This window comes from Cytobacillus sp. Hm23, assembly GCF_051842895.1.
Classification (GTDB): Bacteria; Bacillota; Bacilli; order Bacillales; family SM2101; genus Nanhaiella.
On sequence record NZ_JBPXRQ010000014.1, the window covers coordinates 57672 to 115342 of the forward strand.

Here is a 57671-nt window from a genome sequence, read left to right on the forward strand (position 1 = left end):
ATTTCCCTTGATACCCATGATACGGTTACAAATGTAGAAGAAAATAATAGTGGCCAACTTACTGAACGACAGCTAACAATATTGGCTGGTGATTATTATAGTGGATTATATTACAAGATTTTATCACAAGCTGGAGATATTTCATTGATCTCAACGGTAGCAAGCGCTATTAAAATGATTAACGAGCATAAAATTAAGCTATATGAAAATAAGCTAGATTCTTTAGAAGAGCTAATGAATAGCTTAAAGGTTGTTGAGTCATCATTATTTCAAAACGTATCCGAATTTTTTGGTAAACCATTTTGGAAAGAAATTTCTGCTCACTTTCTTTTATTTAAAAGGCTTCTGATAGAAAGAAAAAAATTCCTTAACAACGAACACTCTCTTTTCTTTGACTCATGTAAAAGAGTTATATTTCAGTTAAACAACAAAGATATCCATGATAAAAGAGATGGTATAAAGTCACAGTTAATACATATGTGTGAAACACAAATCATACAAACTAAGAATTTAATAGACAGAGGGTTAGAAGGAAATCCTATCATTAAACATATTATGGCTAATCGAATTGAACAGCTAATGTATGAAAACTTTTTTACGGTAAAAAAGATAGTGGAAGAAGGGTAGGATTATGCAACAATCTAAAGAAGAACGTGTACATCATGTTTTTGAGAAAATCCATGATAATTATGATAAAATGAATTCGATTATTAGCTTTAAGAAGCATATTAAATGGCGAGCAGCAACGATGAAAAAAATGAATGTTCAAGAAGGTGCAAAAGCGCTAGATGTATGTTGTGGTACAGGAGATTGGACGATTGCACTTGCAGAAGCAGTAGGGAAAACTGGTCAAGTAACTGGCTTAGATTTTAGTAAAAATATGTTAAAAATTGGGCAGGACAAAGTTGGTTCTTTAGGCTTAACTAATGTTGACCTTATCCATGGAAATGCGATGGAATTACCTTTTGATGATAATTCGTTTGACTATGTTACAATTGGTTTTGGGCTAAGGAATGTACCTGATTATATGCAAGTTCTTCATGAAATGTATCGCGTTGTTAAGCCAGGAGGAAATGTTGTCTGTTTAGAGACGTCTCAACCGACGCTACCTGGGTTTCGTCAAGGGTATTATTTATATTTCCGATTTGTTATGCCGATATTTGGTAAATTATTTGCAGAAAGCTTCAAAGAATATTCTTGGTTGCAGGAATCTGCACGTGAATTTCCAGGAATGAAAGAATTAGCGAAAATGTTTGAAAAAACAGGATTTATAAAAGTTGAATATAAAGCATTTACTGGTGGCGTTGCTGCGATGCACTTAGGGTACAAGTGAAAAAGTAACCAAAAGATATATCATATGACATACATTTTAGATTTTTTCTATGAATAAGGTGAAGAGCATGAAATTAAAAATGATGTATTCATTTTTAAATACTGATATAAATATTGTTGAAAAAGAATTAGAAAAGTCGATTAAGTCTGAACATCCTCTGTTGAGTCAGGCATCATTGCACTTATTACAGGCTGGGGGTAAGCGGATTCGCCCAGTTTTTGTCTTACTTGGGGGTAAATTTGGCGATTATCAAATAGATCAAATTAAATACGTTGCAATGTCATTAGAGTTAATTCATATGGCATCGCTCGTTCATGATGATGTAATTGACGATTCTACATTACGAAGAGGAAAACAAACGATCAAAGCAAAATGGGATAACCGTATTGCTATGTATACGGGAGATTATATTTTTGCTAGGTCATTAGAGCTGATGTCTAATGTTGAAAATACATATGCTCAACAGATTTTATCGAAAGCGATAGTTGAGGTATGTGTTGGGGAAATTGAACAAATTAAGGACAAATACAATTTTCATCAGGACCTTCGCACATATTTGAGACGTATTAAAAGAAAAACAGCGTTGTTAATTGCCGTTAGCTGCCAGTTAGGAGCAGTTGCTGCAAATGCGGATGATGACATATGTGAATCATTATTTTGGTTTGGTTATTATGTTGGAATGTCATATCAAATTACAGATGATGTATTAGACTTCACTGAAACAGAAGCTCAGCTTGGTAAGCCCTCAGGTAGTGATTTACAACAAGGAAATGTGACACTGCCAGCATTGTTTGCGATGGAAAACAAAGATATTTACAACGAAATAATAAACATAAATCCAAAAACGACAAAAGAAGAAATGAATCATATTATATCGCTTATAAAGCAATCAGGAGCAATTGAACGATCGATTGAAATAAGTGATAAGTACTTACAAAAAGCTCTTGTTGTTCTTGAGAGTTTACCGTTTGGTAAAGCAAAAACAGCCCTTTACAATATAGCCAAGTACATAGGAAAACGAAAAATCTAGGCCCAGAACTGTTGCTAAACTATAGAAACAGTGGTAATATTTTGATTGGTTGAACTATATTTGACAACCTATTTGACAATATTGTAGGGGTGGAAGAAAGTCATGGAAAGAACATTTTTAATGGTAAAACCAGACGGAGTACAACGTAATGTAATTGGGGAAATTATTTCACGATTTGAAAGAAAGGGCTTTCAACTTGTAGGTGCAAAATTAATGGCAATACCAACCGAGCTCGCAGAACAGCATTACGCTGAACATAAGGAGCGTCCTTTTTTTGGAGAATTAGTAGATTTTATCACTTCAGGTCCTGTGTTTGCAATGGTGTGGCAAGGGGATAATGTCATTGCAACTGCTAGGCAAATGATGGGATCAACTAACCCTAAAGATGCTGCTTCAGGAACAATTCGTGGAGATTTCGGTTTGACAGTAGGCAAGAATATCATTCATGGTTCTGATGCACCTGAGAGTGCTGAACGTGAAGTTAATTTGTTTTTTGCAGAAGATGAGTTAGTAGATTATAGTAAGTTAATAAATGAATGGATATACTAATTAATTGCCAGCTCACATAGGGCTGGTTTTTATATCATTTATCGTTAATCGATTTGCAATATTCACTTTTTAATGACTAGCCGCTGATTCCCCTCGAAATTTCTTTACTATGATTACATCGAAAATAATAGTACTATCCATTGAGTTCATGTTAGAGGAGTAATAAGTATGTCACGAGATTACATACAATTTATAGAAAATATTAAAAGGAAAACTGGAATTGATTTATCTTTATACAAAGAAGCACAAATGAAAAGAAGGTTAACATCTCTGTATGAAAAAAGAGGGTTTACAAATTTTCAGGATTTCTTTCGCGCCTTTGCAAGCGATGAAGAATTATATGACGAATTTTTAGATAGAATCACAATTAATGTTTCAGAATTTTATCGAAATGCTAACAGGTGGAGTATATTTGAAGAAAAAGTGTTGCCTAAAATACTAAATGGTCGCTCACGATTAAAAATATGGAGTGCTGCTTGTTCTACAGGAGAAGAGCCTTATACAATAGCTATGATTCTATCAAAATATTTACCTCTTTCTAGATTTTCCATATTAGCAACGGATTTAGATGAAAATGTTATTCGAAGAGCAAAGATTGGTATATATCCTGAGCGATCTTTGATGGAGGTACCAGAAGAAATAAAAAGGAAATACTTTAGTAAAGATAGAGCATATTATAAGTTATCAGATGAAATAAAAAGTGCAGTAAATTTTAAAAAGCATAATTTACTATCTGATCAGTTTGAAAGCAATTTTGATTTAATTGTTTGCCGAAATGTGCTTATATATTTTACTGAGGAAGCAAAAGATCACTTGTATCAAAAATTTTCTAATGCACTTCAAACTGGTGGTATTTTCTTTGTAGGCAGTACTGAACAAATTTTTACTCCGCATAAATACGGATTTGACTCTGAAGATACCTTTTTTTACCGTAAGGTTTGAGTCTGAAAACAGATAAGCATTATAATAAAGAATAACTAGCAAAGGGTTCGTCAATTTGATGAATTCTTTTTTAAAAGATAGCTGTTTTGCATTAATTGCTGTCCGAACAAAAGCTATAAACCGTTACAACTAGATCATGGCATCTTTTCGCAGGTGGGGTTCGAAAATGACCTCATCTTCCTTATTATATGTTGTAAAAATGGCATCAAAGGTTTCGAAAAGAGCTTAAGAGATAAAAAAGCTACCTTTTAACTACTGTATATGATATATTGTTACACATAAAAGCTTTAAAGGATTGAAGGGAGATAGAAAGATGAGGTATTTAACAGCAGGAGAATCGCATGGCCCACAATTAACGACGATATTAGAAGGCGTTCCGTCTGGTTTAGAGCTGTTAGTAGATGATATTAATATTGAACTAGCAAGAAGACAGAAAGGACATGGTCGTGGAAGAAGAATGCAAATTGAAAAAGACCAAGTTCAAATGGTCTCAGGTGTACGACACGGTAAAACACTAGGATCTCCAATAGCCTTAATTGTTGAAAATCGTGATTGGAAACATTGGACGCATATTATGGGAGCTGAACCTCTTGTAGATATAAAAGAAGAAGATGTAAAGCGAAAAATTACAAAACCGCGGCCAGGTCATGCAGATTTAGTAGGTGCGATGAAATATGGCCATAGAGATATGAGAAATGTGTTAGAACGATCTTCAGCAAGGGAAACGACTGTTCGTGTAGCTGCTGGTGCTGTAGCTAAAAAATTGCTTGAAGCTTTAGGTATTAAGGTAGCAGGTCACGTCTTAGAAATAGGCGGTGTAAAAGCTTCTAATGTGAAGTATGATTCACTTGAAGAATTACAACAGATAACAGAAGATTCACCTGTTCGTTGTGTAGATAAGCAAGCAGAGAAGCAAATGATGGATGCAATTGATACTGCTAAAGAAAATGGTGACTCCATTGGTGGTATTGTCGAAGTGATTGTTGAAGGAATGCCTGAGGGAGTAGGTAGTTATGTTCATTATGATCGAAAATTAGATGCAAAAATAGCTGCTGCCATTGTAAGCATCAATGCATTCAAAGGTGTGGAGTTTGGAATTGGGTTTGAAGCTGCCAGAATGCCAGGAAGCAAAGTTCATGATGAAATAAATTGGAATGAACAGGAAGGTTATACACGTAAAACGAACAATTTAGGAGGATTTGAAGGTGGAATGACAACAGGTATGCCAATTGTCGTTCGTGGTGTGATGAAGCCTATACCTACATTATATAAGCCTCTTCAAAGCGTGGATATAGAAACAAAAGAAACATTTGCAGCAAGCATTGAAAGATCTGATAGCTGCGCTGTTCCAGCTGCTAGTGTAGTAGCAGAGGCTGTTGTTGCGTGGGAACTTGCAAATGCAATCATTGAACAATTTGGTCAAGATCGTATAGACCTTATTAGAGAAAATGTAGAGAATATGCGGAAGTATGCTAAGGAGTTTTAATATGGAAACTCTTAAAGTAACAACTGAGTCAAAGTCATATCCTGTACATGTTGGACAAGGAATTATAACCCGTTTATTATCATGTATTGATGAAACAAATGTTAATCCAAATAAATTATTTATCATTACTGATGATACAGTAGCTAAGTTATATTTACGACAAATTTTAAACATTATAGGGAAAGAATATGAAGTAGGTCATAAAGTTATTCGAAGTGGAGAGGCTGCAAAATCATTTGATAACTATTTCGATTGTCATACAGAGTTATTAACATTTGGACTTGATAGGTCATCACTCTTAATAGCTCTTGGTGGTGGGGTTGTTGGTGATCTAGCAGGTTTCGTAGCTGCTACATTTATGAGGGGTATCCCTTTTATACAAATTCCAACAACTTTATTAGCTCATGATAGTGCTGTAGGAGGGAAAGTCGCAATTAATCACCCTTTAGGAAAAAATATGATTGGTTCTTTTTACCAACCAGAAGCTGTATTATATGATATAGATTTTTTATCTTCACTACCGGAGATAGAAAAAAGATCTGGCTATGCTGAAGTCATAAAGCATGCACTTATACATGATGCAACATTTTTTGAATGGTTAGTATTAAATGTAGATACAATTGGGGAATTGAAAGGTGAAAAGCTTATTCATGCTATTAAATCCGGTATAAAAGTAAAATCAGAAATTGTATCCTCTGATGAGAAGGAAAGTGGTGTACGTGCCTTTTTGAATTTTGGCCATACGCTAGGACATGCCATTGAAGCTGAACTAGGCTATGGGAATATTACGCATGGTGATGCAGTCGCAATTGGAATGTTATTTGCTTTATATGTAAGTGAGGAACGGTATAATATTGACTTGCAAATTCCTAAGATAACAAGTTTGATGACGTCTATCGGATTTCCAACTGAATTACCGAGTAACCTTTCATTAGATGGCCTAATCAAACGAATGAAAAATGATAAGAAATCGGTCACTGGGATGGTTCGATTTGTTTTATTAAAAGCGATAGGCACGCCAGCAATAGAGCCAATTGAGGATGAGACTTTACGTGTATTATTAAGGAGATTTATGAAAGGAGAGTAGATATGATTCGTGGGGTAAGAGGAGCAACGACTGTCGAAGAGAATAATGCAAATGACATCATTCAAGCGACAGAAAAGTTATTATTGGAAATGATTCATTCTAATAAAATTGAACCAACAGATGTAGCATCTGTTATGATATCAGTAACAGATGACTTAACAGCAAGCTTCCCAGCAAAAGCATTACGGAATATTGGCGGTTGGATGTATGTACCTGTTATGTGTATGCAGGAAATTAATGTGCCGAATGCTTTATCGCATTGTATTCGCGTAATGATGACAATTAATACTAGTTTGGAGCAAGAGGAAGTAAATCATATTTATTTAGAGAAAGCTACTGCATTAAGACCTGATTTAATTGACAGACAATGATTGTACTTTTTCTTCTGTTTGTTTTTGATCTGCCGAATTTCTGACAATTTGAGGTGGGGGCATAGACCAAACTGCTAGAGGTGGTTTATTGTTTGCACATATTTGTCATTTTTAAGCAGGTCAATTGTGCTTTTAATATTAAATTTTACAATAAGAGGTGTGTAAAAAGATGGATATTAAGAAACAATTTCTTACTTTAAAGCCATATCAACCAGGTAAACCGACAGAAGAGGTACAAAAAGAGTATGGGCTAGACAAAATTGTAAAGCTTGCATCGAATGAAAACCCATTTGGTAGTTCAAATAAAGTAAAGAGTGCCATTAATGATAGCTTAACTTCGCTCGCCATATATCCAGACGGATACGCTGCAAACTTACGGGAAAAGTTAGCCAATCATTTAAGTGTTGCGGAGTCTCAACTCATATTTGGTAATGGCTCTGATGAAGTGATTCAAGTGATAAGTAGAGCATTTCTCGGACCTGGTACAAATACAGTAATGGCAACACCTACATTTCCACAATACCGCCACAATGCTATTATAGAAGGTGCTGAAATAAAGGAAGTCCCATTAATTGAAGGTCACCATAATTTAGATGAGATGCTTAATGCTATTGATGACAATACGCAAATTGTTTGGCTTTGTAGCCCGAATAATCCTACAGGAACATACATCAATTCAGAAAAGCTATTGACATTTTTAAATAACGTTCCAAATGATGTTTTAGTAGTCGTTGATGAAGCTTATTACGAATATGTAACCGCAACGGATTATCCAGAGACGGTTTCATTACTTGATTCATTCAATAATTTAATGATTTTAAGAACCTTTTCAAAAGCACATGGTTTAGCAGCGCTAAGAATTGGATATGGTATATCTCATCAAGAACTATTACAAAAAATAGAGCCTGGTAGAGAACCATTTAATACGAATAGATTGTCGCAAGCAGCTGCGCTAGCATCCTTAGATGACCAAGATTTTATTGATCAGTGTGTTCAAAAAAATAAGGAAGGACTTCAACAGTTCTATACATTTTGTGAACAGTATCAATTAAGCTACTATCCATCTGAAGGAAACTTTATTTTAATTGATTTTGAGACTGAAGGTAATGAAATATTTCAATATTTACTTGAAAGGGGATTTATCGTTCGTTCTGGAAATGCCCTAGGATTTCCTACGAGTGTTCGTATAACGGTAGGATCAAAAGAACAAAATGAAGAAATTATAAATATATTAAGTGAAATGTTAAGTAATAAGACTGCTAACATGAAATAGCTATAGGTGATTAAATATGAATAAAAGAGTATTAATTATAGGTTTAGGTCTTATAGGTGGATCAATAGGATTATCAATTAGTAAAGCACATAAACAAACAACAATTATTGGGTATGATATTAATACTCATAACTTAAAACTTGCTAAAACTTTAGGTATCATAGATGAAATTGCTATATCTATAGAGCGAGAAGTAAATAGTGCAGACTTGATTATTCTTGCGACCCCTGTTAGACAAACAGAAATATTAATTGAACAGATGGCACAGTATAAGTTTAAGCAATCAGCTATCGTTACTGATGTAGGGAGTACTAAACAGTTTATAGTGTCAAAAGCGAATATATTCCGCGAAAAAGGTGTTACTTTTATTGGTGGTCATCCGATGGCAGGTTCTCATAAGAGTGGAGTAGTAGCTGCGAAAGCACATTTGTTTGAAAATGCATTTTACATTTTAACTACACCTGAAGATGTTGGTATTGAACATGTAAACGATTTGAAGGAGTGGTTAAAAGGTACAAATGCTAAATTCATTCATTTATCTCCACAGGAGCATGATAGAATTACTGGGGTCATTAGTCATTTTCCACATATTATTGCAGCAAGCCTTGTACATCAGGCGGAAACGTTTCAAAATGAACATGAGTTTATAAGTAGACTAGCAGCTGGAGGCTTTAAAGATATTACAAGAATAGCTTCAAGTAATCCGGAGATGTGGCGTGACATTTTACTCCATAATAAAGATGAATTGTTACATCTATTCAACCACTGGACTAGTGAAATGGAAACAATTCGAAAAATGATTGATAATGAGGATGGTGAAGGAATCTTCTCTTACTTTTCTTCAGCAAAACGTTTTCGTGAGTCATTACCAGCAAAAGCTAAAGGTGCCATACCATCATTCTATGATTTATATGTAGATGTACCCGATTACCCTGGGATTATCTCTGAGGTAACAGGGTATTTGGCATTGGAGAAAATAAGTATAACAAATATACGTATTATTGAAATACGAGAAGATATATATGGAGTTCTTCGCCTTAGCTTTCAATCGGAGGAAGATCGAAATAAAGCAGTTTCCTGTCTTGCGAAGCATACCAGCTACGATACGTATTACGGATAGAACAAGGAGTGAACCTATTGAAAATGATAAAAACGGAGGTACCTAGCTTATTAGGGACCTTACATATTCCAGGGGATAAATCAATCTCTCATCGTGCAGTGATGTTTGGTGCAATTGCTAATGGTAAAACGACAATCAACAATTTTTTAGCGGGAGATGATTGTTTAAGTACAATTGATTGTTTTCGCAAAATGGGTGTTGCCATTGAACAAAATGACGATCATGTGGAAATAGAAGGAAAAGGGATTGAAAAGCTAAACGAGCCGTCTGATATATTAAATGTAGGAAACTCAGGTACGACTACAAGGTTAATACTTGGGCTATTAGCAGGCTGTGATTTTCATGCATGTTTAATTGGTGACGATTCGATAGCTAAAAGGCCGATGGGAAGGGTTACTATTCCATTAAAAGACATGGGAATTCAAATAGATGGGCGCTCAAATGGAACATTAACCCCATTATCAATTCGTGGAGGCAATGTCAAACCTACACAATATATTTCTAAAGTTGCTAGCGCACAAGTGAAATCTGCTATTCTTCTAGCGGGGTTACATGCTAATGGTGTGACATCTGTTACAGAACCACATAAGTCAAGAGATCATTCTGAGAGAATGCTACGTGCATTTGGAGCTGACGTAAAGGAAGATGGACTAACTGTATCTATTGAGGGTAAACAGCCTTTAACTGGTACGAATATTCAAGTTCCAGGAGATATATCATCAGCCGCTTTTTTTCTAGTAGCTGGAGCTATTGTTCCTAACAGCAACATCACGTTAAAAAACGTTGGGGTTAACCCGACACGCACTGGGATTTTAGATGTGCTACACATGATGGGGGCAAATATTAATATAACGAATGAGCGTTTGGAAAATTTCGAACCTGTAGCTGATATTAACATTACAACATCAGAATTAAAAGGTATAGAAATCGGTGGGGATCTTATTCCAAGGTTGATAGATGAAATACCGATCATAGCCCTGATGGCTACCCAAGCTAAAGGTGTAACAGTAATTAAAGATGCGGCAGAATTGAAAGTTAAAGAAACGAATCGTATTGATACAGTCGTTTCACAATTAATAAAGCTAGGTGCAGATATTACTGCTACTGATGACGGGATGATTATTAATGGCACGACTAAGCTAACAGGAGATCACGTCGATAGCTTTCATGACCATAGGATAGGTATGATGCTTGCAATTGCAGGATGTATTTGTGATGGAGAGATGACTTTACAAAATGATGAGGCTATATCGGTATCATATCCAAACTTCTTTCATCATTTAAATAGTCTTATCAATTAAAGTACGTTAGCTTTTTGTAAGGATTCCCCACCCAAAGAGGTGGGGTTTTTTAATAGGAGTAGAGCTGACATACTGATGTTTAGTTTTACTTTTCCGAGAGGATTTTAGTTATTTATTGTGTAATGAATAACTAGATTAATGGGTTGTAACAAATCATTTGTTTTGGCATAGATTGTTGTTTTTCCTACAAATAAATAAACATGAATACAACTAGATTTAGTGGCATCTTATCTTCTGTAAAAAGATGATTTTTGAGTAAAACGACACCTCTAGCTTCAAGTTTAGGTACTATAGCACAATGTTTAAGAAAAGAGCCTGGCCTTTGTTTTTTATACAGGTTGAACATAAAAGCGTCTGTATTTTCAATAGCGATGTTAATTATTAAATTTGAAAAATTTTGTAAGAATAGTAACAAAGCTAATCGATAGAGCATTATGAAAAGATCGGAATATGTGTAATCGTACTTGGTTAAAAAATGCTTTCGTAAGATATATTGATTGAGATGGAGAGAGACGTTATTGATTTCATAATTTGTGTCATAGTTACCATGCTTCGTACATAGCTTGTCATAAGACCTTTTTATCATTTCAAGGGGGATATTATGGCATATATTATTGATGAAGCCAAAGTGTTAAGAAGTAATGGAGTCGAAGCATGTTCGATTTTTGTTAAAAATAATAGGATTGACTTTATAAGAGAAAACGCCAACAGGTTTCGTTCGCTTAAGATGAACGTGGATAGTTTTATCGTTACACCTGGTCATGTGATGCTTGATTTATCACTATCGACATCCCTCCCCTTTCAATTATTTAAACAACACCTTCGAACTCATTTCCTCGTGAAGGGCTGTACAACAATACTTGTTATTTGTAAAATCCCTTATGAAAATCAGCTAATGAATGAACTCAATAAAGTTCGGAGAAATTTAGTTAACAGTCCGATCGATTATTACATTGGAGTACAAATTTCTTTGAAAACATTAACCCCTTCTTTTGTACGAGCTTGTAAACGAAATAAAATACCAGTAATATTAGTTGAAATTGAACGTGAAGATGATTTATTTGATGTACAGTGGGGATGGATTAGCGAAGCATTATTTTTATATCCAATTGTATTTATCCCTGTTTGGCAAAATGGATCAAAGCAAGAGCAAAAAAAGCTTACGAAGATTTGGAATCATCATACATCAACACATAAAATTCCAACTATTGCAGAATGTCCACAAGAGGGAAGACCGTTGTCAAAGGAAATATTAACAAAGATAGGAATCTATCCGGCTAAAGGGGACATTCGAGTTGGAGGGGAAGTTGATTATAATTTGTATAGCAAGGAAGATCAAGTAAAGAAAGTTGCTCAAAAAGCATTTGTCGATTATCATAATCATAACCCCGCTATAACGGTGCATAAAGGTGTAGTTATTAAATCAGGTGACAAAATCGATTTTCGTCCAGGTTTTGGAAATGAATGTAGTGTTAAAATTCCTGGGTATTTTTCTGCACCTACATAAACAGAACATAATTAATACTTGATGTGATAATAAAATAAGAAGGATCTTTTCACAAACTTTGTGGCTCTTGAGGATCAATATGGGAAAGCAGGAAATAAAGTTATGCAGTTGACCTCATTTAAAATAAGAAAAGATGCCACAACTGCTTGGTTTATACGTATTTATTTCTTATAACGAAAACCAACAATCAATGTGAAAACAGCCAATAAGAATGAGTTTAAAAAGAGAGGATTACTGTTATATGAGTACAATCGATAAAGCGTTAAGTTATATAGATAATGGAGATGTAGAGAGAGGTATTGATCTTCTAAATAGTTTAAAGCTAAACTGTACAGATGACGAAAAGTACCGAATTGCGGAGATATATTTCGATTTAGGGTTCGCAAATGACGCCAAAGTTATGCTTGAGGAATTGTTACTACTTTATCCTAATGAAGGAGAGTTATTAACTTTCTTGGCTGACGTGCTGATCGACTTAAATCATGAAGATGAAGCAATTGAGGTATTAAATACTGTATCCAAAGAAGATCCATCATTTCCTCAAGCGTTATTGCTGCTTGCAGATTTATATGAAATGCAAGGTTTAGAAGAGGTTTGTGAGCAAAAATTATTGGAAGCAAAAAGTATCCTACCTAATGAACCACTTATTGACTTTGCCCTTGGAGAATTTTATCTAAGTCATGGATATTTTAATAAAAGTCTAATGTACTTCATTCGACTCGTAGAAAATAGTGAAACAATTTCAGGAGTAAATCTTAATCAACGTATTGCAGAAGCATACAGTTCAAGCGGTGAATTTGAAAAGTCACTTCAATATTATCAAGCAGCACTCGAAGATAATGTAGATATTAATTTATTGTTTGGTTATGGATTTACGGCTTACCAAGCTGGAAACTACCAAACCGCAATTAAGAAACTCACTGATCTTAAGGAGATCGATCCTGAATATACTTCATTATATTTATATTTAGCAAAGTCTTATGAGCATGAGGGTGCTACAACTAAAAGCTTGGAAGTAGTAAAAGAAGGACTTGCAGTGGACGAATATAATAAAGAATTATATTATTATGCAGGGAAATTAGCGATTTCAGCAGGTGAGAATACAGATGCCATTCAATACCTATATGAAGCCTTAGCTTTAGATCCAGAATACGTCGAAGCAATACATACGTTAATTGAACTATTCATGATTGAGGAGAACTATGACGAGGTTGTAAATACAATTGAAGAAGCAAAAAAATATGGATTAGATGATCTCCAGTTTGCTTGGCAAACGGCAAAAGCTAAAAGCAAACTTGAAATGTTTTCAGATGCATTAAAACATTATCGTCTCGCATATACTTTCTTTAACAATGATATTGCATTTCTTGAAGAGTACGGTTATTTCTTAGTTGAAGAAGGCCTGAGAGATGAGGCGAAAACAGTTTTTTCACAGTTACTTGAACTAGACCCTGCGAATACGGAAATTGCTGATATGTTATTACAAATGGATTATTAATGATTAATTGTATCATGTTGTCTAACTGTATAGCTGTTAATTGTTTTCCTTTTATAGTTGAAAAGGAGGGAAGGAAGAGTATGGCGATTCCTGTTTCTGTTAATGAAAAAAAAGATTTTATTCGTTGGTTCTTAAGTAACTATCAATTAAAAAGAAGAGAGTGTGTTTGGATCTTAAACTACTTAATGAGTCATGATCAACTAATGAAACACGTTCATTTTGTAGAACAATCGCAATATTGCCCTCGAGGAATTATTATGTCAACACATTGTGTTGACGATGTTCCCTTTCGTTTTTATAAAGAAAATGTGATGACAACAGATGCTGAAAAATCCTTTCATGACATAAGGTTAAATCGGGAAGAGGAGATTTATATACAGCTAAACTTTCGAGCATCGATACATTCTCCCAATTATGCTGCTGTTTTAGAGGAAAATCCATATATTCCAAAACAGTTGCATATCAATGAAAAAGACCGCATTTTAGCTGAGAGGTTTTTAGAGGATTCTATAACATCGTTCCAAAAAGAAAAACTGCTAAAGTTGATTGATGAGGCGCTTGACTGTGATGATAAAGATGAATTTAACCGATTAACTGAGATTTTAAAGAAAATATGAACATTTTATGAACTTTTTTTATTGTATGTAGCCTTGCGTTATAATTTAGCAAGGTTTTTTTTTATTTGTAGTTTTCTTATGAATGTAATTATGATATGTTTTTTGCTAGTAAGGAAATTTAGTTTTCAAGACTGAATGATGGAGGGATAATTTTGAGATGGACAATCAAGGATATTGACATGTATTTGAAATCGGCAGACTATGTTGATTCTGCTATCATTCCACTAATACCATTCGGTTTAGGTTCAAATATCAAGTCAACTGTAACTATGGGAGAATTCATAGGAATGATTACTTATGAGTTGGAGCGCCAATTTAAAGGAAGGTTATTGCTCTTACCACAGTTTACATACATGCAAGATGAGGAAATAGAAACGAAGAAAAATAAGTTGTTTACGTGGTGTACTGAATTAAAAGCTAATGGCATAAAGCATATCTTCATTTTGACAAGTGATAGTGAGTGGAAGCAAATTGAATCTATGATGGAAGATATGTTAATCTGGTTGCCCGCCTTACCACTTGAACATTTAGATGACGAAGCCTACAATACAATGATGAAAGAACAAGTAAATCAATTAATTCCACTTTTTATTAACATGTGGAGAGAAAAAAACAAATAAATCTCTATATTAAGACACATAGTTGACATGTTTTAAGAGAATGATAATATTGACCTCATTGGCATATTGATATATCATGAGTATGTCCTAGTTTTATATGTGTATAATGTATGTCCGAGAAGGACCTAGCAATGTTTAGAGGGGGGAAAAATATGAGCGAGAAAAATCACCGAGTTTCTAGACGACAATTTTTGAACTACACTCTTACTGGTGTCGGTGGATTTATGGCGGCAGGGATGCTAATGCCGATGGTTCGCTTCGCAGTTGACCCTGTACTTAGACCATCGGAAGAACAAGAAATGCTTCCTGTTGCACAAGTTACAGATTTAACAAACGAGCCGCAATCGTATTCTTTTAAAGTCCATCAAGTTGATGCATGGTATGAGTCTGAGGTTCCTTATACAGCTTGGGTGTATAAAGATGAAAAGGATGAAATCGTAGCATTGTCACCTATATGTAAGCATTTAGGCTGTGTTGTAGACTGGAATACAGATGAAGGCAATCCTAACCATTTCTTCTGTCCATGTCATCTTGGTCTATATACGAAGGATGGAACAAATGTACCTGGTACACCACCTTTGGCACCGCTAGATGTGTATGATTTTAAAGTAGAGGACGGGACGTTATATCTAGGAAAAGCAAAACCACGAAAGGAGGCGTAATTAATGTTAAACAAGATTTATGATTGGGTTGATGAGCGATTAGACATTACGCCTTTGTGGCGAGATATAGCTGACCATGAAGTACCTGAGCATGTTAACCCAGCTCATCATTTCTCAGCATTTGTTTATTGCTTTGGAGGCTTGACATTTTTTGTTACTGTCATTCAAATCTTATCTGGTATGTTCTTAACGATGTATTATGTTCCAGATATTGAAAATGCATGGAAATCTGTTTATTACTTGCAAAACGAAGTAGCCTTTGGGCAAATTGTACGCGGAATGCATCATTGGGGTGCTAGCTTAGTTATTGTTATGATGTTTTTACATACGCTACGAGTATTTTTCCAAGGAGCATATAAAAAGCCACGTGAACTTAACTGGGTTGTTGGAGTTTTAATATTCTTTGTTATGCTAGGATTAGGATTCACAGGCTATTTATTACCTTGGGATATGAAAGCGCTCTTCGCTACTAAAGTAGGACTAGAAATAGCAGTACAAACACCGTTAATAGGTGAACAATTAAAAACACTATTAGCTGGACACAGTGAAATTGTCGGGGCACAAACTTTAACCCGTTTCTTTGCTATTCATGTATTCTTCTTACCAGGAGCTTTACTCGGATTGATGGGAGCCCACTTCTTAATGATCCGTAAGCAAGGAATTTCAGGTCCACTATAAAATATATGAATAATTGTATATACCTTAAACAAAGGAGGGAGAATTGAATATGCATCGTGGAAAAGGGATGAAATTTGTAGGTGATTCCCGCGTGAAAGCGGTAGAAATGCGTAAACCGAATATCCCGAAAGATTATTCGGAATACCCAGGGAAAACCGAGGCATTTTGGCCAAACTTCTTATTGAAAGAATGGATGGTAGGAGCAGTCTTTCTTATCGCATACCTAATATTAACAGTAGCCCATCCATCGCCTTTAGAGCGTATGGCGGACCCGACTGATACTGGGTATACTCCACTGCCTGACTGGTATTTCTTATTCTTATATCAATTACTTAAATATACTTATGCGTCTAGTCAGTATACAGTATTAGGTGCATTTATTATGCCAGGATTAGCATTTGGTGCATTATTGCTCGCGCCATTTCTTGATCGAGGACCAGAGCGTCGTCCTCTTAAAAGGCCTTTAGCGACAGGGTTTATGCTATTATCAATCGCTGGAATTACTTTCTTAACTTGGGAATCTGTAGATCAGCATGATTGGGAATTAGCTAAAAAGCAAGGAGAAATTGTTATTGTTCCTGACGTTGAGGTAGATACTGATGCTGAAGGTTATAAATTATTAGAGGCAAATACTTGTTTATCTTGTCACGGTAATGACTTATTAGGTGGATCTGCAGCACCAGCACTGATCGATACAGGCTTAACTGTTGATGAAATTACAAATATTGTGATTAACGGACAAGGGGCAATGCCTCCAGCCATTTTCAAAGGAACTGATGAAGAACTTCAAAAGGTTGCAGAGTTTATCGAAAGCTTGAAGCCTTAAAAAAAGCTGACTTTTAGTCAGCTTTTTTTTATTAAGGGGGTTTTTACACTTGATTAATACTATCGTACCAATAGAACAAAGTTTACAGAAAGAGCTGTTTAAAAATAACTTTGTCCAAGTTTTTTAAAAATTGGTTTCTTATGTCGTTGAGAAGATGGAGGTGCTTTATCTGTATGATCTTCTTTAACACCGACGTAAGTTTGAAGTAGCATTTTTGCCTGTGACAATGGCATATGCGTCTTAGGGTTACGATATGATTGGTTTAAATCCCCAAGATGTGGAAGTTTTGAAAAATCATCTTTTGTAGGGGGCATATGGAAAAAATAATCACCAGCAGACACGAGTACATCTGATTGCTGAATGCTGTTTCGAGGATTTCTTGAGAAGTGAAGGCCAATCTTTTCCGCCTTTTTTTCGGCTACTAGTTTTTGCAGAGCTTTTCGCTTTAACAGATACAGAAATTTAGGGTTTGTAGCTGTTTTAGCATGACGGTTTACAATGAAGATAGCCTTAGTGAGGTTACTAATAGTAGGTTTCAGTGGAGGAATTTCATTTGAGTTATTCATAGTCATCACCTTTCATTTATCTTTTAATAATAGTTGTTTTCGCATAGATTGTTGTTTCGTACTAAAAAATATTCACGTTTACGGCTAGAATTTCAGTCATTTTTTCTTCTATAAAAAAGATGACTATTTCGTAAAACGACATATTTAACTTCTAGTTTACGAAAAATTAATTAGCATGTATATATATACCATTATACATTTTGTGTATGAATTTGCAAAAAAAAAAGATATATCGAGAAAATAGTTTATGCTTGCTGGTAAAATAAATCACACTGTACGCTTATCGATAATGAGTGTGGCTGAAGAAATCAAGAGGACACTTAACTTAAGTCCTCTTGAATATTGGTAAATAGACAGCAAATGTTTAATATTGTTAATTAAAGGCTCTTTTCGTAAACTTAGTTTCTTTTTGTTTTTGAATAACTAATGTGTACGAATGATTTTTATAGTCTTCAACGAAAAGCAACATTTAATGCGAAAACATCCTAATTAAAAGGTTGCTTTCTATACGAATAAGGATAATTATAACCAATACCGTAAGGATTACCGTAACCTCCCCCATAATAATATCCTCCGCCGTAGGGGTAGCCGCCGTAATAAGGAGGATAATATGGTGGTCTAAAAATATAAGGGCTTATCGCAAGCCCAGCTAAAAAGGGGAGGAATGGGAATCTTTGATAACGTTGAAAATGATGTGGATACATATTTCATCCGCCTCCTATCGTTCATTCTTTTCATCATATGGGGGAAAAACGGAAGTTGAGCTTGATTACTTACAAGCTGTGCAGGAGGATTAAGCCTATATTTAACCTTTCTTCAAGTTTTTATAATATAGGAGTGATTAGATGTTGGTCTATTTAACACAAGTATTGTCTGTCGGAATTGGGGGGGCATTGGGTGCAAGTGTACGTTATTTATTGCAAGTTGGTCTTGGAAATGACTTTTTTCCAATTGCCACTTTTATTGCAAATATGGTAGGCTCCTTCTTATTAGGTTTGTTATCAGGACTAACAGTGAGATATGAAATAAAAAACACCATCAAACTATGTCTTGGAACAGGTTTTTGTGGAGGGTTTACAACAATGTCTGCTTTCGCCGCAGATATATATATTTTAAATACTCAGCAATATTCAAGTGTAATGATTGTTTATATAAGTATAACGTTATTTCTAGGCTTAATATTATCTTTTATCGGGATAGTAATTGGACGAGGAAAAAAAAGTTAGTGATAGGAAGGTGAAGTGGTGTTGACTATTTTGTCAATCATGCTTGGGGGAGCGATAGGAGCAATGAGTCGATATAGTATCGGTTTACTCATTTCAAAAAAAAAGAATCATTCTGGGTTTCCGGTTTCAATGATCATTGTTAATTGGATTGGCTCCTTCGGTCTAGGTATCAGTGTTCATTTTATAAATGGTTTATACCCTCATGCTCAATCGTTCATAACAATAGGTTTTTTTGGAGCGCTTACTACGTATTCAACTTTCAGCGTGGAGGCAGTTGAATTAATCTTAGAGAAAAAGTATGTAAGTGGTTTATCATATATACTCCTCACGTTCATAGGAAGCATTGGTTTATATTTTTTAGGGGTTAGCTGGTTTTAGAATGTGTTCACTCCTATCAATTAGTGAGAACACGTCAGGATAGGAGTTTTTTAATAACGCTTATAGTAGAATAAAATGCTAGAAATATGCTCTAGCCTATTTTTAAGCATTAAGATGGAAGACTGTAATTTCTGGCTTAGACAAAAAACGGAATGGGAGGCGTGTTGTCCCAATACCACGATTTACATAGATACTCAAATTGCTTTCTTCTACTTCATAAAAACCCTCAACATATGTTGTTGCTAGTGGAGGGGTAATCAGTGGACCAAAAAAAGGAAGCTGTACTTGCCCTCCATGGCTATGACCAGATAGTTGAAGATGAATTGGGTATTTTGATGTCAAATGAGCAGCATCTGGTTCATGTGCTAATAATATCGTGAATAGCTCTTGGGGAACATTTTCCAAAGCTTTATCATAGTCAGGATGTCCTAGTAATAAATCATCAACTCCTACTAAACATATTTGACTACCATCAGGTAAACTAATAACAGTTGATTCATTTACTAGCAATGTAAATTCTGCTTTGTTCATAATTTCAAGATATAGATTTGATCCATAGCCACCATGGTCATGGTTCCCGTAAATAGAGTATTTACCTAGTGGGGCTTTAATACTTTTTAAAATTGGTGGTATTTTATCAGCATCTTTAAATGTCATAGGACTATCAATTAAGTCACCTGTAAATAATACTATATCTGGTTTTTCTTCGTTAATTTTATTCACTGCATTTTGAAGTTGCTTCAAATTATAGTTATATCCAATATGTAAATCACTAAATTGAACAATTTTTAGACCCTCAAAATTGTTGGGAAAAAGTTGATGGGATATATTTTGATGGACTATAGAAAGTTGTTTTGGCTCAATATACCTTGCATAATAATAACCTAATGAGGTTGCTAACAAACTACCAACAGTGATAGAAAATGAGCGTTTTAAAAATGTTCTTCTCGTTTGCTTCTGTGTCATTTTATTTTTCAACCTACCTATAAATACAAATAAAATCTATATAAATCTTATGTTTATTATACTTGTTAGCAGAGAGAATAAAAAGATAGAATAGTAACATACATTATTTTCTATAAACTTAATTAAAAGATTAGAAAATTTAGAAAAGACATGGTATGATTAAAATGAATGGACATTCATTCATTTTAAAAGGGGGTTCACATGATGAAAGATAAGGTCGTTATAGTAACTGGTGGTTCTAGTGGAATGGGTAAATACATGGCAATGAAATTTGCTCAAGAAGGTGCGAATGTTGTCATTACAGGGCGTAATGTGGAAAAACTTAATGAAGTTAAAAAGGAAATAGAAACCTTTGACGGACAAGTGTTGACAGTACAAATGGATGTTAGGAATATTGAAGATGTTTCACGAATGGTAAAAGAAACTGATGAAAAATTCGGTAGAATTGATTCACTAGTAAATAATGCGGCAGGTAATTTTCTAGTTCCAGCAGAAAATTTATCTGTAAATGGCTGGAATGCAGTCATTGATATTGTGTTAAACGGTACATTCTATTGTAGTTCAGAGGTTGGAAAGTATTTTATAGATAAAGGTATAAAAGGAAGTATCCTAAATATGGTAGCTACATATGCCTGGGATGCAGGTCCTGGAGTTATTCATTCGGCATGTGCAAAAGCTGGTGTTTTGACAATGACAAGAACTTTAGCAGTTGAATGGGGAAGAAAATACGGGATTAGAGTGAATGCTATTGCACCTGGTCCGATAGAAAGAACAGGTGGAGCTGAGAAATTGTTTATTTCTGAAGAAGCAGCAAAGCGTACACTCCAAAGTGTTCCATTAGGTCGATTAGGAACACCTGAAGAGATAGCTAGCTTGGCGTACTATTTATTATCAGAAGATGCTGCATACATTAATGGTGAATGTGTGACGATGGATGGTGGCCAGTATTTAAATCAAATCCCATTTTAAGAAAAAATAACAAAATAGAAGTCAATATAAGGGATATACCAAATAATTTCTTTGGTATATCCCTAGTTTTATTTAGTAAATATCACCATAAAAAATACGTCTGAATATAGATAACTTATTTGTGAGAAAGTAAAAAAAGGATGTGTGAAGGTGGTGATTCAGTGAATAATTTAACGTTTATACTGATGATTATTTCGATTCTTATATTAACGATCGGTCTAATCTATACCTACAGGTTAGGAAGGGCACTAAAGTTGCAACAAGATGAGTATGATCCGGAATTAAATGAAAAGGTCCAAGATCATCCAGTTATGAGAAACCCTATTTTTATAACGTATTTAATAGCACTTGGATTGGTTGTTGCTTATATGATTTATTTAGCTGTTAACTCAAATTGGTAGCCAAGCCAATTTGAGTTATTTAGTTGTTAACTCAAATTGTCACCCAAGCCAATTTGAGTTATTTAGTTGTTAACTTAAATTGGTCTGCCAAGTCTTCTCTTAACCCTATTCTCAATAAGATTTTCAAGAATAGGGTGTTTTTGTGTGCACCACTATAGTTTATGTAGAAAAAAACAACATTAGTGTAGAAAAAAATGTCAAAATATTATGGATATTTACGAACGATTTATGCTAAATCAAGTCATATTTGTTGATACAATGATATTAACTTAAAAATCTAGTTAAGAGAGGAGAATTTTTTGGTCAATTACTTCACCCAACTGTTGCTGTCTATCGCTTTGTTATACTGTTCTGTTGAAGATACGCAATTATATACGCTCCCCTCAAAGGAAAGCATAATAAATCATCTCCAAGATGCCTTTAACACACAAGTCTCCTTAAGTGAAGATTATCGTACACATGAAGAAATCACTGAGTTACTCTCACTGTATTTTAATGATGAATTTATGAATCAGTTTATAAGTGAGAATGTTGTTCAAGAAGAAGGTGGTTACATAACTCTCGGAACCGATTTTGCACGTTATTACATTCCATTTTTTTCATATACAGATCAAACAGTAGTCACATACGACATACAATTGCAGCAAATATATATTTATGAATATTTTTTAGAAGAAAATAACATTTTATTTACTAGTCCTGACCATTATGAAATTGTCACACTTAGCAAAGTTGAAGGTGAATGGAAAGTTGTGGGGATTGAAAGTAGCGAGAGTAAACCGAGACGAATTAGCGAAATTGAAAGAACAAACAAGGTGGAGTAGACTCTCCACCTTGTTTGTTTTGTATAACCCACGTTAAAACAGACTCTCGACTATTCTTCTATATTAAGTAGATTTCCTAATTTTGTGAGATCAAAACCTTTAACAATTTCATCACCAACAATAACTGTTGGTGTAGAATAGGCTTTATATTCATTAATTAAACGGTCTCTTTCACGTTTATTTTTTGTAATGTCGATCTCTTGATATGTTATCTTGTGGTGTGCCAAAAAATTTTTAACAACCTCACAAGGTGGGCAGTCTGGTTGGCTATATACAGTGATGCTTTTCATAACAAATCGTAGGCCTCCTGACATATTGTTTTAAGCTGTATTCAGGTTAAGATATAGGGATCTTAGTTTCTTGTACTTTAGTAATGATGCTAAAAACTATTCTAATTGTTTCGACATAGTTTAACAGATTGCTAAAGTATGTAAGCAGCTTTGTCGACCTTTATTGTAACATATGCAAAAAAACTAAAACATGTAGCTCATCCTTCATGGGCTATTTCTTCAACCAAATCATTCTTAACTAAATAATCTACAATACCCATTGCACAGACTGACATATCCATAGGTATAATATTGTATATCGGATGGTTTTCGGGAACTCCTTGCTCGTGAAGATAAGTAGAAATCATTGTTAATAATTCCCCAGTTACTGCTTGAACTTTATGTTCATTATTTTTTTTAATACCTCTAGTTCCTGCATCAATAAATTTCGGTAACCAATAATGAAGTTGACTGAATACTTCCTCCACATTTGTAGTCATGCCGTAATGTCCAAAATAAATGGATTTTAAATCTAGTTGCTCAATCATTTTTGCAGAATGTAACATTTTTTCTGGGTCAAATTGATTTGGAGATGTTGAAGGTAAGAACAGCAAGATATTTAGCTCACTTAATTGTTTGTAATAAATGCCTAAAGTATCACCTGTAAATATTCCTTTACTTATTGGATCATAAATACTAAAATGATGATTTGCATGGCCTGGTGTATCGTAAAAGGTTAACATTCGATCCTTACCAACTTGAAGTTGTTCTTTATCCTTCATAATTACAATTTTGTTATCTTCGATTGGAACAATTGGGTCAAATAATGTATTGAAATTCATTCCGTAGACTGCTTTAGCGCCTGCTATTAATTTGGAAGGATCAACTAAATGTCTTGCTCCTTTAGGGTGTACGATAACTTTAGCATTTGGACAATGTGATAATAATAATCCAGCCCCTCCTGCATGATCAAGATGTATATGGGTCACGATTATATAAACAATCTCTTCAGGTTCGACTCCTATATCAGCCAAACCCTTCAATATGTATGGTATAGATGGACTAGCACAAGTTTCTATTATCGTTGGCTTATCGTTTTTAATTACAAAAGTTCCAGTCCTTTCCTGCATTCCTAAATCGAAATCGTCAATTAAAAATATATCATCAAAAATTTGAACAGGCATACTCAATTGTACCTCTCCCCTTTGCAAAAAGAGTATTTAATACCTTTTATTGTATGTGCTTTATTTATATAAGTAAAGTAATGAACAGAAAATTCAGAAAGATAAATCGTGAAAAATAGTGATGAAAATTTCATTGATAGTAAAACATATATAATAACCCATGTAGTAAAGGAGAGCGATATGATGTCACAATTACAAGCAATCATAAATCGTCTCAATAGTTTGCGCGAAAATACGTTGCAGGGAGATTTATCCCAGCGATTTTTTGAAGTGGAAGGAGAAAAAAAATGCAGTGTTAAATTCTTTCAAAATAATAATGCTTTTGAGTTGGAAGTTTTTGAAAAAGGAGAGCAGTCTAAGCGATACCAATTTGATAATATTGATATGATTGCAATTGAGATATTTGATTTAATTCAGTAATTGAAAAAAAATTATCGTTATGTTATTCAGGGAGGTGGTTGATTGTTTCCAGATATTTTTGTCGTTTGTCCACAGTGTAAATCAACATCAACGATAACTTCTGTGTTAACAGCACAATCAAATCAAAATGTTATTTATACATGCCCTAAATGTAATTTCGTTGCACGGAATATCGAAACGAGTAAAGGATGAGCCCTCTATTAAAGAGGGTTATTTTTTTGTCGCATTCAAAGTTGCTTTTCGTAATAAAAGCTATAAACGAATAAAGCTAACGTTCGTTGCATCCTTTCTTCTCTATCAGCAATAGAATCATTTCATACACACCATTTATTCAAAAATACGTAAAAAAATAACAAACTTTATGAAAAGAAGCTTACGAAATGAACCATTCTTTTTATAAGCATTTATTTATTGAACTATTTCATGCAAGATTACGTATAGTATAGTAAATAAAGCCAGGGGTGGGATAACAATTGAATGATAAGCTCATGTTTTACAATATATCGGAAACGAATATGTCATTTGAAACAGTTATCAGTAGAATTACTGAATTCATGAAAAGTGACCCTCATTCTCTTTATGTTCTGTCGATAGGTACAGATTCACATATTCATAAAAAAATTACTCGTTTTATTACTGCTATTCACTTACATAGGGTCGGTAAAGGTGCATGGGGATGTTTGAAAAATTATAATTTATCTCGCCCGGTTCGAAGTTTACGGGAAAAAATATCTTTAGAAACTAGTTTAAGCCAAGAAATTGCTTATGATTTTACGACAAAGTATGTAACAGAGTTATCGGAGGTTATTTTACCTTATATTGATAAAGGGGCTGATTTTCGATTAGAAGTTCATTTAGATATCGGTAAAAAAGGAATGACAAAGGAATTAATACATGAAATGACAGGGAGAATTACTGCAATGGGAATAGAAGCAAAAATTAAACCAGATTCCTACGCTGCTTTTAGTTATGCAAACCGCTATACAAAGTAGTTACGCAACAGCCCTTACATAAAGTATTATTGTTAATAGTGTGATACAATAAAAAGGAAAATGAATAGTTAAAGGGGAAGATCAGCAATGATAAGCTTACACAGTAGTGAATTCTTAGAAACAAACATTAAGGATTTACTTATTCCAGCTGATAAAGTGGCCCATGTACAAATAGGGAATAGTTTAGAGCATGCCTTGTTAGTATTAACAAAGTCTGGATATACAGCAGTACCTGTATTGGACCCAATGTATCGTTTACATGGTTTAATAAGTTCTACGATGATATTTGATGCAATTTTAGGCTTAGAAAGAATTGAATTTGAGCTACTTGAAAATATGAAAGTTGAAGACGTCATGAATAGTGATATTCCAAGATTATATGTAAGAGATTCATTAACTAAAGGTTTAAATTTGGTCGTTAATCACCCGTTTGTATGTGTACAAAATGATGATGAGACGTTGGAAGGAATATTTACCCGAAGAGCTATTTTAAAACAATTAAATCGCCACGTACACAAATTAAATAAATAGCATTGCTCGCTTATATTTCATCTATGGAAGCGATAAGAAAAACTGAGTTAGAGGTATGAACATGCAATTTTCAGAGTTTCAATTATTAGTTGTGTTAGCTCAAGAATTAAATATGCGTAAAGCTTCAGAAAAGTTATTTGTATCTCAACCTGCGCTGTCACAAAGGCTTCATTCTATAGAAAAAGCATGGGATACTCAAATATTTCTTCGTTCCCAAAAAGGATTAACATTAACACCGTCTGGTGAAAAAATTGTAAACTATGCAATGGATGTAGTTAAGAATGAAGAAAAGGTTCGAGAAGAGATCAACAAGTTAGACCAAGAAATACACGGAACTTTAAAAATAGCAGTTGCAACTATTATCGGACAGCACTGGTTACCGAATGTGTTAAAGCAGTTTGTCAATACTTATCCACATGCAAAAATATCGTTAATAACAGGGTGGAGTAGTGATATTTTAAAAAGCTTGTATGAGGATTCAGTGCATATCGGTATTATCCGTGGTAATCCAGAGTGGAAGGGTGTAAAAAAGCATCTACTGTCGGATACTCTATATTTAGTTGATACTGAAATTAATAAAATAGAACAGGTTTTAGAAACTGAAAGGCCTTTTATCCAATTTAAAAGTGACTCGACTTATTATCAAGAAATACAAAATTGGTGGCATCGTCAATTTCAGACAACACCTAAAAGGACAATTGTTGTAGATCAAATTGAAACGTGCAAACAAATGGTTTTACATGGAATTGGCTATGCCATCCTACCATCTGTTACTCTAGATGGGGATTCTAACATGTACCGAATCCCATTATTAGATGAAAATGACCGCCCAATTACTAGAGATACATGGTTACTTGGTTATGAATCTGCATTTCAGCTAAAACAAGTTCAAGCATTTATTGATATAATAAAGCAATCAAAACAGTAACTTTGTAGAGTTCTAAAACAGTTGTCACATACTCTTTTGTCTGTTAAAGTATAACAGAATAACTAATTAAACAAGTAAAGCTGTGGAGGTATAAGCCATGAAAATGATGGATGCTAACGAGATCATATCTTTTATTTCAAATAGTAAAAAATCAACCCCTGTAAAAATATACATAAAAGGTGAGTTGGAAGGTCTTGAGTTTGGTGCTAATTCTCAAACATTTATTACTGGAGATACAGGAGTAGTTTTTGGAGAATGGGAAGACATTCAATCTGCTTTAGAGAGCAATAAAGAAAAAATCTCTGATTACGTAATTGAAAATGACCGTAGAAACTCTGCTATTCCAATGCTAAACCTTAAAAATATAAAAGCACGAGTTGAACCAGGTGCGATTATTCGAGATCAAGTTGAAATTGGAGACAATGCTGTAATAATGATGGGAGCTTCTATTAATATTGGTGCAGTTATTGGTGAGGGAACGATGATCGATATGAATGCTGTTCTAGGAGGACGAGCTACAGTAGGGAAAAACTGTCATATCGGAGCCGGCGCAGTATTAGCTGGTGTGATTGAACCACCTTCAGCGAAACCGGTTGTAATTGAAGATGGTGTTGTAATCGGAGCAAATGCAGTTGTCCTTGAAGGAGTTACTGTTGGACAAGGTGCAGTAGTAGCTGCTGGAGCTATTGTTATTGATGATGTGCTTCCAAATACGGTAGTAGCTGGTACTCCAGCTCGTGTAATAAAAGAGATTGACGACAAAACAAAATCAAAAACAGAAATTATGCAAGAGTTAAGAAAACTTTAAGTGTGATAGGCCAAAGGCTCTTTTCGTAAACTTTGTTCCCGTTTTCAAAAAATGGTCAGCATGAAGAGTATTGTAAGAACTCAAAAATGTTAAAAGTAGAAAAGATGCCGATGAATACATACTTCATTTAAGAACGAAAAAGTAACAATCTAAAGTAATGCTAAGCGTGGACAAATAAGTCCACGCTTATGTTTTAAGGAGGTATAAATTTGAGTGAAATGAACCGTTTTATAAAAATCCGAAGAGACTTACATCAAATTCCAGAATTGGGATATAAAGAAAATAAAACGCAACAATACTTAATTAACTACTTATCGACTCTTAATGCTGACCGCTTTGTTATGAAGAAATGGAAAACTGGCTTATTCGTTAAAGTTGCTGGAACTAATCCACAACAAACGGTAGGTTATCGAGCTGACATTGATGGGCTTCCTATTACTGAAGAAACTGGGTATGAATTTTCAAGTAAACATCAAGGCAATATGCATGCGTGTGGACATGATTTTCACATGAGTATTGCGTTAGGCGTGCTAACTCACATTGTAAATCACCCTATTCGTGATGACGTTCTTTTTTTATTTCAGCCTGCTGAAGAAGGCCCTGGAGGAGCGTTACAAATGCTTAATAGTGAGATAATGAAAGCGTGGAAGCCAGATGAAATATTTGCGCTACATATAGCGCCAGAATATCCTGTTGGAACTATTGCGACAAAAGAAGGGTTGCTTTTTGCGAATACATCAGAGTTATTTATTAATTTGAAGGGGAAAGGTGGTCATGCTGCTTATCCACATCTTACGAATGACATGGTTGTAGCAGCTTGTTCACTTGTTTCTCAATTACAATCTATCGTTTCGAGAAATGTCAATCCACTTGATAGTGCCGTTGTTACAATTGGCAAAATTACCGGTGGAACAGTACAAAATATTATTGCAGAAAATGCAAGGTTAGAAGGAACGATTAGAACTTTGTCTGAAAAAGCAATGAACAATGTAAAGGATCGAATAACATCTATCGTGAATGGGATCGAAATAGGGTATCAATGTGAAGTAGAAATCGACTTTGGATCAAACTATTACGAAGTGAATAATCATAGTGTTAAAACTCGTGAGTTTATGCAATTTGTAAACAACCAAACAGACGTCAAGATGATTGAATGCACTGAGGCTATGACAGGTGAAGATTTTGGTTATTTAATCAAGGATATTCCTGGCTTCATGTTTTGGTTAGGAGTCGACTCTCCCTACGGGCTACATCACGCAAAACTTATGCCAAATGAACAAGCCATACCAGTAGCCATAAACTTAATCACACAATATATTAACTACAAGCAGGGTTTGACCCCCACTAATTTACCGAGTTAAACGGTAGGGGGTTAGGCCCTTTTATAATGAATATTTTATAGGATGTTAGCCACATTAAATGTGAGGAGGTGGTTTATGATGGCAAAAGTAGGAGTTGAGCAATCGTTAACCCAAGTACAGCAGGCACTTGAAGAGAAGGGACATCAAGTAGTTCAGTTACAACAGGAAAGTGACGCTCAAGGTTGTGATTGTTGTGTTGTAACTGGACAAGACTCCAACTTTATGGGAATGAGTAATGTAGCAACAGCTGGCCCGGTTATCGAAGCGAGTGGTTTATCTGCAAATGAAGTGTGTCAGAAGGTAGAAGATAAATTAGGCTAAGGTGATTAAAGAAATTAAAAGACGACTAGGAAATCAAACTCTTCCTAGTTTTCTTTGTATGGAATAAACAACATTTATGTTAGAAAAAACAACTCAATTGTCATGATAGTACTATTAATGGGGCGTAATATTTTTCATCCGTTAGTTTGTTTGATAAACTATTATGTGTAGAATACAAATGAAGCACAAAAAATATAATAACTATCTATTTAAATTAATTATAATTTAATATTGACTAAAAACACATTGTATATTATAATTCTTTTTGTTAAGATATTCATTAGTGAGAATTCAATATAATAATTCTCAATTACAATAATATTGGAGGTAATACATATGGCAGAACGTCTTGTAGGTAAACAAGCACCACGTTTTGAAATGGACGCAGTTTTAACAAATGGAGAATTTGGTAAAGTAAGTTTAGAGGAAAACATGAAAAATGATAAATGGACTGTGCTTTTCTTCTATCCAATGGATTTTACTTTTGTATGTCCAACTGAAATTACAGCTATTTCAGATCGTTACGAGGAACTTGAAGATCTAGATGCTGAAGTAATTGGTGTTTCAACTGATTCAATTCATTCTCATAAAGCTTGGATTAACACACCAAGAGACAGCAACGGCTTAGGTCAATTAAACTATCCATTAGCTGCAGATTTAAACCACGCTGTATCAAGAGATTATGGTGTTTTAATTGAAGAAGAAGGAATTGCTCTTCGTGGATTATTTATTATTAGCCCTGAAGGGGAATTAATGTACCAAGTAGTACACCATAATAATATTGGACGTGAGGTTGAAGAGGTACTACGTGTACTACAAGCTCTTCAAACTGGAGGTCTTTGTCCAGCTAACTGGAAGCCAGGTCAAAAGACACTATAATTCACTAAGTATTAACAACACTTTAAATGCAAATAGACATGTGCAACTGCAACATATAGAAGGAAGGGTCTAACGAATATGTTAGACCCTTCCTTAGCATCATCGGTGTAATTATATTAATAAAGGCTGTTCAAAAAGTCTGGATAAAGGATGTAATATTTCACGGTAAGTGACATTTTGAGTAGTACATCCTGCACTTATGGTAACCGAAATTACTAATTTGTAGTATGTGCGACTACAAGTTACTCGGAGAGATAAAAACAAGATAATACCAGCATTACGCCTTTTTATCTTCCTTTTTGAACATGCTCTTATAGGAGTGAATTAAATGAAATTAAGAGAACAAATGCCAGAATTAACCGGAGCAACAGCTTGGCTAAATGGTGAAGTAACAAAAGAGCAACTTGTAGGTGACAAGCCAACGTTAATTCATTATTGGTCAGTTAGTTGTGGGTTATGTAAAGAAGCGATGCCTCAAATAAATGAATTTCGTGACGAATACAAAGATAAATTGAATGTCGTAGCAGTCCATATGCCACGATCAGAAAAGGATTTAGATATTGAGAAGGTAAAAGAAGTTGCTCAAGAACATGATATATCGCAGCCCCTTTTTGTAGATAACGACCATAAGTTAACGGACGCATTTGAAAATCAATATGTTCCAGCATATTATGTGTTTGATAAAGAAGGAAAACTGAGACATTTTCAAGCAGGTGGAAGTGGTATGAAAATGTTGACAAAGCGTGTGAATCGTGTTTTAGAAGAGTCGGAAAAAGCTGAATAATAATAACAAATGTAAGCCCAAAGTTAATTATATATTTTGGGCTTTTTGTTTTGAATAGTTAACAGTATTATTAATTGTTTTTATTGTCATTATTGGGAATAGAATTTTAAAAATAGAAAATAGTAGAAAAATATGATGAAACACGGTATATTTATTTATACGTCTAAAAAACAACAATAGTTAGTTAGGAGGTCATAAGATGGAAACTTTTCGTAAACTTAAAAGCTTTTACTGGCCATACAAACATCTGTTCTTATGGTCATTATTTTTTTCATTGTTTGTAACGGGAATTATTGTAGTGTATCCAATCATCTTACAATATACAATTGATGAAGTTTTTATTGGTGGTAAACACTCAGCTGTTCCGTATTTGGCTTTAGGCTTTGTTGGAATTATGATTATAAAAGGTATTGCAACTTTTTTTCAACAGTACTTAGGTGATATGTTTGGCATAAAATCAGTGTATCATCTTCGAAATACACTGTATGAAAAACTACAATATTTGCCTTTTCGTTATTACGACAACGCCAAAACAGGAGATTTAATGTCAAGATTAACTGCAGATGTTGAAGGTTTTAGGTTTTTCTTATCATTTGGTATTTCAGAATTTATTCGTCTCATACTTTTAATTACAGTAAGCTTATCTGTTATGTTTTATTATTCTATTGAACTAGCAATGATAACGATTGCTGCTTTACCGTTTTTAGCAATTGTTGTTTATAAGTTTGATAAGCAAGTTCATCCAGCCTTTAGAGGAATCCGTAAATCATTTGGGCGTTTAAATACTAAAGTTCAAGAAAATATTAGTGGAATTAACACAGTGAAGTCCTTGTCTAGAGAAGGATTTGAAATATCAAAATTTAATACAACAAATGATGATTATAAGGATAAATATTTGCATACAGCCAATGTATGGGCTAAATTTTTTCCGTTAATGGAGTTCATTGGTAATCTATGTGTAGTAGCGTTGTTAGCATATGGTGGGAACATGGTCATTAATGGAGAGCTAAACCCTGGAGAATTAGTAGCTTTTTTCAGCCTTGTTTGGTACATTATTTGGCCGATAGCTAACTTAGGGTTTGTAATTAATTTGTTTTCACAGTCAAAAGCCTCTGGTGAAAGACTATTGGAAGTTCTTGAGGCAGAAGAAGAAATTAAAAATGTTGAAACACCTATTAAAAAAGGAAGGCTTGAAGGGAATATAGAGTTTGAGCAAGTTACATTAGAGTATAGTGATGAGGATACAGCTGCAATAAAGAATATTTCTTTTCATGCAGAAAAAGGGAGAGTTATTGGTCTTATTGGGTCAACTGGTTCAGGAAAGACGAGTGTTACCCAATTGTTAACAAGATTCTACGATCCTGCAGCTGGTATAGTTAAAATCGATGGTATAGATGTAAAAGATTACGCTCTCCATACTTTAAGAAAAAACATTGGTGTTGTTTTACAAGAATCATTTTTATTCTCATCTACAATAAAAGCGAATATTGCCTATGGAAAACCTGAGGCGACCATGGATGAAATCATTAATGCTGCGAAGCGTGCTGATGCACATGAGTTTATAATGGATCTGCCTGATGGATATGATACGTTGTTAGGTGAAAGAGGTATGGGCTTGTCTGGTGGTCAAAAGCAGCGTATTGCCATTGCTCGAGCAATTTGTATTAATCCTAGCATTCTCATTTTAGATGATGCGACAAGTGCTGTTGATATGGAAACTGAATTTAAAATTCAACATGCGCTTCAGGAAGTTATGAAAGACAGAACTACCATTATTATCGCTCATCGTATTTCTTCATTAAAACATGCAGATGAAATATTAGTATTAGAAGAAGGTAGAATTGTAGAGCGAGGACTTCATAATGAGCTATTGAAGAACAATGGAACGTATAAAAGGATATACGATATTCAATATAAAGATCAAAAACGTATTCTTGCTACTCAGATCGGATAAGGTGGTGTGAACATGAAAAAAGAAAAACTGAATGAGTTAGTAAAAGAGAGATTTCACTATTCCACAGATCAAGCTATCGATAAACCGTTTAATTGGAAACAAATGGTTCGATTGCTTAGTTATATGAAACCATATGTTAAATCATACTTACCGTTAGCTATCCTAACAGTTATTATAACTACGGCTGTACGTCTCATAATCCCGATCTTAATAGGAATCTACACACTTGACCAAGCAGTGAAATATAAGGATACAGACCTCTTGATTAAACTGGTTATCATTATCGCTGTTTTATATACAGTCTCGTATGTAGCAAATATGTTGCGTATTCGCTGGATGAATTTACTTGGTCAAAATATTATTTATGACTTACGCAAACATTTATTTACGCATGTTCAAAGGTTGTCACACAAGTTTTTTGATAAACGATCAGCGGGTTCAATATTAGTTAGAATTATGAACGATATTAATTCATTACAGGAATTGTTTACAAATGGTGTCATTAATTTATTAATGGATTTAATTATTTTAGTCGGTATTGTTGTAATTTTATTCTCAAATAGTCCATCATTAACGATTGCCATCATGGTCATTTTACCAATTATGTTTATCATATCGACAAGCTTGCGGAAAAATATACGACGTTCTTGGCAAAATGTTCGGATGAAGCAGTCTAAGATGAATTCACACTTAAATGAAAGTATTCAAGGGATACGTGTGACGCAGGCGTATACACAAGAGCCTGAGAATATTACTTTTTTTGATGGTATAAACACTGAGTCCTATCTTTCATGGAAAGATGCAACAAAAAAGAACGCTCTTTTTAGACCATTTGTTGAAATGTCTAATGCGATTGGTACAGCAATCTTAATTTGGTATGGATCAATTTTAATTACTGGTCAAAGCTTGAGCGTTGGGGAGTTTGTTATGTTCGCCTTTTACTTAGGTATGTTTTGGGAACCTATTTCAAGATTAGGCCAAGTTTACAATCAATTATTAATGGGTATGGCTTCCAGTGAAAGGATTTTTGAATTTTTAGATGAGAAGCCACTAGTATCAAACAAAATAGATGCAAATCCACTGCCAAATATGAAAGGTGATATTGATTTTCGTGATGTGACTTTTTCATATGACGACAAGAGAACAGCACTAGACAAAGTTTCATTATCAATTAAACAAGGTCAAACTGTAGCTCTAGTTGGGCATACAGGGTCAGGGAAAACTACGATTGCCAATTTAATAGGAAGAAACTATGATGCTACAAGTGGAGAAGTAATAATAGATGGTTATAACATAAGAGACCTGTTATTGGATAGTGTTAGATCTCAAATTAGTGTCGTTCTACAGGATACATTTATATTTTCAGGATCAATTATGGATAATATTCGTTTTGGAAGACCTGATGCAACAGACGATGAGATCATTAAAGCAGCAAAAGCCGTTGGAGCACATGATTTTATTGAAAAACTAGCTAACGGCTACGAGACAGAAGTAGAGGAAAGAGGCAATGTCTTATCGGTCGGAGAAAGACAACTATTATCTTTCGCAAGAGCATTGCTTGCTGACCCAAAAATATTAATACTTGACGAAGCAACAGCAAGTATAGATACGGAAACAGAAGTGAAAATCCAACAGGCTCTAAAAGAACTATTACATGGACGAACTGCAATCATTATAGCTCATAGATTATCCACGATTAGAGATGCTGATCATATTTTTGTTCTTGAACAAGGTAAAATTATTGAAGGTGGAACACATGAACAGTTAATGGAACATCATGGAGAGTACTATAAGTTGGTTGAAGCACAATTTAAAATGCTTGAAGTAGGATAGTAACAAACCACCGAGAAGGTGGTTTGTTTTTTTAGTAAGGATTCTTTTCGATACTTTGTGTTATTGTTACTAAACTATTATCAAAAAGAATGTTTTTTATGTTAGTCTTCGTTGTACAGAAGAAAAGAAGCCACGAAAGTTAGAAATTTTTCGAGTTTAGCTCATATTACGAAAAGCAACAATTATTGCGAAAAAAAGATTAGTAAGGATTCTTTTCGATACTTTGTGTTATTGTTACTAAACTATTATCAAAAAGAATGTTATTTATGTTAGTCTTCGTTGTACAGAAGAAAAGAAGCCACGAAAGTTAGAAGTTTTTCGAGTTTAGCTCATATTACGAAAAGCAACAATTATTGCGAAAAAAAGATTAGTAAGGATTCTTTTCAATACTTTGTATTTATTATCACTAGGATTTTAGTAACCGAAATGTTTTAAATGATCATATAGTCACTAAAGAAGAAAAGAGAAGAAAAGATACCCCGAACGATATAAATATTCGTACGTAGTTGCTATTACGAAAGGCAAGAAATAATGCGAATACAGGCATTAGTAAGGTTCTTTTCTTACACTTTGTGTTATTGTCACTAAACTATTACCAAAAAGAATGTTTTTTTATGTTAGTCTTCGTTGTACAGAAGAAAAGAAGCCCCAAGCGTTCTTTACAATATTAACAGTAAAATTTTACATAGCGTATATGAGAAGAATTATGTATAGTACATTTTACCTAGATTACAAATGCAAGTAGATAGTTGATAAGTAGCAAGGATTCTACCTGAAAATTATTGAATATTAACAATTGTACGAAAAAATAAGGGAGGAAAAAAGATGAAAAAATTAATAAGTTTGTTTTTTACTGCATTACTAATAGTAGGTGTGACCTTACCTACTTCTGCTTCAACGAAGTCAGAAGAAAGCATCTCTTATACGATTGTTTTTAAGAAAGAACAACTTCCAGATGATGTTTCTACAATCGTTGAGGAGCTAGGTGGTACAATAGTTAAATCCATACCGGAGATTGGTGTCATTCAAGTCGAAGCTCCTACAGATTTTGCTAAAGATGCAATAAAACACGCTGATATATCAGTCGCAACTCCTTCGTTAGTCGCTAATGTACCTGATTTACATTCAATCGATATAGAGGATACATCAATTGATGTAAATAATGCTTCCTTATATGATTTGCAATGGGATATAAAAAGGGTGACAAACGATGGTGCTAGCTATGATATTAACACAGGAAATCATGATGTTGTCGTAGGTATTATAGACTCTGGGATAGATGTCAATCATCCTGATGTTAAAGAAAACTTGTTGCCAGGCTCTAAAAACTTTGTACCTGCAGGAGGGATCACTGGTGTAGATAAGTCCGAAACGGGTGATTTATACGATATTCAAGACCGTAATGGACATGGTACGCACGTTGCAGGAACAATTGCTGGAAACGGTGAAATATTAGGTGTTGCTCCGAATGTAGGCTTCCGATCATATCGTGTATTCGCAGCTGAAGGGGGCGCTTATGATACTTGGATTGTAGAAGCAATTATTGCCGCTGCTAATGATGGAGTTGATGTAATTAACATGAGCTTAGGAGGAATCATGGCTAAAGGGCAAGTGTACTTCACTGATACTGAAACTGGTGAGAGAACAAAACTAGGTGATGATGTTGCTGAATTTGTTGCATATTCCCGAGCGATGAAATACGCAGAGAAAAAAGGAGCTTTAGTTGTGACTTCTGCAGGGAATGATGGTATAAATGCAACAAATCATAAAGAAGTTACCGAACTTGCAAATTTAAAATATGGTCCAGATGGATATGAATTTATAGGTGCTAGCTTTTATGCTCCAGCGAGTATCCCTAATGTAGTGTCGGTATCTGCAACAGGTCCTTTTGATGAATTAGCTCTTTACTCTAATTACGGAAATGGGTTTGTTGATGTTGCAGCACCAGGAGGAAATTATGAATTGTATATGGAATATTTAAATGCGGGAATTTTTGACGAATATATAGCTAATCGTTTATTTGAGGGCGAGTTTAATCTTAGTTCAGTACCAGATGTATCTTATGAATACGATGCCGATGGTGTAATTGTTGACTATACTTATAACGGGCCTTCATACTCTTGGCAGGTAGGTACATCTATGGCTGCTCCAAAAGTATCAGCAGTAGCTGCACTTGTTTATGCCACAAACGATGATATTACACCGAAGAAGGTAAAACTACAATTACAAAAATCAGCTGAAGATATTGGTGGAAATGGGCATGATGAATCTTTTGGACAAGGTTTAGTTAATGCTTATAACGCCTTAACGAGATAAATACGTTAGCTAACTATGTGAAAATGATTAGATAAGTAATACATGCTGAGATAAGCTTGATTGCTTATCTTTTTTTGTGTTTAGGCTCTTTGCGTAAACTTTGTTGTTTTTCACTTTTATTTGAGTAACTAATATGTATAATATGATTATTAAAGTCTTTAGAGAAGAGATGAAGCCCCGAACGTGAGCTATATAAGTGCGCTTATATCTTAGAAAGAAAAGCAACGCTCAATGCGAAAACAGCCTGAATTTTATGGTAAAATCAATTTGAACCATTTTCTTCACTATAATTGGAGGAGTTAACGTGAAAAAAGAATTTGCAGTAATAGGACTAGGAAGATTCGGAGGAAGTATTTGTAAATCTTTAAGTGAACAAGGTATGGAAGTATTAGCTTTTGATATTGATGAAGATAAAGTAAATGAGTATGCTAATATCGCTTCACATGCAGTAATAGGAGACTCTACAGATGAGTCAATATTAAAAAATTTAGGAATTAGAAATTTTGATCATGTTATTATCGCAATTGGTGATAACATTCAAGCTAGCATTTTAACTACACTCATTTTAAAAGAGCTCGGGGTTGAAAATATAACTGTCAAAGCACAGAATGATTATCATGAGAAAGTACTCTCAAAAATAGGTGCTGATCAAATTGTCCATCCGGAACGGGATATGGGAAGAAGAATAGCGCATAATATTATTTCAAATAACGTATTAGACTACTTAGAATTATCAGATGAGCATAGCATTGTCGAAATTGTTGCAAGTGAAAAAATTGATGGTAATTCATTAATTGATTTAGACATTCGTGCTCAATATGGAATAAATATAGTTGCAATTAAACGAGGTAAGGAGATCATTGTATCACCTCAAGCAACAGAAAACATACACGAAGGGGATATTTTAATTGTTATCGGGGCAGATACTGATATCAATAGATTTGAAAAACATGTGATATAAGAAAGCAAAAGGGCTAACCTCTCTGTTAAATGTAATTTCTATTTATAGAAATTACATTTAACAAGTGGAAAGCCCTTTTTGTTTGTTTAAGTTATACTTCCATGATGATTGGTAAAATCATTGGACGACGTTTTGTCTTTTCATATAAAAATGGTGATAAAGTATCTGTAATTTCATTTTTAATTTCTGACCATTGACTTGTGCGACGTTCCATGACTTTATTTAAATGCTTTGTTATTAAATTCTGAGCATCATTTATTAAGTCTCCAGATTCTCTCATATAAACGAAACCTCTAGATATAATGTCAGGACCTGCTGCAATTTTAAAGTCTTTCATATTAATGCTGACTACAACAATAACAAGCCCTTCTTCTGATAAGATACGACGATCGCGCAAAACTATATTACCGATATCTCCTATGCCATTACCGTCAATATAAACTGATCCTGAAGGGATTTTTCCTGCAACAGATGCTTCCTTTTTGCTTAAAGCAAGCACTTCTCCATTGTCCATAATAAAGCAATCTTCTTCATCTACACCACAGTCAATAGCAAGCCTGGTGTGCATTTTTTGCATGCGATACTCACCATGAATCGGCATAAAGTACTTAGGCTTAATTAAACGTAGCATTAATTTTTGTTCTTCTTGTCCACCATGCCCAGAAGTGTGAATGTCATTTAATTGACCATGAATAACTTCTGCGCCTGCTCTTGAGAGCCTATCTATTGTACGGCTAACGCTAATTGTATTTCCAGGAATAGGTGAAGATGAAAATACAACTGTATCACCAGGGATAATTTGAATTTGTCTATGTGTGCCATTTGCAATTCTAGATAAAGCTGCCATTGGTTCCCCTTGACTACCTGTACATAGAATTGTAGTTTGATTAGCTGGCATTCTGTTAAGTTGGGCCGTATCTATAAATGTATCTTTCGGACATTGAATGTAGCCAAGCTCTTGGCCTATTTCGATAGCACCTTCCATGCTTCTCCCAAATACAGCGATTTTACGATTATTAGCAACAGCTGCTTCGGTAACTTGCTGCAATCGATGAATATTTGATGCAAAAGTTGCAAAGATAATTCGACCATCAACTTTCCTGAAAATATCGTGAATGCTATCACCTACACGCCTTTCAGACATAGTGAAATCAGGATTTTCACTGTTTGTGCTATCTGAAAGTAAGCATAACACTCCTTCTTTCCCTATTTCTGCCATTTTTGTCAAGTTTGCTGGCTCTCCAACAGGAGTAAAGTCGAATTTGAAGTCACCTGTATGTACAATTTGTCCTGCTGGAGTTTTTACAACAATACCATAAGAATCAGGGATACTATGAGTAGTCCTGAAAAATGTGATTGCTGTTTTTCTGAATTTTATAATATCGTCTTCTTTAATTTCATGAAAAGTTGTTCTTCGTAATAGTCCATGCTCTTCTAATTTATTTCTAATAAGTCCTAATGCTAATTTACCACCGTAGATAGGAATATTAAGCTCACGTAATAAATATGGGATTCCTCCAATGTGATCTTCATGTCCATGTGTTATAAATAGACCTTTGATTTTATTAGCATTTTTGACTAAATAGCTATAATCTGGTATTACGTAGTCGATACCTAAAAGTTCATCTTCAGGAAATTTAATTCCAGCATCAATTAAAATTATTTCATCTTGATATTGAACGCCATATGTGTTTTTTCCGATTTCACCTAATCCACCTAGAGCGAAAACCGCTACTTGATCATTTTTTACAAATTTCATTAGTTATCAATTCTCCAATACTTTAAAATCTTCATTTCTTTGTTCGAATTCTAAATATTCACCACTTACTAGCTGAACAAACTCTATATTTAGATTTCGATCTTTTAATTTTTCTCTTACATCCCGTTCTGAATCAGCGTTAATGTACACAGTTTGGGTCTTTTCTCTCACTGGTACTTCAAGTACATCTTCTTGAAAATAAACTTTAAAAATCATTCCTATCTCTCTCCTTAACCTCCGAAATTACAATTCACTTGTTTTTATTATAAATAAAATAACATATATTTCATTTTTTTGCTGAAGTATATGAAAGTATATATTTATAGTAGTTACATTCACTTATTTTACAATAAAATTGTCCACGGTGCTAATTAAATAATGAGCCCTTCAGTAGAAGGGCGTAAATGTATTTATATTATTATGCAATAGATTTTTTTCCAACAAGATCCCGCCACTGTTTCAACAATTTTTTTCTGAGTTTTTTTAGCATAGCTATGTCAACTCCTTATATATTTATTGTAAACGAACTTTAGTAATTGTTAAAGGGTATTTACAATCTTTATTAGTAGTATATGTGTTCAAGATTAAAGTTCTCATGGGTAAAAATGGAACAGAGATATTAATCTAAACACGGCAAAGATTTTCTTTTAGCAGTGACATAAACTAAAGCTGAGTCAAACAATAATATTTTTTTGAAAAAATAGGTGGTTATATGAAAACTATGCATAACTAAATTTCTTCTACTATTAAAATTGAATAGTACCAGCGGTTAGCAATGAAGTGACATCTGTAATTTAAGAGTGGGAAAGGTGTGGTAGGGTTAATGTTAATAAACATAAAGGGTTTTTAATATTCCGAAGAACTTTAAAACGATAAAAGATCAAAGGCAATACAAATGAAACAAGTCGGTGCGAATAGCAAAGGATCAGATCCAATTTAAATAGGGTCTGATCCTTTTAGCTATCTATCAAGAGGTGTTGCTTCTTCTAACAATGTAAACGGCTCTTTTTCATTGATATGGTCATAAAACATAATGCCGTTTAAATGGTCTATCTCGTGCTGGAAGACGATGGATGGCAATCCTTTCAGGCGTATAGTAACATTTTCACCTTCTAATGTGGTTCCTTTTACTGTGATGCGAGCATAACGTGGAACGTACCCAGGAACTTCTCGATCAACTGAAAGGCAGCCTTCGCCTGTTGTTAAATATGTTTTTTCTACAGAATGACTAACAATCTTTGGATTGAATAATGCGTAGCTAAATAATGTGTCATTCGCATCGTGAACATGAATTGCAATCATTTTTTTTGATACATTTATTTGAGGTGCAGCTAAACCAATACCAGGTCGTAAGTCATATTTTTCTGCCAATTCTTCATCTTGACTCATCTGGACATATTCAATCATGCTTTGTAAAATATTTATATCTTCCTTTGATGGAGGCATTGCTACTTCTTCAGCGACTTTCCGAAGTGTAGGATGGCCTTCTCTAATAATGTCTTCCATTTTAATCAAAAATGTTCACTCCTATTTAAATCTTCTATTTATTTTTTTGCTGGTTTCGCATAGATTGTTGCTTTCTGTACTAAGATATAAACAATTAACGCCTAAGGCAACTTTTCGACTGTTAGCATTTTAGGGTTCGGATAACACCTCATCTTACTATTCTTATTAATAAAATTAGCAACAATGTTTACGAAAAGAGCCTTATTTTATTATAGTCTATCAAATACATATGGAATTGTTAACAAAATCAATTATTATTTTGAACTATAAATATGCCTAATAACAAATATGCACGTATTCGAGGTATGTATTCATGTTAACAGACTATTCGAAACATATGTGCTCAAGTGTATCTCCTTTGTTTATAAACAATTTTTAAGAAAGCTTTCGGTATATGTAAATTATTCAGTCATTTTCAAGTAGACAAGCTCATAAATATGTATTGTACTAATCGATCATTATTTTTCTTGTACATATTGTCAAATATCATAGATATCATTATAGTAGAAGGTGTTAGGTTGTGAGGGGGATTATTGTGTATAAACAACATAAAATTATAGGAATACTCAGTGTGCTAGTGACGTTGCTGCTTGGAACAGCTGCTTGTAGTGGCACTAGTCCTGAAGAAAAAATTTACAATACTCTAGAAGAGGTCGTATCACTTGAAACTGATTTTGAAGAACAACAAGAACCTTTGACGGAGTTAGAGCTAAAGGATAAAGAATTATTTGATCAAATTATTTCATTAAGTATGGATGATTTTGATCAGATTGTAACCCTTTCTAACGAAGCTCTTAATGTTGTTGCGAAGAGAGAAGAACATCTGAAGAATGAATATGAGAGCATAGAAGCAGGGAAAAAGCATTTTGAAACAATTCTGTCGATTACTGATAACATGAAGGATGAAGACTTAAAAAAATCAGCAACAGCTTTATTTGAGTTAATGAACCAACGTTATACTGTATATGAAGATCTTCACCAACGGTATGTTCAATCACTTTCATTAGATAAAGAACTATATGAAATGCTTCAAATTGAGGATTTGCCATTAGAACAATTAGAATCCCATATCACCAAAATAAATGAAAGCTATACTAACGTCATGGATACAAATGAAAAATTTAATCAATTGACTAACGAGTTTAATGAATCAAAATTATCTTTTTATAAAAATGCAGGATTTGAGATTGAACATTCAGATGATTCTAATGTGAGTGAATAAAAGAATAAATGTAGCTACAAAAAGTGAGGATAATATACCTCGCTTTTTTATTATGGGACGCTTCTTTTTGTGAAAATTGCTATTTGTTATCCCAAATAACAGATTGATGAGTTTTATGAGGGTTAATAGACTTTAAAGTAGAAAAGATACCACGAACACTAGGTGTAAACGTGCTTATATCTACGTAGAACAAGCAACAATCGATTCGAAAAGCCTATAGAAAAGAAAAGATATTACAACCATCAGTGGCGTATATATTTTAACTTTAGTACAACAAACAACAATCAACCCAAAAACTGCCTATGAGAAAAACAAAATATATTATAACAGATGGGTGTTATGTAATATAACAGACTGTTTTTTTGGAGAAAAATATAAATGCGGTTAACAATACGATTAACTTGAAAAAACTATGAGCATAGACATTGACGACTCCTATTTTTATGGTGTAATATTTTTATGTAATAAAAATTGTATTAATCAATTACTTTGATATGAATGATACAGATTCTATTATCCATATAACTGAAAGAAACTTATCTTATTATCTACCCTTAATATGGCTTGTTAAAGTCAAAATTGGATAATCTAATAAGTAAGCCAAAGGGTTCTAAGTTATCACTAATTGTGTAATTACCCTGAAAATAACTAATCGGAGAAGAAAGGAAGAGGTGAAGCAGATGGGAAAAACAACCCAAACTGACACTAAAGAACAACTTTCAAAAGTAGAAGAGCATTTTCAAACACTTCAAGTTTTGAATGAAGAAGGCGAAGTTGTAAATGAAGACGCTATGCCTAAGCTATCAGATGACCAACTAAAAGAGTTAATGACAAGAATGGTTTATACACGTATTTTAGATCAACGTTGTATAAGTCTAAATCGTCAAGGACGTCTAGGATTTTATGCTCCGACTGCAGGTCAAGAAGCTTCCCAGTTGGCTAGTCAGTTTGCTTTAGAAAAAGAAGATTTTATTTTACCTGGATATCGTGATGTGCCACAAATTGTTTGGCATGGTTTACCATTATATCAAGCATTTTTATTCTCAAGAGGACATTTTCATGGAAACCAAATTCCTGAAGGAGTAAATGTGATTTCACCGCAAATTATTATCGGTGCGCAAATTACTCAATGTGCTGGTGTAGCACTTGGGATGAAAAAACGTGGTGAAAAAGCAGTAGCAGTTACTTATACAGGTGACGGCGGTGCGAGCCAAGGAGATTTTTATGAAGGAATGAATTTTGCAGGGGCATATAAAGCACCAGCTATTTTCATTGTTCAAAATAATCGATTTGCAATTTCTACACCAGTGGAAAAACAATCTGCAGCAGGTACTGTAGCTCAGAAGGGTGTCGCGGCTGGAATACCTGGTATTCAAGTTGATGGAATGGATCCTTTAGCTGTTTATGCTGCAGTAAATGAAGCTCGTGAGCGCGCGGTAAACGGTGAAGGACCAACATTGATCGAAACTTTAACTTATCGTTATGGTCCACACACAATGGCTGGAGACGATCCAACTCGTTATCGTTCTACAGAACTTGATGATGAGTGGGAAAAGAAAGATCCACTTGTACGCTTCCGTAAGTTCCTTGAAAACAAAGGCTTATGGTCTGAAGAGCAAGAAAATAATGTGATTGAAAAAGCTAAAGAAGATATAAAAGAAGCAATTAAAAAAGCTGACGATGCACCTAAACAACAAGTATCAGATTTTATTAATAATATGTTCGAGGAATTACCATACAACTTACAAGAGCAATTGGAAATTTATCAAGAAAAGGAGTCGAAATAAGCGATGGCCCAAATGACATTGATTCAAGCAATCACCGATGCGTTACGTACAGAGTTGCGTAATGACCCTAATGTATTGCTATTTGGAGAAGACGTAGGATTAAACGGTGGGGTTTTCCGTGCTACTGAAGGATTACAAGCAGAATTTGGTGAAGATCGTGTATTTGATACACCTTTAGCTGAATCGGGTATTGGTGGCCTTGCAGTAGGTCTAGGTTTACAAGGTTTTAGACCCGTTCCTGAAATACAATTCTTCGGTTTTGTATATGAGGTTATGGATGCGATATCTGGACAAATGGCTAGAATGAGATATCGTTCTGGAGGACGTTATCATTCTCCAGTTACAATTCGTTCACCATTTGGTGGAGGCGTGCATACACCTGAGTTACATGCAGACAGCTTAGAAGGATTAATGGCTCAGCAACCAGGATTAAAGGTAGTCATCCCTTCAACTCCATATGACGCGAAAGGTTTATTGATTTCTGCTATCCGTGATAATGATCCAGTTATCTTTTTAGAGCATATGAAATTATATCGTTCATTTAGAGAAGAAGTACCTGAAGAAGAATACACAATTGAAATCGGTAAAGCAGATGTAAAACGTGAAGGCAGCGACCTATCGATTATCACATATGGAGCAATGGTTCATGAATCATTAAAAGCTGCAACAGAACTTGAGAAAGAAGGAATTTCAGCGGAAGTAATTGATTTACGTACAGTAAGTCCATTAGATATTCCTACAATTATTTCATCTGTTGAAAAAACTGGGCGTGCAATTGTTGTACAAGAAGCACAAAAACAAGCAGGTATAGCAGCGAATGTAGTAGCAGAAATTAATGATCGTGCAATATTAAGCCTAGAAGCACCAGTATTACGTGTAGCAGCTCCAGACACAGTATATTCGTTCTCTGCAGCTGAACCTGTTTGGTTACCTAACTTTAAGGACGTTATAGAAACTGCGAAAAAAGTAATGAACTTTTAATTTAAAGTTCCCAAGATAATGACTTTATGCAAAAGGACTAGGAGGTCGACAACATGGCATTTGAATTTAAACTGCCTGATATCGGAGAAGGTATTCACGAAGGTGAAATTGTTAAATGGTTTGTAAATACAGGCGATGAAGTCAATGAAGATGACGTACTGTGTGAAGTACAAAATGATAAAGCTGTAGTTGAAATTCCTTCACCTGTTAAAGGAAAAGTGTTAGAAGTTCTTGTTGAAGAAGGAACAGTTGCTGTTGTAGGTGACACTCTCATTAAATTTGATGCACCAGGATATGAAGGTTTGACATTTAAAGGTCAAGAAGAGGAAGAAAAAGAGCCTGAGCAAGTAGAGAGTGTAGAAGAGGTAACTGCAGCAGTTCAAGCGGATATCCCTGAAGTAGATGAAAATCGTCGCGTAATTGCAATGCCGTCAGTTCGTAAATATGCACGAGAAAAAGGCATAGACATACGTCTAGTAGCTGGTACTGGAAATAACGGACGTGTACTTAAACAAGATATCGATACGTTTGTAGCTGGTGGAGCTGTACAAGAAACGGAAACAGTAGAGATCGTTGAAGAAATCTCAGCTGTACAAACACCTGTTAAGGAAGAGAAGCCTGCTAAGCAAGCAATCCCAGTTGGTGAATACCCTGAAACAAGAGAAAAAATTAGTGGTATCCGTAAAGCAATTGCAAAAGCGATGGTGAATTCTAAACATACTGCACCTCATGTAACTTTAATGGATGAAATTGATGTTACTAAACTTGTTGCACATCGTAAAAAGTTCAAGAGCGTTGCAGCAGACAAAGGAATTAAACTTACATTTTTACCTTATGTCGTTAAAGCTTTAACATCAGCTTTGCGAGAGTTCCCGGTATTAAACACATCAATGGATGATGCAACAGATGAAATCGTTCAAAAGCATTATTACAATATTGGTATTGCTGCTGATACAGAAAAGGGACTACTTGTTCCAGTAGTAAAAAATGCTGATAGCAAATCTGTATTTTCAATTTCTAATGAAATTAATGAATTAGCTACAAAGGCTCGTGAAGGTAAGCTTGCACCTCAAGAAATGAAAGACGCTTCATGTACGATAACGAATATCGGATCAGCTGGTGGTCAATGGTTTACACCAGTTATCAATCATCCTGAGGTTGCAATTCTTGGTATCGGTCGTATTCAAGAAAAACCAGTTGTGCAAGATGGTGAAATTGTAGTTGCACCTGTATTAGCTTTATCATTAAGCTTCGATCATAGAATGATTGATGGTGCTACTGCTCAGTATGCTTTAAATCATATCAAACGCTTGTTAAACGATCCTGAATTATTATTAATGGAGGGGTAATCGATGGTAGTAGGAGATTTTCCAATTGAAACAGACACTCTTGTCGTAGGAGCGGGCCCTGGAGGTTATGTTGCCGCAATTAGAGCAGCACAGCTAGGACAAAAAGTAACAATTGTTGAGAAATCAAATCTAGGTGGAGTATGTTTGAACGTGGGATGTATTCCATCTAAAGCTTTAATAAGTGCAGGTCACCGCTATGAAACAGCATTACACTCTGAAGATATGGGTATTACAGCACAAAATGTGTCTGTAGACTTCTCTAAAGTACAGGAGTGGAAAGCAGGTATTGTAAAAAAACAAATTGGCGGAGTTCAAACTTTATTAAAAAGTAACAAAGTCGATATTGTTAGTGGAGAAGCTTATTTTGTTGATGCAAATACAGTCCGAGTGATGGATGAAAATTCTGCACAAACGTATAAGTTTAAACATGCAATCATTGCTACAGGTTCTCGTCCAATTGAATTACCGACTTTTAAATATAGTAAACGTGTTATAGATTCTACTGGAGCTTTAGCATTGGAAGAAATTCCAAAGTCATTAGTCGTTATTGGCGGAGGATACATCGGTACAGAGCTTGGTACAGCTTATGCTAACTTTGGTACGAATGTAACAATATTAGAAGGTGCAGATGAGATTTTATCTGGCTTTGAAAAACAAATGAGCAGTATTGTAAAGCGTAAACTTAAGAAAAAAGGCGTTGAAATCTATACGAATGCTTTAGCGCAAGGTGTAGAAGAACGTGAAGATGGGGTTACGGTTTCGTTTGAAGCTAAAGGTGAAACAAAAACAATTGATGCTGATTACGTGTTAGTAACAGTAGGGCGCCGTCCAAATACCGAGGAGTTAGGTCTTGAACAAGTTGGTGTTGACTTAACTGATCGTGGTGTTATTAAAATTGATAAGCAATGTCGGACATCTGTAGACAATATCTTTGCCATCGGTGATATCGTCGAAGGTCCACCGCTTGCACATAAGGCTTCTTACGAAGGAAAAATAGCTGCTGAGGTCATTTCAAACCACCCGTCTGAAATAGATTATCATGGAATTCCAGCAGTTGTATTTTCAGACCCTGAGCTAGCATCAGTTGGTTACTCAGAAAAAGAAGCGAAAGAGAATGGGCTAGAAATTGTAGCTGCTAAATTTCCTTTTGGTGCAAACGGAAGAGCGCAGGCTCTTAATGCAGCTGAAGGCTTCCTAAAGCTCATTACGAGAAAAGAAGATGGATTAGTGATTGGTGCACAAATTGCTGGTCCAAATGCATCTGATATGATTGCTGAGCTTGGTTTAGCAATTGAAGCCGGAATGACTGCTGAAGATATTGCTATGACAATCCATGCACACCCAACATTAGGAGAAATTACGATGGAAGCTGCAGAGGTTGCCATCGGAAGTCCAATTCACATTTTGAAATAAATTTAAGATTGTTTACGTAACTGGAAACCCTGTTAGTACGCAGAAGTAACGTAAATATGTGTAATAAAAAAAGGCTGTCATGAATATATAATGACAGTCTTTTTTATTCTTTATTGCCTTCTAAAGCCTCTTTTATCGGATTCATAATCTCATCCTTACTTATATGACCTTCGACTTGTGCAATAATTTCGTTATCGTACATCATCACTAGTGCTGGGTATTGGTTAATATTTATATTAACTTCTTCTGCTTGTGATGAAATAATGACCATATTTGAAATTTCATGTGGAAATTCTTTTTTCAATTCTAGTAAAGCATCGTAGTAATTTATTTCATTTTGCACATTATTTTCATCTGAGAAAAACATCAACTGTAAATCATCTTTATTTATTTGGATGCTAGAAGTGTCATTCTGTTGGCAAGATGCAATGAAAATGAATGACAGTAAAAGGAATGTAGAAAGACGCTTCATTATTTGTTCACTTCTTTCAGTCAAAATGAGTGAATGTCTCTTTTGTGATTAAATTCGAAATTCTTATAACATGTAGTACTATTGTAGCATGTGAAAGTCTGGGAATAGACTATGTCATCTATTTGTTACAAAAATGAAAAATAGATGTTGCTTGTCTTGCATAAGTATTAAAAAGAGGTTAATAGAAGGAGAATAGTATATGAAGACTTTAACTGTTTTTATGGTCCAATTTATGATATGGAGTGCATACAGTATTATAGAATGGTTGTCTCGGCATGATGGTCGCGTTTCAAAGTCAATATTACTAGCTATATTAATCTATTTTGCATATATAATTGCACAAAAAGCAATGCAGTCTAAAAAAAGAGGCATAATAATCACGATCATTAGCCTCCCTTTATATTTTTTGTGTCGTGAACTATTCTGGGCTTTTGCTGCTATTTATTGACGTATATTCTTTATCTCTCTTTGATTGATTTCTAGTCAAGTGTTCAACTTCTTCCAGCACATCATGTATAGACAATAGTTCAAATAACAAGACTGTTTCTTTTGGAAAATGATGATAGTATTTGGTGTGTGTTTCTCCAATTTGTTCTTTACATCTTCTGAAATTTTCATCAAGATCTTTAATTAATTCGTAATGTTCTTCAGGAATACGGTGCTTCGGATCTTTCAATATAGTATTTATTGATATAAATGCTTGGTGAAGTTTTTCTTTATCTATATTAGTTATAATACTGTAATTTGACAGATGTTGTAAATTTCCGATGTGAAATAGTATTTGTTGTAGCAATGTTAATTTTTTATGTTCAATTTGAAAATCTCTCATTTCTTTCGTAGTATGCCTATGGAATTTCCACTCAGCACGTTGATAGTGACATAGTTGTAAAGTTTTTTCATAGCTTTTAGTTATAGCTTGAAATTGTTGAACAGTTTGTGTCTTTTTGGTGTTTGTAAGACCTAAAATATCATGACCAATTACTTCAATAGTTTGAGCTGTCTCTACAAACAGCTTATCAATTGATTTATGTATAATTGGAGAGAATTTTGGTGGTAATATGATCAAGTTTACTAACGTTGATACAAACAAGCCAATAGATGTTGTTAGTAGTCTTGTAAAAAACGCAAGTATAAAATTATCACCTGTCACTGGAATCATTGCAACAGCTGTTAAGGTTGCTACTAAAATGCCATCATCCAGTTTTAAACGATGGCATAATAATATCGTACTTGTTGCTGCAAGGGCATAGGAAAGAGGGTCTTCGCCAATAAAAGCCGTAAAGGTTAATGAAAATGCTGCTCCGATAGCTGAAGCCGGGAAGCGAACGACACCTTTCTTAATGGATTCTGCAGCTGTTGGCTCAATTGTTACAATAGCTGTAATAACGGCAAAAATAGCCGGAAGGTTAAGTAACTCGCATATATAAGCCGTAATAAAAACCGCGAGTCCCGTCTTAAAGACTCGTCCCCCGAATATTTTGAATTTATTGACAAATCTTTTCATTTCTTCAAACTCCGTCTCATTGTTCACCTTATTTTGTTAAAATTTGGCTGTTGTCGCCACTAAGTTTAGACACGAATACAACTAGATTCATAGCATATTTGCTACTTCTAATAAAGCCCTCATGTTGTTTTTATGTAGTAGAACTATGTAGTACACGTATGGCTGTTTTTCGCATAAATTGTTACTTTCCGAAATAAGGGCTAAATACGAATATGACTAACGTTTGGGGCATCTCTTTTTCTCTAAAGACTATAAAAATCATATCATACATATCAGTAACACAACTATATGTAAAAAAAGCAAAATATTTTACGAAAAGAGCCTTTTTGTTTCATCTTTACAGTTGGGATAGTTTGATGAGATACTTTTCAAGTTTACTTGAAAGACCATACAGGTTGTTACCATTAATATTATAATATCAATGATAAGAAATAAGGTAATCATTTTTATTATTTTTTTAGAAAAAAAAATATAACTATATTATAATTAATGAGTATTTTTAATAATTGGAGGATTATACGAATGAAAATCATCACAATTGCAATTTTATCAATCTTTGCTTCTTACATAACTGGCTGTAGCCAAAGTGATGTTACTAAGGAAACTGTCGCAATTGACAAGGAAAAAGTAAACAGTGAGGAGATAACGGAAGTAGACGATAGTAATTCAACAAACATAAACACAACAACGAAATCTACTGTGGAAGAGGAATTTAATAACACTGAGGAATTGGAAATAACAGAGCTAGAACCTCAATATACAATAAATCCGAATCATTGGGGAGTTGAACCAATTAGTGACGCTAATGAGAATGTATTATTATTAACAATTGATGATGCTCCAGATAAATACAGCTTACAGATGGCTCATACTTTACAGTCCGTGAATGTAAAAGCGATCTTTTTTGTGAATGGCCATTTTATTGATAGTGAAGAAGAGCAAGAGGTATTGAAGCAAATATATGAACTTGGTTTTCCGATAGGTAATCATACATGGTCTCATAATAATTTAAGTGAATTATCTGAAGTTGAGCAATATGAAGAAATTGTAAAATTAAATGATGAAATAGAAAAAATAATTGGAATGAGGCCACAATTTTTTCGAGCTCCATACGGGGTGAATACTGAATACTCGAAACAACTGGTTGCTGAAGAAAGTATGGTGTTAATGAATTGGTCATATGGATACGACTTTGACAAAAAATATATGACTGAAGAGTCAATTTTAGATATTATGGTAAATACGCCACTATTACGTAACGGTGCGAATTTATTGATGCATGATCGTGAATGGACAAACGATGCGTTACAGGAAATTGTTATTCAGTTACAAAAGAACGGTTATGATATGGTTGATCCAGCGTTAATAAAAATCAATCCAAATATAAATTAAGATGACAGTTAAGTCATATTAGTTATTTATTATTGATATAATGTTCTTTCGGTTGTGGGCTAAGATCGATTTTGATAAACCTAACTCTATAGGTAATTAGGTGGGTGGATCCACCTGATTACCTATAAATCTAGCTTGCCTAAAAAATTCATTTATATCTAGATGTAGATGAGCATTGTACATATATTAATAATAATAGATCGTTCTGCCATTAAATAGGTGCAATTCACCAGATACCTTTTTAGCTAAAAATTTACTAAATTCATTAGCTTTCCCCTTGTCTCCATGTGTGGATTGCTTTAACAAACTTACTTGTATATATTGTTGTTGGCGTATCTCTTTAGAATCCATGTCTTCAATGCTTTCGTTACCTATACCAACAATGATTGATTTATATTGTTTATGTTCAGACTGTAAGTGGAATAAATCATTGTTGCCATCATTAATCTTTGTTATCCTGTAAGGAAAGGCTGAATCATCATATTTCCAGTCAAGCTGCTTTCCTGTTTTGTTAGTGATCTCTTTATAATATTCAAACAGGTCTTCTACATCATCTAATGTAATATCATGTTTCTTAGATTTTGGCACTAGTTTTATGTATGCATTGTTTGCCATTCTCTTCACTCCCAATTCTGAATATGCACGTTCGATTACATTCTAGCATTCTCATTGAGATGTTGACAACTTCTTGAACAATTAATCCATGAACTTGTCAAAGGTTTAGAATTGATTTATAATAATATTCTGAATATTATTTTGCTGAAGGAGGTTGTTTATGAACCTATTTGAAAAATTATACGATGAGCAGGAGACGGTTAAGGTACGTTTTGTAGGCTTTACAACAACAGAAACGAGATATGATTTTGGCATCATTTACACAAGTATGTTTTTTGGAAAACCGTTAGTCGTATGTATGCAAACTGGGCGTTCAACCCTTCTAGACCCAAAAGATGTTGAGGATCATGACCATTTACACCATGTTTTCCGCCTAGACTCTAAAGATGAAGCAGCAGACCTCGCTGAATTCTTCAAAGTAAACTTACCTGTATCTCCATTCCAATCCCAATATGAATAGTGCAAATTTAAAAGATGACTTTATTGTCATCTTTTTTTCTTTATGTTATGGCTGTTTTCGCATTGATAGTTGTTATTCGTTCTATCATATAAGAACGTAAGCATGTAGCATTCCTTCTCATAAAGCGCTTATTTCAATCCAATCGTAGTCAAAAAAAACCAAAATTTACGAAAAGAGCAAATATTATATTACAGATATTAAAAGCTATAATTATTTTTATGTGACATACTAATTGTGCTTGACTAAATATATGTGACATATTATTATTAAATTAAATAAAAGATAACGCTTTCAATAATTCAATTTTGTGCAGTTGTCGGGGTCGTTTGAGTGGTCATAAAACGAAAGGGGTTTGATGGATGGGAACAATCGTATGTCAGTCGTGTAACAGTACAATTGACCATTATGAGGATGAAAAAGTTACGATACTGTATGGAAAAAGTACTGAGTGTTGTTGCGAAGATCACAAAGAAAACTAAAAAACAAGTATGTTCGGCTATTGGGGAGAGAACATTAAAAAATAACGTTATTGGGGACACAATTCACAGATGAATTGGTGTCTCCTTTTTATTGCTTCATAATAGGTATGCAGTTTTATGAGTTCTCTATATAATTTAGATTGAAGTTACTCCTAAGCAACGATTGAAATTTTAATAAACTTCTATTAATAAGATATCATTTTCTAAAGTAGTTCGCTTAATACGAAGCGAACTTATTTTTTGAAAGAAATTGGAATTTTTATGCTAAAATAAATGTACATTGTGAAATGATTTGCTTAAACTATCGAGGAAGTCTGTTTCACTTATTACAAAAAACAAAAAGAGAAACAAGCATAAAGAGAGGTGGATTTTCTGGATTTACATTATCAAGAGTCTGGGGATAAGAATGCTTCATTAATGGTATTTTTGCACGGTGGTGGAGTAAGCAGTTGGATGTGGGAAAAACAAATTCAATACTTCAGTCATTATCATTGCATTACAATAGATTTACCAGAACAAGGGGGAAGTAATTATACTGAAAGCTTTTCAATTCAATTAAGTGCAGAAAAAATAAATGACTTAATAGAAAAAATAGCAAACGGTAAAAAAGTAATTGTTATTGGTTTCTCATTAGGTGCACAAGTAACTATACAAATGTTGAGTATGAAACCGAATTTGATAAATTATGCGGTCATAAACAGTGCATTAGTAAGACCAAATTCATTTGTTAGAAAAATGATTAGACCGTCTATAAAATTAACTTTTCCATTAGTTAAAAATAAATCTTTTTCAAAACTTCAAGCGAAAACATTGTACGTTGGTAAAGAATACTTTGAAACATATTACAAGGAAAGTTCTGAAATGAAATTAGATACACTTATCAGAATATTAGAAGAAAATATGTCGTTTGAAATTCCTAAAGACTTTAATAAAGCAACCGGAAAAATATTAGTTTCTGTCGGTGAAAAGGAAAAAGCAGTAATGAAAAAATCAGCAACAGATTTAGTATCAAATAATACAAACTGCTTAGGGATCATTATACCTAACGTCGGTCACGGAATATCCTTTTGGAATCCTAATTTCTTTAATCAAATGATTGAAAAGTGGATACAAGAAGGTGCTTTGCCACAAGATATCATAACAATTAAGTAGTTAATGTTTGCTATGCTAACGGGAACCTTAGTACAATCAGCTTGGTAACAATATTACATTAAATAGAGGCTGGGACAAAAATATTTTAACTAAATAGAAGCCGAACAATGGTTGTAGTTCTAGTTACGCCGCTCCTGAAATATACTCCGCTTTCCACGGGAAGCTGGCAAGCCTCCTCGTGCTACGCTCTGCGGGGTCTAGCCGTTGCTTTTCATCCCGCAGGAGTCTACGTATATTTCATCCGCTAAGTTATTACTTTGTTCGGAATTTTAGTTAAACACTTAAGTTATGTCCCAGCCTCTTATTTGTTGTTTTATATGGTCAATAAACTTTCAAAATATTGATAATGGGTTGTTATAAGGATTGGTATTAGCATTTTTCATCTTATCAACCGAACCCATTATTTTTATATACTTGTTTATTTGTATAGTGTATTTGCTAATATTTTTGACTCTGTTTAGCGTATAGCTTTATGCTCTTTAATGACTCTTAATGAATGTAGGTGATTATCTTCAGGCCCTTGAACAGGTAAGCCTGCCTCTAGGTTTTTTATTACGTACTTAAGGTTATCCTTTGTGATTATTTCCCCAGGAATGAAAATTGGAATTCCTGGAGGATATACCATAATAAATTCAGCGCTTATTCTTCCAGCAGACTCCTCAAAAGGAACAATTTCAGTTTCTGCATAAAAAGCATCTCGAGGAGATAGCGCTAATAATGGTATATCGGGTAACAACACCGTAGTTGGATTTGTTGATTTTGCTTGATGGTAAAATTCATCTGCTAAATGGCGTAATGCTCGCAACAATATTTCTGTATCATCTTCAGTATCCCCAGAAGTGATAATACACAAAATATTGTATAGGTCAGATAATTCAACCTCGATATTGTAATGTTTTCTTAGCCAAACTTCGACGTCATGTCCAGTAACACCTAAATTTTTAACAGAAATTATTAATTTGGTAGGGTCATAGTCAAATGTCGCTTTTGTACCTACAATTTCATGTCCGACACAATATAAATGATTAATCTCATTAATAGCCGCCCTTGTTTTTTCTGCAAGTGCGATGGATTTTTCTATTAATTCATGTCCTTTAGTAGCCAACTGTTTCCTAGCAACATCCAAAGAAGCTAGCAATAAATAAGATGTTGACGTAGTTGTAAGCATGCTTAAAATAGCTTGAACACGGTTCACTGAAACGAGCCCAGATTTTATATTCAGTATAGAACTTTGAGTCATTGACCCACCAAGCTTATGAACACTCGTTGCTGCCATATCTGCTCCAGCTTGCATTGCGGATAAAGGTAACTTTTCATGAAAATGAATATGCACTCCATGAGCTTCATCAACTAATACTGGAACTTTGTGTTCATGAGCCACCTCAACAATACCTTGTAAATCTGCAGCCACTCCAAAATATGTTGGATTAATTACAAAGACACCTTTAGCATCAGGGTGTTGTTCCAATGCTTTTGACACAGCATCTACGGTAATGCCGTGAGAGATACCCAAATTCTTATCAATTTCAGGGTGTATAAATATCGGTATGGCTCCTGAAAACACAATTGCTGACATAACTGATTTATGAACATTACGTGGCACGATGATTTTGTCTCCTGGTCCACATACCGACATGATCATAGCCATAATTGCTCCACTAGTACCTTGAACAGAGAAAAATGTGTAATCTGCGTGAAAAGCTTCAGCAGCCAATTGTTGAGCCTGCTTGATCATGCCATTTGGCTGATGCAAGTCGTCAAGTGGTTCAATATTAATTAAGTCAATGGAAAACGCATTATCACCTATAAATGAGCGAAACTCTGGTTCAATACCTTTTCCTTTTTTGTGTCCAGGAATATGGAATTGATGAGGATTTCTTTGTGAATGATCTACTAAACCAGTAAATAATGGTGTTTTATTTTGGGACAACTTTCTATGGCACCTCTTTTAATAAGCTGCTTTCGCATGGGTTGTTGTTTTTCGTACTAATATATAAATATACAACTACAGGTTGTGGCATTCTTTACTTCTTTATAGACTATTACGAATTGAGTTGTTCTGAATATATAGATTAGCAACAAGTTCTACGAAAAGAGCCTTTAATAATAAGTTATTAGTTTTTACATAAAACACAAGAATTATATCACTTTATGAAAGGGTTGCATAGTACTATCAGCATTAGAAAGTTAAAGGTTTTTGTTAACCATCTGAACAAATAATTTTATATTTATTTTCCTGTTTTAGTAATAGTTAAGTTTACATACAATGTTATTTTTCTTGATAGGACACAAAGGCATAAAAAACGCTTAGGCTTGTTTCGAATTAAGTAGGATGTTTTCGCATCAATTGTAGCTTTTCGTGATAGCATCTCAACACGAAAATTAATAACGACCGTAGGATCTTTTCTTCTGTGCAGTGATGACTTACAATGTAAAGCTACTTTATATGAGCCTTACTAAAGGATGTTTTCGCATCAATTGTAGCTTTTCGTAATAGCAACTCAACACGAAAATTATTAACGTTCGTGGCATCTTTTCTTCTGTGCAACGATGACTTACAATGTAAAGCTACTTTTTCTGGTGTTAATTTGATTACAACACAACAAAGTTTACGAAAAAAGCCTTAGTAAAAGAACATTTGTTATTTAATAAGGTCACTTTTCTAATATAATATTATTGCGTAGTTGAGCTACGTTAAAGGATTTTGCCCTATGAAAAGCGAAATAATTATAGTACAGGGATTTATAGGAGGTGTTCATTTGAATTGGGATACCAAGATAACAAAACTATTAGGAATTAAATATCCCATTATTCAAGGGGGGTTAGCTTATTTAGCTTACGCTGACTTAGCAGCTGCTGTAAGTAATGCTGGTGGGTTAGGCCAGATTACAGCGATGTCATTACAAACTCCTGAAGAGTTAAAGAAAGAGATAGATAAGGTTAGAGAACGAACGGATAAACCATTCGGAGTTAATTTTGCCATTGGTCAACACGGAAGAAATTATTCACATATGCTTGATGTGGCAATTAACGAAAAAGTACCTGTTATTTCAATGACTGGTGGAAATCCAACGCCAATATTTGAACAACTAAAAGGTGTAGATGTCAAAAAACTTGTTCTTGTCGCGGCTCGAAGGCAGGCAATTAAAGCGGAGCAATTAGGTGCAGATGCCGTTATGGTAGTTGGACAAGAGGGTGGAGGGCATTTAGGGAAAAATGATACAGGAACGATCGTTTTAATTCCACAAGTAGTTAACGCTGTGTCTATACCAGTTATTGCCTCTGGTGGAATAGGTGATGGTAGGGGATTAATGGCTGCGCTTAGTTTAGGTGCAGAGGGAATAGAGATGGGTACAAGATTTATTGCTACACAAGAATGTATTCATGCTAATCAAGTATATAAGCAGGCTCTCATAGAAGGAACAGAGGATGGGACAACTGTAATAAAACGATCCATAGGGGCGCCAGCACGAGCTATTTCAAACAATTGGACGAAAAAAATTGTTGAGCTTGAGGGGGCAAATGGAGGCTATGATCAATTAAAGGATTTTATAAGTGGGTCTGCAAATAAACGTTATATCTATGAAGGGAACACCGAAGAAGGTTTTGCATGGGCTGGTCAAGTGATGGGTCTAATAAACGATTCTCCCCCAGTAAGTGAACTTGTTGATCGTATTATTATTGAAGCAGAACAAATTCGAAAAACATGGGGAAACTAATATAGGCAAACTAGATTAACATTAAGGGGGAATACCATTGGATTATCAATATCCAATATCGTATGATTGGAACACGAATGAAATTGTTGA

At 34.4% G+C, this 57671-nt stretch carries 61 protein-coding genes (2 of these 61 cut by a window edge); 49 read left to right on the forward strand and 12 right to left on the reverse strand.

Annotated features, from left to right (window positions below; all coding sequences use genetic code 11):
* The 18 genes from ACSVDA_RS11180 to ACSVDA_RS11265 form a co-directional block, all read left to right on the forward strand.
* Positions 1-627: the 3' portion of a heptaprenyl diphosphate synthase component 1 gene (locus ACSVDA_RS11180; RefSeq protein WP_485883228.1), read on the forward strand. The gene continues 198 nt to the left of window position 1, outside the view; the window shows 627 of its 825 coding nt (coding positions 199-825); its start codon lies off the left edge, out of view; it ends in the stop codon at positions 625-627.
* 4 nt (positions 628-631) lie between these two features.
* On the forward strand, positions 632-1333 hold the full coding sequence (locus tag ACSVDA_RS11185; RefSeq protein ID WP_485883230.1) for a demethylmenaquinone methyltransferase: 702 nt from the start codon (positions 632-634) through the stop codon (positions 1331-1333).
* Positions 1334-1400: 67 nt separating this feature from the next.
* Entirely contained in the window at positions 1401-2363 is a 963-nt protein-coding gene (gene hepT / locus ACSVDA_RS11190; RefSeq protein ID WP_485883232.1) for a heptaprenyl diphosphate synthase component II, read from the forward strand.
* 102 nt (positions 2364-2465) lie between these two features.
* Positions 2466-2912, forward strand: a complete 447-nt coding sequence (ndk, locus tag ACSVDA_RS11195; protein WP_320208507.1) for a nucleoside-diphosphate kinase — start codon at positions 2466-2468, stop codon at positions 2910-2912.
* A 168-nt stretch (positions 2913-3080) separates the two neighbouring features.
* On the forward strand, positions 3081-3854 hold the full coding sequence (locus ACSVDA_RS11200) for a CheR family methyltransferase (RefSeq protein ID WP_485883234.1): 774 nt from the start codon (positions 3081-3083) through the stop codon (positions 3852-3854).
* Between the two features lie 313 nt (positions 3855-4167).
* On the forward strand, positions 4168-5340 hold the full coding sequence (gene aroC / locus ACSVDA_RS11205) for a chorismate synthase (protein WP_485883236.1): 1173 nt from the start codon (positions 4168-4170) through the stop codon (positions 5338-5340).
* A 1-nt stretch (position 5341) separates the two neighbouring features.
* The gene (gene aroB / locus ACSVDA_RS11210; protein WP_485883238.1) at positions 5342-6427 is read left to right on the forward strand and encodes a 3-dehydroquinate synthase; all 1086 of its coding nucleotides are present in this window, start codon (positions 5342-5344) and stop codon (positions 6425-6427) included.
* Positions 6428-6429: 2 nt separating this feature from the next.
* Positions 6430-6798, forward strand: coding sequence for a chorismate mutase (aroH, locus tag ACSVDA_RS11215; RefSeq protein WP_320208511.1), 369 nt, complete (start codon positions 6430-6432; stop codon positions 6796-6798).
* A gap of 169 nt (positions 6799-6967) precedes the next feature.
* Entirely contained in the window at positions 6968-8071 is a 1104-nt protein-coding gene (gene hisC / locus ACSVDA_RS11220; RefSeq protein WP_485883240.1) for a histidinol-phosphate transaminase, read from the forward strand.
* A gap of 16 nt (positions 8072-8087) precedes the next feature.
* Positions 8088-9191: a prephenate dehydrogenase gene (locus ACSVDA_RS11225; protein ID WP_485883242.1), complete on the forward strand. Its 1104-nt coding sequence runs from the start codon at positions 8088-8090 to the stop codon at positions 9189-9191.
* 23 nt (positions 9192-9214) lie between these two features.
* Positions 9215-10492 carry a 3-phosphoshikimate 1-carboxyvinyltransferase gene (aroA, locus tag ACSVDA_RS11230; RefSeq protein ID WP_485883337.1) on the forward strand — a complete coding sequence of 426 codons (1278 nt, stop codon included), beginning with the start codon at positions 9215-9217 and terminating at the stop codon, positions 10490-10492.
* A 601-nt stretch (positions 10493-11093) separates the two neighbouring features.
* A complete protein-coding gene (locus ACSVDA_RS11235) occupies positions 11094-11999 on the forward strand; it encodes a hypothetical protein (protein WP_485883243.1) in 906 nt (301 codons plus the stop codon).
* 241 nt (positions 12000-12240) lie between these two features.
* Positions 12241-13497: a tetratricopeptide repeat protein gene (locus tag ACSVDA_RS11240; RefSeq protein ID WP_485883245.1), complete on the forward strand. Its 1257-nt coding sequence runs from the start codon at positions 12241-12243 to the stop codon at positions 13495-13497.
* A gap of 80 nt (positions 13498-13577) precedes the next feature.
* A complete protein-coding gene (locus ACSVDA_RS11245; RefSeq protein WP_485883246.1) occupies positions 13578-14114 on the forward strand; it encodes a ReoY family proteolytic degradation factor in 537 nt (178 codons plus the stop codon).
* Positions 14115-14266: 152 nt separating this feature from the next.
* On the forward strand, positions 14267-14734 hold the full coding sequence (locus tag ACSVDA_RS11250) for a YpiF family protein (RefSeq protein ID WP_485883247.1): 468 nt from the start codon (positions 14267-14269) through the stop codon (positions 14732-14734).
* A 152-nt stretch (positions 14735-14886) separates the two neighbouring features.
* Entirely contained in the window at positions 14887-15396 is a 510-nt protein-coding gene (locus ACSVDA_RS11255) for a Rieske (2Fe-2S) protein (RefSeq protein WP_320208518.1), read from the forward strand.
* A 3-nt stretch (positions 15397-15399) separates the two neighbouring features.
* A complete protein-coding gene (gene qcrB / locus ACSVDA_RS11260) occupies positions 15400-16074 on the forward strand; it encodes a menaquinol-cytochrome c reductase cytochrome b subunit (RefSeq protein WP_320208519.1) in 675 nt (224 codons plus the stop codon).
* 49 nt (positions 16075-16123) lie between these two features.
* Positions 16124-16900, forward strand: coding sequence for a c-type cytochrome (locus tag ACSVDA_RS11265; protein ID WP_485883339.1), 777 nt, complete (start codon positions 16124-16126; stop codon positions 16898-16900).
* A gap of 98 nt (positions 16901-16998) precedes the next feature.
* Here ACSVDA_RS11265 and ACSVDA_RS11270 read toward each other — a convergent pair whose 3' ends face one another.
* Complete coding sequence (locus ACSVDA_RS11270) at positions 16999-17466, reverse strand: YkyB family protein (RefSeq protein WP_485883249.1); 468 nt, start codon at positions 17464-17466, stop codon at positions 16999-17001.
* 485 nt (positions 17467-17951) lie between these two features.
* Positions 17952-18170, reverse strand: a complete 219-nt coding sequence (locus ACSVDA_RS11275) for a hypothetical protein (RefSeq protein ID WP_485883251.1) — start codon at positions 18168-18170, stop codon at positions 17952-17954.
* A 141-nt stretch (positions 18171-18311) separates the two neighbouring features.
* On the opposite strand from ACSVDA_RS11275, the gene ACSVDA_RS11280 reads away from it, so the two are divergent.
* Together ACSVDA_RS11280 and crcB are read left to right on the forward strand one after the other, a co-directional pair.
* Positions 18312-18692, forward strand: coding sequence for a fluoride efflux transporter FluC (locus ACSVDA_RS11280; RefSeq protein ID WP_485883253.1), 381 nt, complete (start codon positions 18312-18314; stop codon positions 18690-18692).
* A gap of 18 nt (positions 18693-18710) precedes the next feature.
* Positions 18711-19070 carry a fluoride efflux transporter CrcB gene (gene crcB, locus ACSVDA_RS11285; RefSeq protein ID WP_485883255.1) on the forward strand — a complete coding sequence of 120 codons (360 nt, stop codon included), beginning with the start codon at positions 18711-18713 and terminating at the stop codon, positions 19068-19070.
* Between the two features lie 102 nt (positions 19071-19172).
* On the opposite strand, the gene ACSVDA_RS11290 is transcribed toward crcB, so the two are convergent.
* Positions 19173-20036 carry a metallophosphoesterase gene (locus ACSVDA_RS11290; RefSeq protein WP_485883257.1) on the reverse strand — a complete coding sequence of 288 codons (864 nt, stop codon included), beginning with the start codon at positions 20034-20036 and terminating at the stop codon, positions 19173-19175.
* A 204-nt stretch (positions 20037-20240) separates the two neighbouring features.
* Between ACSVDA_RS11290 and fadH the strand changes: the two genes are divergently transcribed.
* The 3 genes from fadH (at position 20241) to ACSVDA_RS11305 (ending at position 22230) form a co-directional block, all read left to right on the forward strand.
* Positions 20241-21005 carry a 2,4-dienoyl-CoA reductase gene (gene fadH / locus ACSVDA_RS11295; RefSeq protein WP_214480026.1) on the forward strand — a complete coding sequence of 255 codons (765 nt, stop codon included), beginning with the start codon at positions 20241-20243 and terminating at the stop codon, positions 21003-21005.
* Between the two features lie 161 nt (positions 21006-21166).
* Positions 21167-21406: a hypothetical protein gene (locus tag ACSVDA_RS11300; RefSeq protein WP_320208525.1), complete on the forward strand. Its 240-nt coding sequence runs from the start codon at positions 21167-21169 to the stop codon at positions 21404-21406.
* A gap of 299 nt (positions 21407-21705) precedes the next feature.
* Positions 21706-22230, forward strand: coding sequence for a DUF3993 domain-containing protein (locus tag ACSVDA_RS11305; protein WP_485883259.1), 525 nt, complete (start codon positions 21706-21708; stop codon positions 22228-22230).
* Between the two features lie 50 nt (positions 22231-22280).
* On the opposite strand, the gene ACSVDA_RS11310 is transcribed toward ACSVDA_RS11305, so the two are convergent.
* Both ACSVDA_RS11310 and ACSVDA_RS11315 read right to left on the reverse strand, forming a co-directional pair.
* On the reverse strand, positions 22281-22520 hold the full coding sequence (locus ACSVDA_RS11310) for a glutaredoxin domain-containing protein (protein ID WP_485883261.1): 240 nt from the start codon (positions 22518-22520) through the stop codon (positions 22281-22283).
* Between the two features lie 197 nt (positions 22521-22717).
* Positions 22718-23689 (reverse strand): MBL fold metallo-hydrolase, encoded by a 972-nt coding sequence (locus tag ACSVDA_RS11315; RefSeq protein WP_485883263.1) that lies wholly within the window; start codon positions 23687-23689, stop codon positions 22718-22720.
* A 177-nt stretch (positions 23690-23866) separates the two neighbouring features.
* Here ACSVDA_RS11315 and ACSVDA_RS11320 point away from each other — a divergent pair, with 177 nt between their 5' ends.
* From ACSVDA_RS11320 to ACSVDA_RS11385, 14 genes are all read left to right on the forward strand, one after another.
* The gene (locus tag ACSVDA_RS11320; RefSeq protein ID WP_320208528.1) at positions 23867-24103 is read left to right on the forward strand and encodes a YkuJ family protein; all 237 of its coding nucleotides are present in this window, start codon (positions 23867-23869) and stop codon (positions 24101-24103) included.
* Between the two features lie 42 nt (positions 24104-24145).
* Positions 24146-24295: a hypothetical protein gene (locus ACSVDA_RS11325; RefSeq protein WP_320208529.1), complete on the forward strand. Its 150-nt coding sequence runs from the start codon at positions 24146-24148 to the stop codon at positions 24293-24295.
* Positions 24296-24576: 281 nt separating this feature from the next.
* Positions 24577-25095: a ribonuclease H-like YkuK family protein gene (locus ACSVDA_RS11330; protein WP_485883265.1), complete on the forward strand. Its 519-nt coding sequence runs from the start codon at positions 24577-24579 to the stop codon at positions 25093-25095.
* 87 nt (positions 25096-25182) lie between these two features.
* Entirely contained in the window at positions 25183-25626 is a 444-nt protein-coding gene (gene cbpB / locus ACSVDA_RS11335) for a cyclic-di-AMP-binding protein CbpB (RefSeq protein WP_485883267.1), read from the forward strand.
* Between the two features lie 61 nt (positions 25627-25687).
* A complete protein-coding gene (ccpC, locus tag ACSVDA_RS11340; protein WP_485883340.1) occupies positions 25688-26554 on the forward strand; it encodes a transcriptional regulator CcpC in 867 nt (288 codons plus the stop codon).
* A gap of 97 nt (positions 26555-26651) precedes the next feature.
* A complete protein-coding gene (gene dapD / locus ACSVDA_RS11345) occupies positions 26652-27362 on the forward strand; it encodes a 2,3,4,5-tetrahydropyridine-2,6-dicarboxylate N-acetyltransferase (protein WP_485883269.1) in 711 nt (236 codons plus the stop codon).
* Positions 27363-27580: 218 nt separating this feature from the next.
* A complete protein-coding gene (locus ACSVDA_RS11350; RefSeq protein WP_485883342.1) occupies positions 27581-28723 on the forward strand; it encodes an N-acetyldiaminopimelate deacetylase in 1143 nt (380 codons plus the stop codon).
* 78 nt (positions 28724-28801) lie between these two features.
* A complete protein-coding gene (locus tag ACSVDA_RS11355) occupies positions 28802-29044 on the forward strand; it encodes a YkuS family protein (protein WP_320208790.1) in 243 nt (80 codons plus the stop codon).
* A gap of 336 nt (positions 29045-29380) precedes the next feature.
* Positions 29381-29923 carry a peroxiredoxin gene (locus ACSVDA_RS11360; protein WP_214480013.1) on the forward strand — a complete coding sequence of 181 codons (543 nt, stop codon included), beginning with the start codon at positions 29381-29383 and terminating at the stop codon, positions 29921-29923.
* 328 nt (positions 29924-30251) lie between these two features.
* On the forward strand, positions 30252-30707 hold the full coding sequence (locus ACSVDA_RS11365; protein ID WP_485883272.1) for a TlpA family protein disulfide reductase: 456 nt from the start codon (positions 30252-30254) through the stop codon (positions 30705-30707).
* 199 nt (positions 30708-30906) lie between these two features.
* Complete coding sequence (locus ACSVDA_RS11370) at positions 30907-32661, forward strand: ABC transporter ATP-binding protein (protein ID WP_485883274.1); 1755 nt, start codon at positions 30907-30909, stop codon at positions 32659-32661.
* Positions 32662-32673: 12 nt separating this feature from the next.
* Entirely contained in the window at positions 32674-34494 is a 1821-nt protein-coding gene (locus ACSVDA_RS11375) for an ABC transporter ATP-binding protein (protein WP_485883276.1), read from the forward strand.
* Between the two features lie 825 nt (positions 34495-35319).
* On the forward strand, positions 35320-36810 hold the full coding sequence (locus ACSVDA_RS11380) for a S8 family peptidase (protein ID WP_485883277.1): 1491 nt from the start codon (positions 35320-35322) through the stop codon (positions 36808-36810).
* Positions 36811-37114: 304 nt separating this feature from the next.
* Positions 37115-37771: a potassium channel family protein gene (locus tag ACSVDA_RS11385; RefSeq protein ID WP_214480008.1), complete on the forward strand. Its 657-nt coding sequence runs from the start codon at positions 37115-37117 to the stop codon at positions 37769-37771.
* Positions 37772-37862: 91 nt separating this feature from the next.
* Here the strand turns inward: ACSVDA_RS11385 and rnjA are convergent, their stop codons facing one another.
* The 3 genes from rnjA to def all read right to left on the reverse strand — a co-directional run bounded on the left by rnjA (position 37863) and on the right by def (position 41045).
* Positions 37863-39530 (reverse strand): ribonuclease J1, encoded by a 1668-nt coding sequence (gene rnjA / locus ACSVDA_RS11390; protein ID WP_485883279.1) that lies wholly within the window; start codon positions 39528-39530, stop codon positions 37863-37865.
* Between the two features lie 6 nt (positions 39531-39536).
* Entirely contained in the window at positions 39537-39746 is a 210-nt protein-coding gene (locus ACSVDA_RS11395) for a DNA-dependent RNA polymerase subunit epsilon (protein WP_320208540.1), read from the reverse strand.
* A 744-nt stretch (positions 39747-40490) separates the two neighbouring features.
* A complete protein-coding gene (gene def, locus ACSVDA_RS11400) occupies positions 40491-41045 on the reverse strand; it encodes a peptide deformylase (protein ID WP_485883281.1) in 555 nt (184 codons plus the stop codon).
* Between the two features lie 526 nt (positions 41046-41571).
* Between def and ACSVDA_RS11405 the strand changes: the two genes are divergently transcribed.
* From ACSVDA_RS11405 to lpdA, 5 genes are all read left to right on the forward strand, one after another.
* On the forward strand, positions 41572-42258 hold the full coding sequence (locus tag ACSVDA_RS11405; protein WP_485883283.1) for a YkyA family protein: 687 nt from the start codon (positions 41572-41574) through the stop codon (positions 42256-42258).
* Positions 42259-42938: 680 nt separating this feature from the next.
* Positions 42939-44045: a pyruvate dehydrogenase (acetyl-transferring) E1 component subunit alpha gene (pdhA, locus tag ACSVDA_RS11410; protein ID WP_485883285.1), complete on the forward strand. Its 1107-nt coding sequence runs from the start codon at positions 42939-42941 to the stop codon at positions 44043-44045.
* 3 nt (positions 44046-44048) lie between these two features.
* A complete protein-coding gene (locus ACSVDA_RS11415) occupies positions 44049-45026 on the forward strand; it encodes an alpha-ketoacid dehydrogenase subunit beta (RefSeq protein ID WP_485883287.1) in 978 nt (325 codons plus the stop codon).
* 53 nt (positions 45027-45079) lie between these two features.
* Positions 45080-46375 (forward strand): dihydrolipoamide acetyltransferase family protein, encoded by a 1296-nt coding sequence (locus tag ACSVDA_RS11420; protein ID WP_485883289.1) that lies wholly within the window; start codon positions 45080-45082, stop codon positions 46373-46375.
* Between the two features lie 3 nt (positions 46376-46378).
* Entirely contained in the window at positions 46379-47788 is a 1410-nt protein-coding gene (gene lpdA / locus ACSVDA_RS11425) for a dihydrolipoyl dehydrogenase (RefSeq protein ID WP_485883291.1), read from the forward strand.
* Positions 47789-47891: 103 nt separating this feature from the next.
* Here the strand turns inward: lpdA and ACSVDA_RS11430 are convergent, their stop codons facing one another.
* The gene (locus ACSVDA_RS11430) at positions 47892-48284 is read right to left on the reverse strand and encodes a hypothetical protein (RefSeq protein WP_485883293.1); all 393 of its coding nucleotides are present in this window, start codon (positions 48282-48284) and stop codon (positions 47892-47894) included.
* Positions 48285-48459: 175 nt separating this feature from the next.
* On the opposite strand from ACSVDA_RS11430, the gene ACSVDA_RS11435 reads away from it, so the two are divergent.
* A complete protein-coding gene (locus tag ACSVDA_RS11435) occupies positions 48460-48708 on the forward strand; it encodes a hypothetical protein (protein WP_485883295.1) in 249 nt (82 codons plus the stop codon).
* On the opposite strand, the gene ACSVDA_RS11440 is transcribed toward ACSVDA_RS11435, so the two are convergent.
* Entirely contained in the window at positions 48679-49764 is a 1086-nt protein-coding gene (locus ACSVDA_RS11440; RefSeq protein ID WP_485883297.1) for an FUSC family protein, read from the reverse strand. The two genes, ACSVDA_RS11435 and ACSVDA_RS11440, sit on opposite strands and share 30 nt — an antisense overlap.
* Positions 49765-50286: 522 nt before the next feature.
* Between ACSVDA_RS11440 and ACSVDA_RS11445 the strand changes: the two genes are divergently transcribed.
* Positions 50287-51156 carry a polysaccharide deacetylase family protein gene (locus ACSVDA_RS11445; protein WP_485883299.1) on the forward strand — a complete coding sequence of 290 codons (870 nt, stop codon included), beginning with the start codon at positions 50287-50289 and terminating at the stop codon, positions 51154-51156.
* A gap of 186 nt (positions 51157-51342) precedes the next feature.
* Here ACSVDA_RS11445 and ACSVDA_RS11450 read toward each other — a convergent pair whose 3' ends face one another.
* The gene (locus ACSVDA_RS11450) at positions 51343-51771 is read right to left on the reverse strand and encodes a DUF1885 family protein (RefSeq protein WP_485883301.1); all 429 of its coding nucleotides are present in this window, start codon (positions 51769-51771) and stop codon (positions 51343-51345) included.
* 160 nt (positions 51772-51931) lie between these two features.
* Here ACSVDA_RS11450 and ACSVDA_RS11455 point away from each other — a divergent pair, with 160 nt between their 5' ends.
* The 3 genes from ACSVDA_RS11455 to ACSVDA_RS11465 all read left to right on the forward strand — a co-directional run bounded on the left by ACSVDA_RS11455 (position 51932) and on the right by ACSVDA_RS11465 (position 53862).
* The gene (locus tag ACSVDA_RS11455; RefSeq protein ID WP_214479994.1) at positions 51932-52231 is read left to right on the forward strand and encodes a DUF3055 domain-containing protein; all 300 of its coding nucleotides are present in this window, start codon (positions 51932-51934) and stop codon (positions 52229-52231) included.
* A 359-nt stretch (positions 52232-52590) separates the two neighbouring features.
* Entirely contained in the window at positions 52591-52710 is a 120-nt protein-coding gene (locus tag ACSVDA_RS11460; RefSeq protein ID WP_320208552.1) for a GapA-binding peptide SR1P, read from the forward strand.
* Between the two features lie 372 nt (positions 52711-53082).
* Positions 53083-53862: an alpha/beta fold hydrolase gene (locus ACSVDA_RS11465; protein ID WP_485883343.1), complete on the forward strand. Its 780-nt coding sequence runs from the start codon at positions 53083-53085 to the stop codon at positions 53860-53862.
* A 457-nt stretch (positions 53863-54319) separates the two neighbouring features.
* Here ACSVDA_RS11465 and ACSVDA_RS11470 read toward each other — a convergent pair whose 3' ends face one another.
* On the reverse strand, positions 54320-55792 hold the full coding sequence (locus ACSVDA_RS11470; RefSeq protein ID WP_485883303.1) for an aminotransferase class I/II-fold pyridoxal phosphate-dependent enzyme: 1473 nt from the start codon (positions 55790-55792) through the stop codon (positions 54320-54322).
* A gap of 829 nt (positions 55793-56621) precedes the next feature.
* Between ACSVDA_RS11470 and ACSVDA_RS11475 the strand changes: the two genes are divergently transcribed.
* Both ACSVDA_RS11475 and ACSVDA_RS11480 read left to right on the forward strand, forming a co-directional pair.
* The gene (locus ACSVDA_RS11475; RefSeq protein ID WP_485883305.1) at positions 56622-57581 is read left to right on the forward strand and encodes an NAD(P)H-dependent flavin oxidoreductase; all 960 of its coding nucleotides are present in this window, start codon (positions 56622-56624) and stop codon (positions 57579-57581) included.
* Between the two features lie 37 nt (positions 57582-57618).
* Positions 57619-57671, forward strand: the beginning of a protein-coding gene (locus tag ACSVDA_RS11480) for a UPF0223 family protein (protein WP_485883307.1). 220 nt of this gene lie beyond the right edge of the window; the window shows 53 of its 273 coding nt (coding positions 1-53); its start codon is at positions 57619-57621; the stop codon falls past the right edge of the window.

Excerpts from the sequence above, each read along its gene's own strand:
- qcrB (WP_320208519.1), top strand. The coding sequence starts at position 15,400 with ATGTTAAACAAGATTTATGATTGGGTTGATGAGCGATTAGACATTACG.
- ACSVDA_RS11455 (WP_214479994.1), top strand. The coding sequence starts at position 51,932 with ATGAACCTATTTGAAAAATTATACGATGAGCAGGAGACGGTTAAGGTA.
- ACSVDA_RS11290 (WP_485883257.1), bottom strand. The coding sequence starts at position 20,036 with ATGACACAGAAGCAAACGAGAAGAACATTTTTAAAACGCTCATTTTCT.
- ACSVDA_RS11235 (WP_485883243.1), top strand. The coding sequence starts at position 11,094 with ATGGCATATATTATTGATGAAGCCAAAGTGTTAAGAAGTAATGGAGTC.
- ACSVDA_RS11460 (WP_320208552.1), top strand. The coding sequence starts at position 52,591 with ATGGGAACAATCGTATGTCAGTCGTGTAACAGTACAATTGACCATTAT.
- lpdA (WP_485883291.1), top strand. The coding sequence starts at position 46,379 with ATGGTAGTAGGAGATTTTCCAATTGAAACAGACACTCTTGTCGTAGGA.
- hisC (WP_485883240.1), top strand. The coding sequence starts at position 6,968 with ATGGATATTAAGAAACAATTTCTTACTTTAAAGCCATATCAACCAGGT.
- ACSVDA_RS11445 (WP_485883299.1), top strand. The coding sequence starts at position 50,287 with ATGAAAATCATCACAATTGCAATTTTATCAATCTTTGCTTCTTACATA.
- ccpC (WP_485883340.1), top strand. The coding sequence starts at position 25,688 with ATGCAATTTTCAGAGTTTCAATTATTAGTTGTGTTAGCTCAAGAATTA.
- ACSVDA_RS11370 (WP_485883274.1), top strand. The coding sequence starts at position 30,907 with ATGGAAACTTTTCGTAAACTTAAAAGCTTTTACTGGCCATACAAACAT.
- ACSVDA_RS11310 (WP_485883261.1), bottom strand. The coding sequence starts at position 22,520 with ATGAAAAGCATCACTGTATATAGCCAACCAGACTGCCCACCTTGTGAG.
- ACSVDA_RS11200 (WP_485883234.1), top strand. The coding sequence starts at position 3,081 with ATGTCACGAGATTACATACAATTTATAGAAAATATTAAAAGGAAAACT.
- ACSVDA_RS11435 (WP_485883295.1), top strand. The coding sequence starts at position 48,460 with ATGAAGACTTTAACTGTTTTTATGGTCCAATTTATGATATGGAGTGCA.
- ACSVDA_RS11450 (WP_485883301.1), bottom strand. The coding sequence starts at position 51,771 with ATGGCAAACAATGCATACATAAAACTAGTGCCAAAATCTAAGAAACAT.
- rnjA (WP_485883279.1), bottom strand. The coding sequence starts at position 39,530 with ATGAAATTTGTAAAAAATGATCAAGTAGCGGTTTTCGCTCTAGGTGGA.
- cbpB (WP_485883267.1), top strand. The coding sequence starts at position 25,183 with ATGATAAGCTTACACAGTAGTGAATTCTTAGAAACAAACATTAAGGAT.
- aroH (WP_320208511.1), top strand. The coding sequence starts at position 6,430 with ATGATTCGTGGGGTAAGAGGAGCAACGACTGTCGAAGAGAATAATGCA.
- ACSVDA_RS11375 (WP_485883276.1), top strand. The coding sequence starts at position 32,674 with ATGAAAAAAGAAAAACTGAATGAGTTAGTAAAAGAGAGATTTCACTAT.
- ACSVDA_RS11360 (WP_214480013.1), top strand. The coding sequence starts at position 29,381 with ATGGCAGAACGTCTTGTAGGTAAACAAGCACCACGTTTTGAAATGGAC.
- ACSVDA_RS11245 (WP_485883246.1), top strand. The coding sequence starts at position 13,578 with ATGGCGATTCCTGTTTCTGTTAATGAAAAAAAAGATTTTATTCGTTGG.
- ACSVDA_RS11225 (WP_485883242.1), top strand. The coding sequence starts at position 8,088 with ATGAATAAAAGAGTATTAATTATAGGTTTAGGTCTTATAGGTGGATCA.
- dapD (WP_485883269.1), top strand. The coding sequence starts at position 26,652 with ATGAAAATGATGGATGCTAACGAGATCATATCTTTTATTTCAAATAGT.
- pdhA (WP_485883285.1), top strand. The coding sequence starts at position 42,939 with ATGGGAAAAACAACCCAAACTGACACTAAAGAACAACTTTCAAAAGTA.
- ACSVDA_RS11185 (WP_485883230.1), top strand. The coding sequence starts at position 632 with ATGCAACAATCTAAAGAAGAACGTGTACATCATGTTTTTGAGAAAATC.
- hepT (WP_485883232.1), top strand. The coding sequence starts at position 1,401 with ATGAAATTAAAAATGATGTATTCATTTTTAAATACTGATATAAATATT.
- ACSVDA_RS11365 (WP_485883272.1), top strand. The coding sequence starts at position 30,252 with ATGAAATTAAGAGAACAAATGCCAGAATTAACCGGAGCAACAGCTTGG.
- fadH (WP_214480026.1), top strand. The coding sequence starts at position 20,241 with ATGAAAGATAAGGTCGTTATAGTAACTGGTGGTTCTAGTGGAATGGGT.
- ACSVDA_RS11440 (WP_485883297.1), bottom strand. The coding sequence starts at position 49,764 with ATGAAAAGATTTGTCAATAAATTCAAAATATTCGGGGGACGAGTCTTT.
- ACSVDA_RS11420 (WP_485883289.1), top strand. The coding sequence starts at position 45,080 with ATGGCATTTGAATTTAAACTGCCTGATATCGGAGAAGGTATTCACGAA.
- ndk (WP_320208507.1), top strand. The coding sequence starts at position 2,466 with ATGGAAAGAACATTTTTAATGGTAAAACCAGACGGAGTACAACGTAAT.
- ACSVDA_RS11320 (WP_320208528.1), top strand. The coding sequence starts at position 23,867 with ATGTCACAATTACAAGCAATCATAAATCGTCTCAATAGTTTGCGCGAA.
- ACSVDA_RS11240 (WP_485883245.1), top strand. The coding sequence starts at position 12,241 with ATGAGTACAATCGATAAAGCGTTAAGTTATATAGATAATGGAGATGTA.
- aroA (WP_485883337.1), top strand. The coding sequence starts at position 9,215 with ATGATAAAAACGGAGGTACCTAGCTTATTAGGGACCTTACATATTCCA.
- ACSVDA_RS11380 (WP_485883277.1), top strand. The coding sequence starts at position 35,320 with ATGAAAAAATTAATAAGTTTGTTTTTTACTGCATTACTAATAGTAGGT.
- ACSVDA_RS11415 (WP_485883287.1), top strand. The coding sequence starts at position 44,049 with ATGGCCCAAATGACATTGATTCAAGCAATCACCGATGCGTTACGTACA.
- ACSVDA_RS11395 (WP_320208540.1), bottom strand. The coding sequence starts at position 39,746 with ATGATTTTTAAAGTTTATTTTCAAGAAGATGTACTTGAAGTACCAGTG.
- ACSVDA_RS11270 (WP_485883249.1), bottom strand. The coding sequence starts at position 17,466 with ATGAATAACTCAAATGAAATTCCTCCACTGAAACCTACTATTAGTAAC.
- ACSVDA_RS11265 (WP_485883339.1), top strand. The coding sequence starts at position 16,124 with ATGCATCGTGGAAAAGGGATGAAATTTGTAGGTGATTCCCGCGTGAAA.
- ACSVDA_RS11350 (WP_485883342.1), top strand. The coding sequence starts at position 27,581 with ATGAACCGTTTTATAAAAATCCGAAGAGACTTACATCAAATTCCAGAA.
- ACSVDA_RS11280 (WP_485883253.1), top strand. The coding sequence starts at position 18,312 with ATGTTGGTCTATTTAACACAAGTATTGTCTGTCGGAATTGGGGGGGCA.
- aroB (WP_485883238.1), top strand. The coding sequence starts at position 5,342 with ATGGAAACTCTTAAAGTAACAACTGAGTCAAAGTCATATCCTGTACAT.
- aroC (WP_485883236.1), top strand. The coding sequence starts at position 4,168 with ATGAGGTATTTAACAGCAGGAGAATCGCATGGCCCACAATTAACGACG.
- ACSVDA_RS11255 (WP_320208518.1), top strand. The coding sequence starts at position 14,887 with ATGAGCGAGAAAAATCACCGAGTTTCTAGACGACAATTTTTGAACTAC.
- ACSVDA_RS11355 (WP_320208790.1), top strand. The coding sequence starts at position 28,802 with ATGGCAAAAGTAGGAGTTGAGCAATCGTTAACCCAAGTACAGCAGGCA.
- ACSVDA_RS11275 (WP_485883251.1), bottom strand. The coding sequence starts at position 18,170 with ATGTATCCACATCATTTTCAACGTTATCAAAGATTCCCATTCCTCCCC.